The organism is Streptomyces lusitanus, from assembly GCF_042647945.1.
Taxonomy (GTDB): domain Bacteria; phylum Actinomycetota; class Actinomycetes; order Streptomycetales; family Streptomycetaceae; genus Streptomyces; species Streptomyces pseudogriseolus.
On the sequence record NZ_JBHRWL010000030.1, the window covers coordinates 1 to 56,480 of the forward strand.

At 72.3% G+C, this 56,480-nt stretch carries 51 protein-coding genes, 1 pseudogene and 1 riboswitch (1 of these 53 running past the window's edge); of the genes and pseudogenes, 35 read left to right on the forward strand and 17 right to left on the reverse strand.

The window, feature by feature from the left end; all coding sequences use genetic code 11:
• Both ACFOSY_RS30675 and ACFOSY_RS30680 read left to right on the forward strand, forming a co-directional pair.
• Nucleotides 1–322: pseudogene (locus tag ACFOSY_RS30675) on the forward strand (dehypoxanthine futalosine cyclase); the annotation flags it as partial.
• Between the two features lie 7 nt (nt 323–329).
• Nucleotides 330–929, forward strand: coding sequence for an imidazolonepropionase-like domain-containing protein (locus ACFOSY_RS30680; RefSeq protein ID WP_394313208.1), 600 nt, complete (start codon nt 330–332; stop codon nt 927–929).
• An 18-nt stretch (nt 930–947) separates the two neighbouring features.
• Here the strand turns inward: ACFOSY_RS30680 and ACFOSY_RS30685 are convergent, their stop codons facing one another.
• Nucleotides 948–1,943 (reverse strand): chitinase, encoded by a 996-nt coding sequence (locus tag ACFOSY_RS30685; RefSeq protein WP_394313420.1) that lies wholly within the window; start codon nt 1,941–1,943, stop codon nt 948–950.
• A 230-nt stretch (nt 1,944–2,173) separates the two neighbouring features.
• On the opposite strand from ACFOSY_RS30685, the gene ACFOSY_RS30690 reads away from it, so the two are divergent.
• Nucleotides 2,174–2,869, forward strand: coding sequence for a demethylmenaquinone methyltransferase (locus tag ACFOSY_RS30690; protein ID WP_394313209.1), 696 nt, complete (start codon nt 2,174–2,176; stop codon nt 2,867–2,869).
• Here ACFOSY_RS30690 and ACFOSY_RS30695 read toward each other — a convergent pair.
• Together ACFOSY_RS30695 and ACFOSY_RS30700 are read right to left on the reverse strand one after the other, a co-directional pair.
• Complete coding sequence (locus ACFOSY_RS30695) at nt 2,856–3,209, reverse strand: PASTA domain-containing protein (RefSeq protein ID WP_394313211.1); 354 nt, start codon at nt 3,207–3,209, stop codon at nt 2,856–2,858. The two genes, ACFOSY_RS30690 and ACFOSY_RS30695, sit on opposite strands and share 14 nt — an antisense overlap.
• A gap of 111 nt (nt 3,210–3,320) precedes the next feature.
• Nucleotides 3,321–3,827, reverse strand: a complete 507-nt coding sequence (locus tag ACFOSY_RS30700) for a GNAT family N-acetyltransferase (RefSeq protein ID WP_031021939.1) — start codon at nt 3,825–3,827, stop codon at nt 3,321–3,323.
• Nucleotides 3,828–3,925: 98 nt separating this feature from the next.
• Here ACFOSY_RS30700 and ACFOSY_RS30705 point away from each other — a divergent pair, with 98 nt between their 5' ends.
• Together ACFOSY_RS30705 and ACFOSY_RS30710 are read left to right on the forward strand one after the other, a co-directional pair.
• The gene (locus tag ACFOSY_RS30705; protein ID WP_394313214.1) at nt 3,926–5,209 is read left to right on the forward strand and encodes a geranylgeranyl reductase family protein; all 1,284 of its coding nucleotides are present in this window, start codon (nt 3,926–3,928) and stop codon (nt 5,207–5,209) included.
• 164 nt (nt 5,210–5,373) lie between these two features.
• Nucleotides 5,374–7,062, forward strand: coding sequence for a hypothetical protein (locus ACFOSY_RS30710; protein WP_394313216.1), 1,689 nt, complete (start codon nt 5,374–5,376; stop codon nt 7,060–7,062).
• 282 nt (nt 7,063–7,344) lie between these two features.
• On the opposite strand, the gene ACFOSY_RS30715 is transcribed toward ACFOSY_RS30710, so the two are convergent.
• Nucleotides 7,345–8,178, reverse strand: a complete 834-nt coding sequence (locus ACFOSY_RS30715; protein ID WP_394313218.1) for a C40 family peptidase — start codon at nt 8,176–8,178, stop codon at nt 7,345–7,347.
• 712 nt (nt 8,179–8,890) lie between these two features.
• On the opposite strand from ACFOSY_RS30715, the gene ACFOSY_RS30720 reads away from it, so the two are divergent.
• The 16 genes from ACFOSY_RS30720 to ACFOSY_RS30795 all read left to right on the forward strand — a co-directional run bounded on the left by ACFOSY_RS30720 (nt 8,891) and on the right by ACFOSY_RS30795 (nt 28,084).
• Nucleotides 8,891–9,250: an NADH-quinone oxidoreductase subunit A gene (locus ACFOSY_RS30720; protein ID WP_003974383.1), complete on the forward strand. Its 360-nt coding sequence runs from the start codon at nt 8,891–8,893 to the stop codon at nt 9,248–9,250.
• 13 nt (nt 9,251–9,263) lie between these two features.
• On the forward strand, nt 9,264–9,818 hold the full coding sequence (locus ACFOSY_RS30725; RefSeq protein ID WP_006133126.1) for a NuoB/complex I 20 kDa subunit family protein: 555 nt from the start codon (nt 9,264–9,266) through the stop codon (nt 9,816–9,818).
• A complete protein-coding gene (locus tag ACFOSY_RS30730) occupies nt 9,815–10,564 on the forward strand; it encodes an NADH-quinone oxidoreductase subunit C (RefSeq protein ID WP_394313222.1) in 750 nt (249 codons plus the stop codon). The genes ACFOSY_RS30725 and ACFOSY_RS30730 overlap by 4 nt, the downstream gene beginning before the upstream one ends.
• The gene (locus tag ACFOSY_RS30735) at nt 10,561–11,892 is read left to right on the forward strand and encodes an NADH-quinone oxidoreductase subunit D (RefSeq protein WP_394313224.1); all 1,332 of its coding nucleotides are present in this window, start codon (nt 10,561–10,563) and stop codon (nt 11,890–11,892) included. Before ACFOSY_RS30730 ends, ACFOSY_RS30735 begins: the two co-directional genes overlap by 4 nt.
• Nucleotides 11,889–12,800, forward strand: a complete 912-nt coding sequence (gene nuoE, locus ACFOSY_RS30740; RefSeq protein ID WP_394313226.1) for an NADH-quinone oxidoreductase subunit NuoE — start codon at nt 11,889–11,891, stop codon at nt 12,798–12,800. Before ACFOSY_RS30735 ends, nuoE begins: the two co-directional genes overlap by 4 nt.
• Nucleotides 12,800–14,146: an NADH-quinone oxidoreductase subunit NuoF gene (gene nuoF, locus ACFOSY_RS30745; protein ID WP_394313227.1), complete on the forward strand. Its 1,347-nt coding sequence runs from the start codon at nt 12,800–12,802 to the stop codon at nt 14,144–14,146. The genes nuoE and nuoF overlap by 1 nt, the downstream gene beginning before the upstream one ends.
• Nucleotides 14,143–16,647 (forward strand): NADH-quinone oxidoreductase subunit G, encoded by a 2,505-nt coding sequence (locus ACFOSY_RS30750; protein ID WP_394313229.1) that lies wholly within the window; start codon nt 14,143–14,145, stop codon nt 16,645–16,647. Before nuoF ends, ACFOSY_RS30750 begins: the two co-directional genes overlap by 4 nt.
• Complete coding sequence (gene nuoH, locus ACFOSY_RS30755) at nt 16,644–18,017, forward strand: NADH-quinone oxidoreductase subunit NuoH (protein ID WP_394313231.1); 1,374 nt, start codon at nt 16,644–16,646, stop codon at nt 18,015–18,017. Before ACFOSY_RS30750 ends, nuoH begins: the two co-directional genes overlap by 4 nt.
• Nucleotides 18,010–18,651: an NADH-quinone oxidoreductase subunit NuoI gene (gene nuoI / locus ACFOSY_RS30760; RefSeq protein ID WP_394313233.1), complete on the forward strand. Its 642-nt coding sequence runs from the start codon at nt 18,010–18,012 to the stop codon at nt 18,649–18,651. Before nuoH ends, nuoI begins: the two co-directional genes overlap by 8 nt.
• The gene (locus ACFOSY_RS30765; protein WP_394313235.1) at nt 18,648–19,487 is read left to right on the forward strand and encodes an NADH-quinone oxidoreductase subunit J; all 840 of its coding nucleotides are present in this window, start codon (nt 18,648–18,650) and stop codon (nt 19,485–19,487) included. Before nuoI ends, ACFOSY_RS30765 begins: the two co-directional genes overlap by 4 nt.
• Nucleotides 19,484–19,783 (forward strand): NADH-quinone oxidoreductase subunit NuoK, encoded by a 300-nt coding sequence (nuoK, locus tag ACFOSY_RS30770; RefSeq protein ID WP_006133113.1) that lies wholly within the window; start codon nt 19,484–19,486, stop codon nt 19,781–19,783. Before ACFOSY_RS30765 ends, nuoK (ACFOSY_RS30770) begins: the two co-directional genes overlap by 4 nt.
• Before the next feature lie 14 nt (nt 19,784–19,797).
• Nucleotides 19,798–21,762, forward strand: a complete 1,965-nt coding sequence (gene nuoL, locus ACFOSY_RS30775) for an NADH-quinone oxidoreductase subunit L (protein WP_394313238.1) — start codon at nt 19,798–19,800, stop codon at nt 21,760–21,762.
• Between the two features lie 5 nt (nt 21,763–21,767).
• On the forward strand, nt 21,768–23,339 hold the full coding sequence (locus ACFOSY_RS30780) for an NADH-quinone oxidoreductase subunit M (protein WP_394313241.1): 1,572 nt from the start codon (nt 21,768–21,770) through the stop codon (nt 23,337–23,339).
• Complete coding sequence (nuoN, locus tag ACFOSY_RS30785) at nt 23,336–24,988, forward strand: NADH-quinone oxidoreductase subunit NuoN (protein WP_394313244.1); 1,653 nt, start codon at nt 23,336–23,338, stop codon at nt 24,986–24,988. The genes ACFOSY_RS30780 and nuoN overlap by 4 nt, the downstream gene beginning before the upstream one ends.
• Before the next feature lie 150 nt (nt 24,989–25,138).
• Entirely contained in the window at nt 25,139–27,121 is a 1,983-nt protein-coding gene (gene recQ, locus ACFOSY_RS30790) for a DNA helicase RecQ (protein ID WP_394313246.1), read from the forward strand.
• A 72-nt stretch (nt 27,122–27,193) separates the two neighbouring features.
• The gene (locus ACFOSY_RS30795) at nt 27,194–28,084 is read left to right on the forward strand and encodes a DUF1963 domain-containing protein (RefSeq protein WP_394313248.1); all 891 of its coding nucleotides are present in this window, start codon (nt 27,194–27,196) and stop codon (nt 28,082–28,084) included.
• 39 nt (nt 28,085–28,123) lie between these two features.
• Here ACFOSY_RS30795 and ACFOSY_RS30800 read toward each other — a convergent pair whose 3' ends face one another.
• Entirely contained in the window at nt 28,124–29,062 is a 939-nt protein-coding gene (locus ACFOSY_RS30800; protein ID WP_394313251.1) for a M56 family metallopeptidase, read from the reverse strand.
• A 156-nt stretch (nt 29,063–29,218) separates the two neighbouring features.
• Nucleotides 29,219–30,433, reverse strand: coding sequence for a fumarylacetoacetase (gene fahA, locus ACFOSY_RS30805; protein ID WP_394313254.1), 1,215 nt, complete (start codon nt 30,431–30,433; stop codon nt 29,219–29,221).
• A gap of 288 nt (nt 30,434–30,721) precedes the next feature.
• Here fahA and ACFOSY_RS30810 point away from each other — a divergent pair, with 288 nt between their 5' ends.
• Nucleotides 30,722–31,594, forward strand: coding sequence for an HAD family hydrolase (locus ACFOSY_RS30810; RefSeq protein ID WP_394313257.1), 873 nt, complete (start codon nt 30,722–30,724; stop codon nt 31,592–31,594).
• On the opposite strand, the gene ACFOSY_RS30815 is transcribed toward ACFOSY_RS30810, so the two are convergent.
• A complete protein-coding gene (locus tag ACFOSY_RS30815) occupies nt 31,558–32,034 on the reverse strand; it encodes a transglycosylase SLT domain-containing protein (protein WP_086680242.1) in 477 nt (158 codons plus the stop codon). The two genes, ACFOSY_RS30810 and ACFOSY_RS30815, sit on opposite strands and share 37 nt — an antisense overlap.
• 4 nt (nt 32,035–32,038) lie before the next feature.
• Nucleotides 32,039–32,208: riboswitch (cyclic di-AMP (ydaO/yuaA leader) on the reverse strand.
• Nucleotides 32,209–32,734: 526 nt separating this feature from the next.
• On the opposite strand from ACFOSY_RS30815, the gene ACFOSY_RS30820 reads away from it, so the two are divergent.
• The 4 genes from ACFOSY_RS30820 (at nt 32,735) to ACFOSY_RS30835 (ending at nt 37,226) form a co-directional block, all read left to right on the forward strand.
• Nucleotides 32,735–33,745 (forward strand): polyprenyl synthetase family protein, encoded by a 1,011-nt coding sequence (locus ACFOSY_RS30820; protein WP_394313260.1) that lies wholly within the window; start codon nt 32,735–32,737, stop codon nt 33,743–33,745.
• A gap of 304 nt (nt 33,746–34,049) precedes the next feature.
• The gene (locus ACFOSY_RS30825; protein ID WP_394313263.1) at nt 34,050–35,294 is read left to right on the forward strand and encodes a LolA family protein; all 1,245 of its coding nucleotides are present in this window, start codon (nt 34,050–34,052) and stop codon (nt 35,292–35,294) included.
• A gap of 41 nt (nt 35,295–35,335) precedes the next feature.
• Entirely contained in the window at nt 35,336–36,316 is a 981-nt protein-coding gene (locus ACFOSY_RS30830; protein ID WP_394313265.1) for an ABC transporter ATP-binding protein, read from the forward strand.
• Nucleotides 36,303–37,226, forward strand: a complete 924-nt coding sequence (locus ACFOSY_RS30835) for an ABC transporter permease (protein ID WP_394313268.1) — start codon at nt 36,303–36,305, stop codon at nt 37,224–37,226. Before ACFOSY_RS30830 ends, ACFOSY_RS30835 begins: the two co-directional genes overlap by 14 nt.
• Nucleotides 37,227–37,305: 79 nt before the next feature.
• Here ACFOSY_RS30835 and ACFOSY_RS30840 read toward each other — a convergent pair whose 3' ends face one another.
• Nucleotides 37,306–38,472: an amidase gene (locus ACFOSY_RS30840; protein ID WP_394313270.1), complete on the reverse strand. Its 1,167-nt coding sequence runs from the start codon at nt 38,470–38,472 to the stop codon at nt 37,306–37,308.
• Complete coding sequence (locus tag ACFOSY_RS30845) at nt 38,469–38,975, reverse strand: DUF6668 family protein (RefSeq protein ID WP_394313272.1); 507 nt, start codon at nt 38,973–38,975, stop codon at nt 38,469–38,471. The genes ACFOSY_RS30840 and ACFOSY_RS30845 overlap by 4 nt, the downstream gene beginning before the upstream one ends.
• A gap of 158 nt (nt 38,976–39,133) precedes the next feature.
• Between ACFOSY_RS30845 and ACFOSY_RS30850 the strand changes: the two genes are divergently transcribed.
• Entirely contained in the window at nt 39,134–40,510 is a 1,377-nt protein-coding gene (locus tag ACFOSY_RS30850; protein WP_394313274.1) for a tetratricopeptide repeat protein, read from the forward strand.
• Between the two features lie 30 nt (nt 40,511–40,540).
• Here the strand turns inward: ACFOSY_RS30850 and ACFOSY_RS30855 are convergent, their stop codons facing one another.
• From ACFOSY_RS30855 to ACFOSY_RS30865, 3 genes are all read right to left on the reverse strand, one after another.
• Complete coding sequence (locus ACFOSY_RS30855) at nt 40,541–41,029, reverse strand: VOC family protein (RefSeq protein ID WP_394313277.1); 489 nt, start codon at nt 41,027–41,029, stop codon at nt 40,541–40,543.
• Nucleotides 41,030–41,075: 46 nt separating this feature from the next.
• Complete coding sequence (gene rarD / locus ACFOSY_RS30860) at nt 41,076–42,131, reverse strand: EamA family transporter RarD (RefSeq protein ID WP_394313279.1); 1,056 nt, start codon at nt 42,129–42,131, stop codon at nt 41,076–41,078.
• Nucleotides 42,132–42,316: 185 nt separating this feature from the next.
• Nucleotides 42,317–43,171, reverse strand: coding sequence for an SDR family oxidoreductase (locus tag ACFOSY_RS30865; RefSeq protein ID WP_394313281.1), 855 nt, complete (start codon nt 43,169–43,171; stop codon nt 42,317–42,319).
• A gap of 209 nt (nt 43,172–43,380) precedes the next feature.
• Here ACFOSY_RS30865 and ACFOSY_RS30870 point away from each other — a divergent pair, with 209 nt between their 5' ends.
• Complete coding sequence (locus ACFOSY_RS30870) at nt 43,381–44,604, forward strand: FG-GAP-like repeat-containing protein (protein WP_394313283.1); 1,224 nt, start codon at nt 43,381–43,383, stop codon at nt 44,602–44,604.
• 82 nt (nt 44,605–44,686) lie between these two features.
• On the opposite strand, the gene ACFOSY_RS30875 is transcribed toward ACFOSY_RS30870, so the two are convergent.
• From ACFOSY_RS30875 to ACFOSY_RS30895, 5 genes are all read right to left on the reverse strand, one after another.
• A complete protein-coding gene (locus ACFOSY_RS30875; protein ID WP_394313286.1) occupies nt 44,687–45,745 on the reverse strand; it encodes a 2-oxoacid:ferredoxin oxidoreductase subunit beta in 1,059 nt (352 codons plus the stop codon).
• Complete coding sequence (locus ACFOSY_RS30880) at nt 45,738–47,666, reverse strand: 2-oxoacid:acceptor oxidoreductase subunit alpha (protein ID WP_394313288.1); 1,929 nt, start codon at nt 47,664–47,666, stop codon at nt 45,738–45,740. The genes ACFOSY_RS30875 and ACFOSY_RS30880 overlap by 8 nt, the downstream gene beginning before the upstream one ends.
• A gap of 153 nt (nt 47,667–47,819) precedes the next feature.
• Nucleotides 47,820–48,479 carry a LuxR C-terminal-related transcriptional regulator gene (locus tag ACFOSY_RS30885; RefSeq protein WP_394313422.1) on the reverse strand — a complete coding sequence of 220 codons (660 nt, stop codon included), beginning with the start codon at nt 48,477–48,479 and terminating at the stop codon, nt 47,820–47,822.
• Nucleotides 48,480–48,683: 204 nt separating this feature from the next.
• Nucleotides 48,684–50,042, reverse strand: a complete 1,359-nt coding sequence (locus ACFOSY_RS30890; protein ID WP_394313291.1) for a sensor histidine kinase — start codon at nt 50,040–50,042, stop codon at nt 48,684–48,686.
• Nucleotides 50,043–50,152: 110 nt separating this feature from the next.
• Nucleotides 50,153–51,379, reverse strand: a complete 1,227-nt coding sequence (locus tag ACFOSY_RS30895; RefSeq protein ID WP_394313294.1) for a sensor histidine kinase — start codon at nt 51,377–51,379, stop codon at nt 50,153–50,155.
• 240 nt (nt 51,380–51,619) lie between these two features.
• Between ACFOSY_RS30895 and ACFOSY_RS30900 the strand changes: the two genes are divergently transcribed.
• The 7 genes in view from ACFOSY_RS30900 to nuoK (ACFOSY_RS30930) are tightly spaced (each overlapping or abutting the next) and all read left to right on the forward strand, a layout consistent with a single transcriptional unit that may run on beyond the window.
• Nucleotides 51,620–52,012: an NADH-quinone oxidoreductase subunit A gene (locus ACFOSY_RS30900; protein ID WP_030823404.1), complete on the forward strand. Its 393-nt coding sequence runs from the start codon at nt 51,620–51,622 to the stop codon at nt 52,010–52,012.
• Nucleotides 52,003–52,656 (forward strand): NADH-quinone oxidoreductase subunit B, encoded by a 654-nt coding sequence (locus ACFOSY_RS30905; protein ID WP_394313296.1) that lies wholly within the window; start codon nt 52,003–52,005, stop codon nt 52,654–52,656. The genes ACFOSY_RS30900 and ACFOSY_RS30905 overlap by 10 nt, the downstream gene beginning before the upstream one ends.
• The gene (locus tag ACFOSY_RS30910) at nt 52,653–53,897 is read left to right on the forward strand and encodes an NADH-quinone oxidoreductase subunit C (RefSeq protein ID WP_394313299.1); all 1,245 of its coding nucleotides are present in this window, start codon (nt 52,653–52,655) and stop codon (nt 53,895–53,897) included. The genes ACFOSY_RS30905 and ACFOSY_RS30910 overlap by 4 nt, the downstream gene beginning before the upstream one ends.
• Nucleotides 53,894–54,862, forward strand: a complete 969-nt coding sequence (locus ACFOSY_RS30915; protein ID WP_394313300.1) for a complex I subunit 1/NuoH family protein — start codon at nt 53,894–53,896, stop codon at nt 54,860–54,862. The genes ACFOSY_RS30910 and ACFOSY_RS30915 overlap by 4 nt, the downstream gene beginning before the upstream one ends.
• Nucleotides 54,862–55,509 carry a NuoI/complex I 23 kDa subunit family protein gene (locus ACFOSY_RS30920; RefSeq protein ID WP_394313303.1) on the forward strand — a complete coding sequence of 216 codons (648 nt, stop codon included), beginning with the start codon at nt 54,862–54,864 and terminating at the stop codon, nt 55,507–55,509. The genes ACFOSY_RS30915 and ACFOSY_RS30920 overlap by 1 nt, the downstream gene beginning before the upstream one ends.
• Entirely contained in the window at nt 55,506–56,177 is a 672-nt protein-coding gene (locus tag ACFOSY_RS30925) for an NADH-quinone oxidoreductase subunit J family protein (protein WP_394313305.1), read from the forward strand. Before ACFOSY_RS30920 ends, ACFOSY_RS30925 begins: the two co-directional genes overlap by 4 nt.
• Nucleotides 56,177–56,480 carry the 5' portion of an NADH-quinone oxidoreductase subunit NuoK gene (nuoK, locus tag ACFOSY_RS30930; protein WP_394313307.1) on the forward strand. It continues 110 nt past the right edge of the window, so the window shows 304 of its 414 coding nt (coding positions 1–304); the start codon lies at nt 56,177–56,179; the stop codon falls past the right edge of the window. The genes ACFOSY_RS30925 and nuoK (ACFOSY_RS30930) overlap by 1 nt, the downstream gene beginning before the upstream one ends.

Below are 56,480 nucleotides of genomic sequence, written 5' to 3' on the forward strand. Positions count from 1 at the left end.
GGGCTCGTGGCTGACCACCGGCAAGGAGGTCGGGCAGCTGTCCCTGCACTACGGCGCGGACGACCTGGGTTCGATCATGCTGGAGGAGAACGTCGTCTCCTCCGCCGGCGCGAAGCACCGCTCCAACCGGCTGGAGATCATCGACCTGATCCGCAAGGCGGGCCGGGTCCCGGCGCAGCGCTCGACGACGTACGAGCACCTCCTCGTCCACGACGACCCGGCGAACGACCCGGTCGACGACCGCGTCGTCTCGCACATCTCGTCCACCGCCATCGAGGGCGGCACGGCCCACCCGGAGCTGAAGCTCCTGCCCGCCAACTGACCGCCCGGTGCTGACCCTTCACGTCGCCGAGGCCTCGCCCGGGACCGCCGTCGTGGTCGACGGCGCGCGGATCGCCGCCGTCGGCCCGTACGAGGAGCTGGCCGCCGCGCACCCGGACGCCCGGCTGCGGCGGTGGCCCGGCATCCTGACGCCCGGACTGCTCAATCCGTACGGCCCGGAGCTGCTGGAGCAGGCCTACCACCCCGACCCGCGCGAGGCGGACCGGCTCGGCACCGAGCCGCTGTTCGGGCTGCGGGCGCGGGCGCTCCTCGCCTCCGCGCCCTCCGCACGGGGCGCCAGCGCGCGGCGCGGGGTGCAGCGCCTGCTGGCCCACGGGACGGTGGCCGTGGGCGGTGAGATCCGTAGCCGGGAGGCCCTGGACGCCGTCCGCAGGGCCGGGCTCGTGTTCGGCGGCCGTCCGCCCGCGCTGCCCGGGCCCCCGGCGCTCTCCCCGGTGCCGCTCGTGCTGCTGCCTGCCCTGACCGCCGGGAGTCCCGCGCGGTTCGCGGTGTTCGACGTGCCCGACCGTGACGCCCTGGTCCGGCAGGGCGCGTCCACCTGCGTGGCCACCGTGGTCGGCGGCCGTCTGGTGCACCGCCGCCGCTGACGGCACGGCCGGCAGGACTCACCCCGCCAACGCGTCCCCGAACGCGCCGGCCTCCTGCTCCACCCCGCTGCAGTCGGTCAGCGGGTCGTCCGCGGCGTCCCCGTCGCAGGGGCGGTCCCGGAACGCCGACCAGACCGACACCCACGCGACACCGTGGTCCTCGGCGAAGGCCCGCACCTGTGCCGCGTCCTCGAGCGTGAACGTCTCGTTCGCCACGTCGTTGACGCCGAGCATCGGGGTGAGCGCCATGCCCCGCCATGCCTCCGCCCCGGACAGCCCGAAGACGTCCCGCAGCTGGGCGTGCGCCGACCGGGCGGCTTCGAGCGCGTAGTCGCCCATGTCGCCGTCGTACGACTCGGCGTAGTTCATCGTCATGAGGTTGACGGTGGCGACCTCGACGTCGTGGTCGTTCGCCGACTCCAGCAGCGCGAGGCTCTCCTCGTCGAGCCCGTACGGCATGACCGGGAGGGTGAACGTCACCTCCAGACCGTCGCGTTCCTCCTGGAGCAGGGCGATCGCCTCCGCACGCCGGTCCACGGAGGCGGAGTCCGTGAGGTCGTCGCCCTCGATGTCGAAGTCGGCGCGGGTGGCGCCGGCCGCGTCCAGCGCCGCGCCGTACGCCCCGGCCAGGTCCTCGGCGGTGTCGCAGGCGGCCGCCAGCTCGTCGCCGTGGGCGCCGCCGAAGGAGACCCGCAGGTCGGCGCCGGTCCGGGCGAGCGCCGCGATCCGGGAGGTCACGTGCGCGTCGTCGACGTCCTGGACACCGTCCCAGGCCGGGGCGCAGTCGTCGCCGGAGGAGATGACGAACGCCAGGTTGTACGTCGTGGGGGAGCCCGCCGCGTCGGTGGTGGAGGCGGTGGAGGCGTTGACGTAGGGCGCGTACGCGACCGGCGCGCGTCCCGCCGCGTCCGCGTCCGCCGCGGTGTCCCCGGCGGAGCAGCCCGCGGTGGCCAGGGCGAGGGCCAGGGCGGGGAGGAGGGCGAACCTCGCGGCGGAGGGGCGCGGACCGCGCATCGGGTGCGTTCCGTTCTCGAGGCGGCGTCGGAGGGGGGTCGTCATGCCCAGGATTCTGTGGGTCTTCCGAGGACGCGGTCCCGGATTCCGGTGATTCCCGGCGGACGGCCGGGTTCGTGTGATTCCGGGCGGGACCCAAGGGTACGCGGGCGCCTCGGCGGAGCCGGTTCCCGGCGGGCCCGCGACGAGCCGACGCCCGCGCCTCGGAGGCGGGCTGCAAGAATGACCCCGTGACCCGCGCATCCCTGGACAAGCAGCCGCACGAAGTCGCCTCGATGTTCGACGACGTCGCGGAACGGTACGACCTGACCAACGACGTGCTGTCCCTCGGGCAGGACCGGCGCTGGCGCAAGGAGGTCGCGCGGGCGGTCGACGCGCGGCCCGCGCAGAAGATCCTGGACCTGGCGGCCGGGACCGGCACCTCCTCCATGCCCTTCGCCCGCACCGGCGCCTACGTCGTGCCCTGCGACTTCTCCCAGGGCATGCTGCGGGTCGGCAAGCGGAACAACGCCTGGCTGCCGTACACGGCCGGCGACGCGACCCGGCTGCCGTTCAAGGACGACGTGTTCGACGCCGTCACCATCTCCTTCGGCCTGCGCAACGTGCAGGACACCGACGCGGCGCTGCGCGAGATGCACCGGGTGACCCGGCCCGGCGGACGCATCGTCATCTGCGAGTTCTCGCACCCGACCTGGACGCCGTTCCGCACGGTCTACACCGAGTACCTGATGCGCGCGCTGCCGCCGGTCGCCCGCGCGGTGTCCTCCAGCCCGGACGCGTACGTCTATCTCGCCGAGTCCATCCGCGCCTGGCCCGACCAGTCCGCGCTGGCCGAGCGGCTGAAGGACGCCGGCTGGTCGCGGGTGGCCTGGCGCAACCTCACCGGCGGCGTGGTGGCGCTGCACCGGGGCTTCAAGAAGAGCTGAGCGCCACCAAGGGGGCCAGAGCGCCCGGTTCCTCCAGCTCGCGCCGCAGTCCGCCCGGCGGCGGCAGCGGACCGCGCGGCTCGCGCACCCCTCCGCCGCCCTCGCCCTCGCCGAAGTCCAGCCACACGTGCACCACGGAGTGGCGGGGCACGGGCGTGCCGGGCTGCGGGTACTGGCGGACCACGTAGTCCACGACGGCGTGCGGGAAGTCCGGCCGGCCGGGCGCGTCGAGGGTCAGGCCCCGCGCGCGGGCCGACTCGCGCGCGTCGACGGCCATCAGCCCGACCAGGCGCGGCACGCGCACGTCGCCGGTCCCGTATCCCTCGGGTGTCATACGCATGGACGTCACCCCCAGCGGTACCGGCAGGGTAGGCCGCGGGGGCGCCCGACGGAAGCACTCCGTGATGATCCGTGACAAATTGTCACGCAGAGTGGTCGGCGGCGGGTGGTGTCAGAGGTCGAGGCGGTAGCAGTGGCCCTCCTCGCCCGAGGTGGGAATCGTGAAGGTCTCCGCGAGCCGCATGCCCAGCCGCCGCGTCACCGCGATCGAGCGGGCGTTGCGGGCCTTCACCAGCGCCACCACGTCCGTCAGGCCCGCCGCGCGCACCCGGTCCAGCGTCTGGAGGGCCGCCGCCGTGACATAGCCCTTGCCCCAGTGCTCGCGGGCGAGCCGCCAGCCGATCTCGATCTCGCCCGTGGGGCCCCACGCGCGCTCCCAGGGCTGGGCCCCGGTGAAGCCGATGACCTGCCCGTCCTCGTCGAGCACGCTCCACAGGCAGAAGCCCAGCTGGGCGTCGTGCCGCCGCTGGCGGGCGGTGAGTTCCTCGTAGACCGACAGCTCCGCGGGCCGGCCGCCGTGGAACTCCATGACGTCGGGGTGGGCGAAGATGCGGTGCCAGGTGACGGCGTCCTCGTCGGTGGGGACCCGCAGCCGTACGGCGGGGAGTGCTCGGTTCACGGGGCAGCCCTTCAGCCGGGTGATCACGTCCGCTGAATAGACTGCCTGTGTCCAGTGCCGGTCGGCACGAAGATATCGAACTCTGGGGAGATCCCGCCGTGACCGAGCCCCTCTCCGACAACACCGCCGACGTGATCGTCGTGGGCGCGGGGCCAGCCGGCTCCACCACCGCCTACCACCTGGCCCGGTCCGGCCTCGACGTGCTCCTGCTGGAGAAGACCGAGTTCCCGCGCGAGAAGGTGTGCGGCGACGGCCTCACCCCGCGCGCGGTGAAACAGCTGGTGTCGATGGGCATCGACATCTCCGAGGAGGCCGGCTGGCTGCGCAACAAGGGCCTGCGCATCATCGGCGGCGGCGTCCGCCTCCAGCTGGACTGGCCGGATCTCGCCTCCTTCCCCGACTACGGACTCGTCCGCAAGCGCGACGACTTCGACGAGCAGCTCGCCCGGCAGGCGCAGAAGGCGGGCGCCCGCCTGTACGAGCGCTGCAACGTGGGCGCGCCGATCGTCGACGACCGCACCGGGCGCATCACGGGCGTGAAGGCCAAGCTCGGCGAGGACAAGCGGGAGGTCACCTTCCACGCCCCGCTGGTGGTGGCCGCCGACGGCAACTCCACCCGGCTGTCCCTGGCGATGGGCCTGCACCGGCGCGAGGACCGCCCGATGGGCGTCGCCGTGCGCACGTACTTCACCTCGCCCCGCCACGACGACGACTACCTGGAGTCCTGGCTGGAGCTGTGGGACCGGCGCGGCCCGCAGGACCGGCTGCTGCCCGGCTACGGCTGGATCTTCGGCATGGGCGACGGCACGTCCAACGTCGGCCTGGGCGTGCTCAACACCTCCGACTCCTTCAAGGAGCTGGACTGGCGCGAGGTCCTCAAGGCCTGGTGCGCGTCCATGCCGGAGGACTGGGGCTACACCCCGGACAACATGACCGGCCCGATCCGCGGCGCCGCGCTCCCCATGGCCTTCAACCGCCAGCCGCACTACACGCGCGGCCTGCTGCTGGTCGGCGACGCGGGCGGCCTGGTGAACCCGTTCAACGGCGAGGGCATCGCCTACGCGATGGAGTCCGGGCAGATCGCCGCCGACGTGATCGTCCAGGCGCACGCGCGGGCCACCCCGGCCCAGCGGGAGATCGCCCTCCAGCGCTACCCGCGCGTCCTGAAGGACACCTACGGCGGCTACTACACGCTCGGCCGCGCCTTCGTGAAGCTCATCGGCAACCCGAAGGTCATGCAGATCGCCGCGCAGCGCGGCCTGACGCACCCGATGCTGATGAGGTTCACGCTGAAGCTCCTCGCCAACCTGACCGACCCCACGGGCGGCGACGCGATGGACCGCATCATCAACGGCCTGAGCAAGGTGGCCCCGAAGGCGTGAACGGCCGGGCCGGCGACCGGAGTCGGCGGGCATGTCCGGCATTCCGGGCGCGGCTCCGATCGTGATCGCAGCGTGACGCACCTGTGAACAACTGATCGACTCCGGCCGGTGTCGAACGGGACGTGACCCAGTCGGGCACGTCCCGTTCGACGAAAGAGCCTTTCATGACACAGCAGGCGAGACGGCTGCGCGCGCGGCTCGCGGCGCTGGGAGCGGTCGGCGTCACCGCGCTGGCCGCGGCCGGGATCCAGGGCGTGGCCCACGCGGCCGGCGCACCGCTTCCGGTGGTGATCACGGGCGAGGACCGGGTGGACCTGTCCCTCCACTCGGACAACGGCGACCCCACCGAGCCGCAGATCGACCTCCGGCTCGACGTCCCGGGCGAGGAGTTCGAGGGCGACGGCGAGGTCCCGCCGGTGCACCTCGGGGACTACACGGTCCGCATCGACGCCTCCGGGCTGAAGGGCGTCGCGAAGGCCGACCTGCCGTGCGACGCCGACGGCCTGGTCGCGGTCTGCTCGGGCTACGACCTGTACGCGGGCACGACGTTCAACCGGCTCGGCGGCATCCGGCTCGACCTCGCCGACGACAGCGAGGCCGGGGACACCGGGAAGATCGTCGTCACCGGCGAGGGCGAGGGGCTGGAGTTCACCCCGCTCACGGTCGACGTGCGCGTCGGCGGGCCGGAGCTGCTGAACCGCGAACTGTCCATGCCCAAGGACCTGAAGGCGGGTGACGCCTTCGAACCGTCGCTGGGCGTGATGAACGTGGGCGGGCTGCCGGCCCAGGGCACGGTGCTGCGGCTGCTCGGCTCGCGCGGGCTGTCCTTCCCCGACTCGTACGGCAACTGCTCGTCGTCCGAGCTGAACACCGGGGATCTGCTGCGGCAGCGCACCGAGGTGCTCTGCACCTTCCCGGACACCCTCGACGCGGGAGCGGCGTACACGCTGTCCCGGCAGGTACGGGTGCAGACCGCGGACTTCGCGCTGAACGACATTTTCTCCTACTCGTTCCGGCCTCTGGAGCCGGGCGAGGAGAAGACGCTGCACCAGGGTGAGCGGCGCCGCCAGGGCAGCGGACCGGACCTGACCCTGGAGCGGGCCGGGGACGCCGACCCCGCGCAGTACGTCAAGTACGCCGAGCTGGATCTGCCGAAGACCAACACCTACGACCTGGAGCTCACCGGCGCCTCCGTGTCCGGTGCGGCCGGGGACACGGTCCCGGTGAAGATCGGCTTCCGCAACAACGGGCCGGGCTGGATCGGCGCGCTGCGGTCCGGCGGGGAGCCGTTCTCCTTCACGGTGGTCCCGCCCGAGGGGTCGACGTTCAGCTCGACGCCGGAGCAGTGCACGCCCGCCGGCGTCGACGGGAGCGACCCCGGTTACATCTGCTGGGCGCCGACCCCGATGCTCGAGGACGCCCGGCTCACCTTCCCGTTCGAGCTGCGCATCGACAAGGTCGTGGAGGGCGCCCGGGGCCGGGTGGCCCTGCCCGACTGGGACAACCCCTTCGACTCCGACGCGTCGAACGACGTGGCGTGGATCGTGCTGAACGCCCCGGACGCGCCGGGCGACGGCGGTGCGGGCGGGTCCGACGGCGGTCCGTCGGACGACCCGTCGGCGCCCGGGACCGGTGACGAGGGCGGCTCCGACGGACCGGACAGCGGGACGAACGGGACGAACGGCACTTCCGGCGGCGCCGGGGGCGACGACGCCGAGGGCGGTCTGGCGCTGACCGGCGCCCAGGGTGTGGGCCTGCTCGGCGGCGCGGCCGTGCTCGCGCTGGGGCTCGGCGCGGTCGTCGTGGCGTACCAGCGGCGTCGCGCCGGCCGTGACGGAGACGCCGCCGTCTGACGCGCGCGTCGCTGTGACGCCCCTGTGGGGGCCGGAGTCCGCCTCGGTGGACACTCCGGTCCCCTTCGTGGTTCCGGGGCCCCGTGAGGGCCTGTCACGGGGCGCGGCGGGCGTCACGACGGCTCCCCGCGCGCCGTCAACGACGCGATACGGGGTGCAATTCGGGCAATACGGTGATCTTGCCCTCTGGATCGGCCGGCACCGGGCCCGGGTTCGGCCGGGCGGCACGAAGGGCCGCCGCCTCGGTGAGGCAGCGGCCCTTCGGTGGCGTGGTGGTGCGCGTCAGAGCACGCGGACGGCGCCCGACGCCGGGTAGCCGGAGAGGTCCTGGATGACGACGCCCTTCGAGGGGTTGGCGGCGTCCAGGTACTGGCCGTTCCCGATGTAGACACCCACGTGGTACGCGGAGCCCTTGCCGCCCCAGTACAGGATGTCGCCGGCCTGGATCTGCGACAGCGGGATGTCGGTGCCCACCATCGACTGGTCCTGGGAGACGCGCGGCAGGTCCACACCGACCTGCTTGAACGCGGCCTGCACCAGGCTGGAGCAGTCCCAGGCGTTGGGCCCGGTGGCGCCCATGACGTAGGCGTCGCCCACCTGCGCCTGGAGGAAGGCGAGGACGGTCGCGACGCTGCCGCCGGCCGGCGCGGAGAAGCTCGCGGTCTCCGTGGAGGCGCTGAGCGCGGGGCGCTCGGCGTCGCGCGCGGCGCGCTCGGCGGCCGCCTCACGGGCCTCCTCGGCCGCCTTCTTCCTCGCCTCGGCCTTCTTCTTGGCCTCCGCCAGGTCCGCCTTGGCCTGCTTCGCGGCCTCGGCGGCCGCCGCGTCACGCTCGGCCCGCAGCTGGTAGTTCGCGGCCGCCTGCTGGGTGGCGTCCGCGGACTCGGCGACCTGGGCGGCCAGGTCGGCCGTCAGGGTGGGCAGTTCGAGGGTCTGCGTCACCGGCTCGGCCGCGTTGGCCGCGCTGGACGCCCCGGCCACTGCCAGGGTGCTGAGGACGCCACCGGCAACTCCGGCCCGCATCGCGAGCGAAGAGGTCGCGGTGCGGCGGGGCTTCCGGTGGCTGCGTATGTGAGCGGTGTGGGACATGGGAACAACCGGTACCAGGGGCTGCTTCATATCTTCAAGAAACGTGTGCTGCGCCACAGTTGTTCAATCGGGCGCCCAAATTCCCCGCACGTCCCTCTCCATTGACGCCACAACGGACATTGCGGGCGGCCGTGACCGGGCCGTGATCACGTACTTTCATCGTTACGCCCGAATTGCTCCCCGCCTACCACCGGTTGGGGTGGTTGGCCAAGCCCCGTTCCTGAGGGTCCTTCAGAAGTGTGACGGACGTCACGGAACGATGGGGGCCGCCGCGGCGTCCGCCGGTGACCCGGACTTCGTGAACGCGTGCACACGTCCACACCGCGCCTCGCGGCCCCCCTGACGTGTGAACGCGTCCTCTATCAAGACAACCTGTCCAACGCCAATTTGCATGCGTGGGAATCGTCTTGATATGGAGACTCCTCCTCCGGGACCCCTCTGAGCTGCACCGACAGATCAAGATGTCACCTTTGGTGATCACGTGGATGCTTGACGTGTGAAGATCACCGCTCATCCGACTTCATGATCGTTCGTCAGGTGGTGGAGATCACAAAGCTTGTGCAATATCCCGTGTCGCAGATCACAGACCCACAGGCATAAGATGCGGAGCGGTTGGGCTTGTGACCTGCTTCACATGTTCTCGATCTTCGCCGGGGCGGGCGTGGTTCGTGGGGCTGGTGAGGCGGACGGGCCCGCTGCACAACCGCCAGCAGTCAGTGCCGACTGAGAGGAGCGAGGAGCGGTGAACGCGTATGCGCCCATCCTCGTACTGGGAGCCCTCGGGGCAGGCTTTGCGATCTTCTCCGTGGTGATGGCCACGCTGATCGGTCCGAAGCGGTACAACCGGGCGAAGCTCGAGGCCTACGAGTGCGGCATCGAGCCGACCCCCACGCCGGCCGGCGGCGGGCGCTTCCCCATCAAGTACTACCTGACGGCGATGCTCTTCATCATCTTCGATATCGAGATCGTCTTCCTCTACCCCTGGGCCGTCACCTTCGACGCCCTGGGGATTTTCGGGCTCGTGGAGATGCTGCTCTTCGTGCTCACCGTCTTCGTCGCGTACGCGTACGTATGGCGGCGCGGCGGCCTGGAATGGGACTGAGGGGCCACTAGTCATGGGACTCGAAGAAAAGCTGCCGAGCGGCTTCCTGCTGACCACCGTCGAGCAGGCCGCGGGCTGGGTGCGCAAGTCGTCCGTCTTCCCGGCCACGTTCGGCCTCGCCTGCTGTGCCATCGAGATGATGACCACCGGCGCGGGCCGTTACGACCTGGCGCGCTTCGGCATGGAGGTCTTCCGCGGCTCGCCGCGGCAGGCGGACCTCATGATCGTCGCCGGGCGGGTCAGCCAGAAGATGGCGCCGGTGCTCCGGCAGGTCTACGACCAGATGCCGAACCCCAAGTGGGTGATCTCCATGGGGGTCTGCGCCTCCTCGGGCGGCATGTTCAACAACTACGCGATCGTCCAGGGCGTCGACCACGTCGTCCCGGTCGACATCTATCTCCCCGGCTGCCCGCCCCGCCCCGAGATGCTGATGGACGCCATCCTCAAGCTCCACCAGAAGATCCAGAGCTCCAAGCTCGGCGTGAACGCCGAGGAGGCGGCCCGCGAGGCGGAGGAGGCGGCGCTCAAGGCCCTGCCCACGATCGAGATGAAGGGGCTGCTGCGATGAGCGACGCCAACGGCACCGCGGGTGACGGCGTGAACCCCGAGAAGGAGCTCTCCGCCGAGAACCTGCCCGGCCAGCGCGGCCAGGGCGGCGAGGAGATCCGCGTCCAGCGCGGCATGTTCGGCGCCAACAACGGCGGCGACACCTCCGGTTACGGCGGACTCGTCCGCTCGGTCCGGCTCCCGGGACCGGCGGCCCGCCCCTACGGCGGCTGGTTCGACGAGGTCGCCGACGAACTCGAGGGCGCGCTGGAGGAGCAGGACCTGCTCCCGGAGAACGCCATCGGGAAGACGGTCGTCGACCGCGGCGAGATCACCTTCCACATCGAGCGCGAGCACCTCGTGCGGGTGGCGAAGACCCTGCGCGACGACCCCGCCCTGCGCTTCGAACTGTGCACCGGCGTCAGCGGGGTGCACTACCCCCACGACAAGGGCCGCGAGCTGCACGCCGTCTACCACCTGCGCTCGATCACCCACAACCGGGTGATCCGCCTGGAGGTCAGCGTCCCCGACAGCGACCCGCACATCCCGTCGCTGTTCCCGGTCTATCCGACGAACGACTGGCACGAGCGCGAGACGTACGACTTCTTCGGCATCGTCTTCGACGGTCACCCGGCCCTGACGCGGATCATGATGCCGGACGACTGGCAGGGCCACCCGCAGCGCAAGGACTATCCCCTCGGCGGCATCCCCGTCGAGTACAAGGGCGCCCAGATCCCGGCTCCGGACCAGCGGAGGTCGTACTCATGAGCACGTCGCACGCATCCACCGCCTCGGCACGCGAGACCACCGAGGGCACCGTCTACACGGTCACCGGCGGCGACTGGGACGAGGTCGTCGAGACCGCGGCCCGGACCGACGACGAGCGCATCGTCGTCAACATGGGTCCGCAGCACCCGTCCACCCACGGAGTGCTCCGCCTGATCCTGGAGATCGACGGCGAGACGGTCACCGAGGCCCGCTGCGGCATCGGCTACCTGCACACCGGTATCGAGAAGAACCTCGAGTACCGGAACTGGACGCAGGGCACCACGTTCGTGACGCGCATGGACTACCTGACGCCGTTCTTCAACGAGACGGCGTACTGCCTCGCGGTCGAGAAGCTGCTCGGCATCGAGGACCAGATCCCGGACCGGGCCACGATCATCCGGGTCCTGCTGATGGAGCTGAACCGGCTCTCCTCCCACCTGGTGTGCATCGCCACCGGCGGCATGGAGCTCGGCGCCACCACGATCATGATCTACGGATTCCGTGACCGTGAGCTGATCCTCGACATCTACGAGCTGATCACCGGCCTGCGGATGAACCACGCGTACATCCGCCCCGGCGGACTCGCCCAGGACCTGCCGCCCGGCGCGGTCGACCAGATCCGCGAGTTCGTCAAGAAGATGCGCAAGAACCTCCCGGAGTACGACAAGCTCGCCACCGGGAACCCCATCTTCAAGGCCCGCATGCAGGACGTCGGCTACCTCGACCTGGCCGGCTGCATGGCCCTCGGCGCCACCGGACCGATCCTGCGCTCCACCGGCCTCCCGCACGACCTGCGCAAGGCCCAGCCGTACTGCGGCTACGAGACGTACGACTTCGACGTCCCGACCGCCGACACCTGCGACTCCTACGGCCGCTTCCTGATCCGGCTGGAGGAGATGCGCCAGTCGCTGCGCATCGTCGAGCAGTGCCTGGACCGGCTGGAGCCCGGCCCGGTCATGGTCGAGGACAAGAAGATCGCCTGGCCCGCCCAGCTCGCCCTGGGACCCGACGGGCTGGGCAACTCCCTCGACCACATCAAGAAGATCATGGGCACCTCCATGGAGGCCCTGATCCACCACTTCAAGCTGGTCACCGAGGGCTTCCGCGTCCCGCCGGGCCAGGCCTACGCGGCCGTCGAGTCACCCAAGGGCGAACTCGGCGTGCACGTCGTCTCCGACGGCGGCACGCGTCCCTACCGGGTCCACTTCCGCGACCCGTCCTTCACCAACCTTCAGGCCATGGCGGCGATGTGCGAGGGCGGCCAGGTCGCCGACGTCATCGTCGCCGTCGCGTCCATCGACCCCGTGATGGGAGGCGTCGACCGGTGACCACCTCTTCTTCCGAGCGGGGCGTCAGCCTGGGCATGCCGGAACTGCCCGCGCCGGCCTACCCGGACGACGTCCGGGCCCGGCTGGAGACCGACGCGCGGGCGATCGTCGCGCGCTACCCGGACTCCCGGTCCGCCCTCCTGCCGATGCTGCACCTGGTGCAGTCGGAGGAGGGCCACGTCACGCGCACCGGCATGCAGTTCTGCGCCGAGACGCTCGGCCTGACCACGGCCGAGGTGACCGCGGTCGCCACCTTCTACACCATGTACCGGCGCAAGCCGAGCGGTGACTACCAGGTCGGGGTGTGCACCAACACCCTGTGCGCGGTCATGGGCGGCGACGCCATCTTCGAGGAGCTCCAGGAGCACCTGGGCGTCGGCAACGGCGAGACCACCGCCGACGGCAAGGTCACCCTGGAGCACATCGAGTGCAACGCGGCCTGCGACTTCGCGCCCGTGGTGATGGTCAACTGGGAGTTCTTCGACAACCAGACCCCCGAGAGCGCCCGGCGTATGGTCGACGACCTGCGCGCGGGCCGTCCGGTCGCGCCCACCCGCGGCGCCCCGCTGTGCACGTTCAAGGAGACCGCGCGGATCCTGGCCGGCTTCCCCGACGAGCGGGAGGGCGCCGTCGAGGCCACCGGCAGCGCGGGCCCCGCCTCCCTGATCGGCCTGAAGCTGGCCAAGGGCGAGGCCGCCCCCGCGCGCGTGGTGCACCCGCGGGGCGAGGCGCCGCAGGACGCCCCGCCGCACGACCCGTCGCCCACCGAGCACCTCAGCTCGCACGACGCGCCGCAGGACACGTCGGCCTCCGACCCGGCCCACCCGTCGCCCACCACCACCCGTGACGGAGAGGCTGCGCCTCGCCCCTCCGGATCGGCCGGGCCCACTGCCGAGGAGGGGGAGTGATGACCTTGGCACCCGAACTGAAGGACACCAGCCCCGAGAAGCTGCTCGCGCCGGTGCTGTCGGCCTTCTGGGACGAGGACAAGTCCTGGACGCTCGACGTCTACAAGCGCCACGACGGCTACGAGGGCCTGCGCAAGGCGCTCGCCATGTCGCCGGACGACGTCATCGCGTACGTCAAGGACTCCGGACTGCGCGGTCGCGGCGGCGCCGGCTTCCCGACGGGCATGAAGTGGCAGTTCATCCCGCAGGGCGACGGCAAGCCGCACTACCTCGTCGTCAACGCCGACGAGTCGGAGCCCGGGACCTGCAAGGACATCCCGCTGCTCTTCGCCAACCCGCACAGCCTCATCGAGGGCATCGTCATCGCCTGCTACGCCATCAGGTCGTCGCACGCCTTCATCTACCTGCGCGGCGAGGTCGTCCCCGTGCTGCGCAGGCTGCACGCGGCCGTCCGCGAGGCGTACGAGGCGGGCCTGCTCGGCACGAACATCCTCGGCAGCGGACTCGACCTCGAACTCACCGTGCACGCGGGCGCCGGCGCGTACATCTGCGGCGAGGAGACCGCGCTGCTCGACTCCCTCGAGGGCCGCCGGGGCCAGCCCAGGCTGCGTCCTCCCTTCCCCGCCGTCGCGGGCCTCTACGCCTGTCCCACCGTGGTGAACAACGTCGAGTCCATCGCGTCGGTTCCCGCCATCATGAACCGCGGCAAGGACTGGTTCCGCTCGATGGGCAGCGAGAAGTCCCCGGGCTTCACGCTCTACTCCCTCAGCGGCCATGTCGCGAACCCTGGCCAGTACGAGGCGCCCCTCGGCATCACCCTGCGCCAGCTGCTCGACATGAGCGGCGGGATGCGGCCGGGCCACCGCCTGAAGTTCTGGACGCCGGGCGGTTCCTCGACGCCGATGTTCACCGACGAGCACCTCGACGTCCCCCTCGACTACGAAGGGGTCGGCGCCGCGGGCTCCATGCTCGGCACCAAGGCGCTCCAGTGCTTCGACGAGACCACCTGCGTCGTCCGCGCCGTCACCCGCTGGACCGAGTTCTACGCCCACGAGTCCTGCGGCAAGTGCACCCCCTGCCGCGAGGGCACCTACTGGCTGGTCCAGCTGCTGCGCGACATCGAGGCCGGCAAGGGCCGGATGTCCGACCTCGACAAGCTGAACGACATCGCGGACAACATCAACGGCAAGTCCTTCTGTGCCCTCGGCGACGGCGCCGCCTCGCCGATCTTCTCGTCGCTCAAGTACTTCCGCGAGGAGTACGAGCAGCACATCACGGACCGTCGCTGCCCCTTCGACCCGGCCGCGTCGACGGCCTGGGCCGACCGTACGGAGGTGCACGCATGACTGTGACCACCAACGCTCCCTCCGGAGGGGGAGAGGCGGCGGTCCCGCCCGAGGACCTCGTGACGCTGACCATCGACGGCGCCGAGATCAGCGTGCCCAAGGGCACCCTGGTCATCCGGGCCGCCGAGCAGCTCGGCATCGAGATCCCCCGGTTCTGCGACCACCCGCTGCTCGCGCCGGCCGGCGCCTGCCGCCAGTGCATCGTGGAGGTCGAGGGCCAGCGCAAGCCCATGGCGTCCTGCACCATCACCTGCACCGACGGAATGGTGGTGAAGACGCAGCTCTCCTCGCCGGTCGCGGAGAAGGCCCAGAAGGGCGTGATGGAGCTGCTGCTCGTCAACCACCCGCTGGACTGCCCGGTCTGCGACAAGGGCGGCGAGTGCCCGCTGCAGAACCAGGCGATGTCGCACGGCAGCGCCGAGTCCCGCTTCGAGGGCAAGAAGCGCACCTACGAGAAGCCCGTCGCGATCTCCACGCAGGTGCTGCTGGACCGTGAGCGGTGCGTGCTGTGCGCCCGCTGCACCCGCTTCTCCAACCAGATCGCGGGCGACCCGATGATCGAGCTGATCGAGCGGGGCGCGCTCCAGCAGGTCGGCACCGGCGAGGGCGACCCGTTCGAGTCGTACTTCTCCGGGAACACCATCCAGATCTGCCCGGTCGGCGCGCTCACCTCGGCCGCCTACCGGTTCCGCTCCCGCCCGTTCGACCTGATCTCCTCGCCGTCGGTGTGCGAGCACTGCGCGGGCGGCTGCGCCACCCGCACCGACCACCGGCGCGGCAAGGTCATGCGGCGGCTCGCCGCCGACGACCCCGAGGTCAACGAGGAGTGGATCTGCGACAAGGGCCGCTTCGCGTTCCGGTACGCGCAGCAGCGGGACCGGCTCGACACCCCGCTGGTGCGCAACGCGGAGGGCGAGCTGGAGCCGGCGTCCTGGCCGGAGGCGCTCCAGATCGCGGCGCAGGGCCTGCTGGCCTCGCGGGGCAGCACCGGCGTCCTGACCGGCGGCCGGCTGACCGTCGAGGACGCCTACGCGTACAGCAAGTTCGCGCGGGTCGCGCTCGCCACCAACGACATCGACTTCCGCGCGCGGGTGCACAGCGCCGAGGAGTCCGACTTCCTCGCCGCGCGGGTCGCGGGACGCGGCCGTGACCTGGACGGCACGGGCGTCACCTACACCTCCCTGGAGAAGGCCCCGGCGGTCCTGCTGGTCGGGTTCGAGTCCGAGGAGGAGGCGCCCGGCGTCTTCCTGCGGCTGCGCAAGGCCTGGCGCGCGCACGGCCAGCGCACCTTCGCGCTGGCCACGCACGCCACGCGCGGTCTGGCCAAGGCCGGCGGCACGCTGCTGCCGGCGGCGCCCGGCACCGAGACGGAGTGGCTGGACGCGCTGGCCGGCGGGGTCGGCCTGGAGGCCGACGGGGCCGCGGCCGCCGAGGCGCTGCGCGCCGAGGGCGCGGTGGTCGTCGTCGGCGAGCGCCTGGCCGCCGTACGGGGCGGGCTCACCGCGGCCGTGCGGTTCGCCACCGCGACCGGCGCCCGGCTGGTGTGGATCCCGCGCCGGGCCGGGGAGCGGGGCGCGATCGAGGCGGGCGCGCTGCCGTCGCTGCTGCCGGGCGGCCGCCCGGCCACCGACCCGCGCGCGCGTGAGGAGGTCGCCGCCCTCTGGGGTGTCGCCGACCTCCCGCACCGCTACGGCCGGGACACCGCGCAGATCGTCGAGGCGGCCGCCCGCGGCGACCTCCAGGCGCTGCTGGTGGCGGGCGTGGAGGTCGCGGACCTGCCCGACCCGGCACGCGCGCGTGCCGCGCTCGCCGAGGCCGGGTTCGTCGTGTCGCTGGAGCTGCGGCCCGGCGAGGTCACCGAACTCGCCGACGTGGTCCTGCCGGTCGCCGCGGTCGCCGAGAAGGCCGGCACCTTCCTCAACTGGGAGGGCAGGGTGCGTCTTTTCGAGGCGGCGCTCAAGCCGGACCAGATGACACGGCGGCTCGCGCCGTCCGACGCGCGCGTGCTCCAGATGCTCGCCGACGCCATGGACGTGCACCTGGGCCTGCCGGACCTGCGCACGATCCGCTCGGAGATCGACCGGCTCGGCCCCTGGGACGGGCCGCGCGCCGCCGACCCGGTGGAGACCGCGGGCGCCCTGCCCCGGCCGGCCGCCGGCGAGGCGGTCCTGGCCGGTCACCGGCTCCTGCTCGACCAGGGCCTGCTCCAGCAGGGCGACGAGGCGCTGGCCGGCACCCGGCACGCCGCCCTCGCCCGGCTCTCGGCCGCCACGGCCGCCGAGGTCGGCGTCAAGGACGGCGACACGCTCGCGGTGACCGGCCCCGCCGGGACGCTCGAACTGCCGCTGTCCGTCACCGAGATGCCCGACCGGGTGGTCTGGCTCCCGCTGAACTCCACGGACGGCTCGGTGGCCTCCGGCACCGGGGCGCTCCCCGGCTCCCTCGTCCGCATCGGCCCGGCGACCCTCGCCGGCGAGGCTCCCCAGGAGGTGGAGGCATGAGCCCGTACCTCGCCGCTGAAGACCTCTCGATGTTCGGCCGCGACCCGTGGTGGCTGATCGTCCTCAAGGCGGTGTTCTGCTTCGCCTTCCTGATGGTGACCGTGCTCATCTCCATCGTCATGGAGCGCAAGGTCGTCGCCTGGATGCAGCTGCGCATCGGCCCCAACCGGCACGGCCCCTGGGGCATGCTCCAGTCGCTCGCCGACGGCGTGAAGCTGATGCTGAAGGAGGACGTCGTCGTCAAGCGCGCGGACAAGGTCGTCTACGTCCTCGCGCCGGTCGTCGCGGCCATCCCGGCGTTCATGGCGTTCGCCGTGATCCCCTTCGGCCCGGCCGGCAACGAGATCTCGATCTTCGGCCAGCGCACCACGATGCAGCTCACCGACCTGCCGATCGCGATGCTCTACATCCTCGCGGTCGCCTCGGTCGGCATCTACGGCATCGTGCTCGCGGGCTGGAGCTCCGGCTCCACCTACCCGCTGCTCGGCGGCCTGCGCTCCTGCGCGCAGATGATCTCCTACGAGATCGCCATGGGCGCCGCGTTCGCCTCGGTGTTCCTCTACTCGGGCTCGATGTCGACGTCGACGATCGTGGAGGCGCAGGCCGACCGCTGGTACGTGCTGCTCCTGCCGGTGTCGTTCCTCATCTACATCGTGACGATGGTGGGCGAGACCAACCGCGCCCCGTTCGACATGCCGGAGTCCGAGGGCGACCTGGTCGGCGGCTTCAACACCGAGTACTCGTCGATCAAGTTCGCGATGTTCATGCTCGCCGAGTACATCAACATGGTGACCGTCTCGGCGGTCGCGGTGACCCTCTTCCTGGGCGGCTGGCGGGCCCCGTGGCCGGTCAGCACCTTCTGGGAGGGCGCCAACCACGGCTGGTGGCCGATGCTCTGGTTCACCGGCAAGCTGCTCACCCTGCTGTTCGGCTTCGTCTGGCTGCGCGGCACGCTCCCGCGCGTCCGCTACGACCAGCTGATGAAGCTCGGCTGGAAGGTCCTCATCCCGGTCTCCCTGGTGTGGCTGATGGCGGTCGCCACGGTGCGGGCGCTGCGCAACGAGAACTACGACTTCGCCGACATCGCTCTCTACATCGCCGGCGGCGTCCTCGTCCTGCTGCTGCTCTCCTTCGTCGCCGACATGTTCCGCGGCCGGGGCGAGGAGAGCGCACAGCCCGCGGACCGGCCTCCGTTCGACCCGATGGCGGGCGGGTTCCCCGTGCCGCCGCTGCCCGGGCAGGAGCTGCCCCCGGTGCCGCGGCGCCGCCCGCGCCACGAGCGGGAGCTCGTTGTCAGTGGCGGACCCGATACTCACAGTGACGATTCCCAGGGCGGATCAACGGATGGAAAGGAGGCGTCCGATGGCTGAGGAACCGAAGGACACCAAGCCCGGTTTCCTGAACCCGGTGGCCGGCTTCGGCGTGACCTTCAAGGCCATGTTCAAGAAGCGGCTCACCGAGCAGTACCCGGAGCAGCAGAAGACCACGGCTCCGCGCTTCCACGGACGGCACCAGCTCAACCGCCATCCGGACGGCCTGGAGAAGTGCGTCGGCTGCGAGCTGTGCGCCTGGGCCTGTCCCGCCGACGCGATCTACGTCGAGGGCGCGGACAACACGGACGAGGAGCGCTACTCGCCCGGCGAGCGGTACGGCCGCGTCTACCAGATCAACTACGCCCGCTGCATCCTGTGCGGCCTGTGCATCGAGGCGTGCCCCACGCGCGCGCTGACGATGACCAACGAGTTCGAACTGGCCGACTCCAGCCGGGCGAACCTCATCTACACCAAGGAGCAGCTGCTCGCCGGCCTGGACGAAGGCATGGTCGAGGCGCCGCACGCCATGTACCCGGGCACGGACGAACAGGACTACTACCGCGGCCTGGTGACCGAGGCGGCGCCCGGCACGGAGCGTCAGGCCGCCCACTCCAAGGGCGAGGTGGTCCAGGAGGCCGAGTCCACGTTCGGCCCGGAGGAGCCGGCCTCGGAGAAGGTGATCGGGCGATGACCGAGCAGCTCGCCGCCTACTCGACCTCCACCGGCGAGGCCGTCCAGTTCTGGGTCCTCGGCACCGTCGCCGTGATCGGCGCCCTGTGCACCGTCTTCATGCGGCGGGCCGTGCACAGCGCGCTCTGCCTCGCCGGGACGATGATCGTCCTGGCGGTGTTCTACCTGGCCAACGGCGCCTACTTCCTGGGCGTCGTGCAGATCGTCGTCTACACCGGCGCGATCATGATGCTGTTCCTCTTCGTGGTGATGCTGGTCGGCGTCACGGCCGCGGACTCCCTGAAGGAGACCATCAAGGGGCAGCGCTGGCTGGCCCTGCTGTGCGGCCTCGGCTTCGGCATCCTGCTGGTCGGCGGCATCGGCAACGCCTCGCTGAACGACTTCAGCGGCGTCGGCGAGGCGAACGCCGGGGGGAACGTCCAGGGCCTCGCCTCCCTGATGTTCACCCGGTACGTCTTCGCCTTCGAGATCACCGGCGCGCTGCTCATCACGGCCGCCGTCGGCGCCATGGTGCTCACCCACCGGGAGCGCACCGAGCGCGCCCGGACCCAGCGGGAGCTGGCCGAGCAGCGCGTCCGCGACGGCAAGTACCTGCCGCCGCTGCCGGCCCCGGGCGTGTACGCCCGGCACAACGCGGTGGACATCGCGGGCCTGCTGCCCGACGGCACCCCGTCGGACCTCACCGTCAGCAAGACGCTGCGGGACCGCGGCCAGGTCCGTGACGTGTCGCAGGAGGCGATCAACGACCTGCGGGCGATGGAGCAGCGCGCGGAGGAGCGCCTGGAGCGCCGGGCGATCGATCCGCCGTTCAAGCGGGCCGAGGAGGCGTCGAAGTGAATCCCGTCAACTACCTGTACCTGGCGGCGCTGCTGTTCACCATCGGCGCCACCGGTGTGCTGATCCGGCGCAACGCGATCGTGGTGTTCATGTGCGTCGAGCTGATGCTCAACGCCTGCAACCTCGCGTTCGTCGCCTTCTCCCGTCTGCACGGCAACCTCGACGGCCAGATCATCGCGTTCTTCACGATGGTCGTCGCCGCCGCGGAGGTCGTGGTGGGGCTGGCGATCATCGTGTCCCTGTTCCGTTCCCGCCACTCGGCCTCGGTCGACGACGCCAGCCTGATGAAGCTGTGAGGGGCTGCTGAATCGTGGAGAACCTGATTGCGCTGCTGGTGGCGGCGCCTCTGCTCGGAGCGGCGGTCCTGCTGTGCGGCGGTCGCCGGCTGGACGCCGTCGGCCACTGGATCGGCACGGTGCTGGCCGCCGTCTCGTTCGCGCTCGGCCTGGTGCTCTTCACCGACCTGCTCGGCAGGGGCGCCGAGGACCGCACCGTCACGCAGCACCTGTTCAGCTGGATCCCGGTGGAGGGCTTCCAGGCGGACGTCGCCTTCCGGCTCGACCAGCTGTCGATGACGTTCGTGCTGCTGATCACGGGCGTCGGCTCGCTGATCCACCTCTACTCCGTCGGGTACATGGAGCACGACGAGCGGCGCCGCCGCTTCTTCGGCTACCTGAACCTGTTCCTCGCGGCGATGCTGATCCTGGTCCTCGCCGACAACTACCTGCTGCTGTACGTCGGCTGGGAGGGCGTCGGTCTCGCGTCCTACCTGCTGATCGGCTTCTGGCAGCACAAGCCCAGCGCGGCCACGGCCGCGAAGAAGGCCTTCCTGGTCAACCGCGTCGGTGACATGGGCCTGTCCATCGCGATCATGCTGATGTTCCTGTGGTTCGGCACCTTCGCCTTCGGGCCGGTGCTCGGCGGCCACGGGGAGGCCGGTCTCGCCGGTGAGGCGGGCGAGGGCAAGCTGACCGCGATCGCCCTGATGCTGCTGCTCGCCGCGTGCGGCAAGTCCGCCCAGGTGCCGCTCCAGTCCTGGCTCGGGGACGCGATGGAGGGCCCGACCCCGGTCTCGGCCCTCATCCACGCCGCGACGATGGTGACCGCGGGCGTCTACCTGATCGTCCGCTCCGCGGCCGTCTTCAACGGCGCCCCGGACGCGCAGCTGGTGGTCACCATCGTCGGCGCGGTCACGCTGCTGTTCGGTGCGATCGTCGGTTGCGCCAAGGACGACATCAAGAAGGCGCTGGCCGGCTCGACCATGTCGCAGATCGGCTACATGGTGCTGGCCGCCGGCCTCGGCCCGATCGGCTACGTCTTCGCGATCATGCACCTGGTGACGCACGGCTTCTTCAAGGCCGGCCTCTTCCTCGGCGCCGGCTCGGTCATGCACGGCATGAACGACGAGGTCGACATGCGCCGCTACGGCGGCCTCAGGAAGTACATGCCGGTCACCTTCGTCACCTTCGGCCTCGGCTACCTCGCGATCATCGGCTTCCCGGGCCTGTCCGGCTTCTTCTCCAAGGACAAGATCATCGAGGCGGCGTTCGCCAAGGGCGGCACCGAGGGCTGGATCCTCGGCGCCTGCGCCCTGCTGGGCGCGGCCATCACGGCGTACTACATGACGCGCGTGATGCTGATGACGTTCTTCGGCGAGGAGCGCTGGCGCAACGCGCCGACGCCGTCCCCGGCCTCCCCGGACGTGGAGCCGGCCGCGCGGACCGGCGGCGCCTACGAGCCGCCGCACCCGCACGAGTCGCCGAAGGTCATGACGGTCCCGATGATCCTGCTGGCCGTCGGATCGGTGTTCGGCGGCGCGTTCTTCAGCGTCGGCGACCGCTTCCTGCACTGGCTGGAGCCCGTCACCGGGCACGACCACGGTCACGCGCCGATCGGCGCGGCGACGGTGACCGCGTCCACGGTCGCGGTGATGGTCGTCGGCGTGGCCATCGCCTGGGCGCAGTACGGACGGCGCCCGGTGCCGGCCGTCGCCCCGCGCGGTTCGCTGCTCACCCGGGCCGCCCGCCGCGACCTGCTCCAGGACGACTTCAACCACGTGGTCCTGGTCCGCGGCGGCGAACACCTCACCCGCTCGCTGGTGTACGTCGACCACACCCTGGTCGACGGGGTCGTCAACGGCACGGCCGCCTCCGTGGGCGGCCTGTCCGGGCGGATGCGCAGGCTCCAGAACGGCTTCGCGCGGTCCTACGCGGTCTCGATGTTCGGCGGCGCGGCGGTCCTCGTCGCCGCGACCCTGCTGATGAGGGCGGTCTGATACCGATGTCCTTTCCTCTCCTGACAGCGACGGCGGCGCTCCCGGCCATCGGGGCGATCGCCACGGCCGCCGTACCGGCCGCGAGGCGCACGGCGGCCAAGTGGCTGGCCCTGCTGTTCTCGCTGGCCACCCTCGCCCTGGCGATCACCGTCCTGGTCCGCTTCGACCCGGACGGGGAGCGCTACCAGCTCACCGAGTCCCACTCCTGGATCGCCGACTTCGGCGTCCGCTACGAACTGGGCGTGGACGGCATCGCGGTGGCGCTGATCGCGCTGACCGCCCTGCTGATCCCGTTCATCGTGCTGGCCGGCTGGCACGACGCCGACCCGCTGGAGACCGGCAGCAGGCGGTGGCGGCCGACGCAGGGCTTCTTCGCCCTGATCCTGGCCGTCGAGGCGATGGTGATCATCTCCTTCGAGGCCACCGACGTCTTCCTCTTCTACATCTTCTTCGAGGCCATGCTCATCCCGATGTACTTCCTCATCGGAGGCTTCGGGGACCGTGCGCACGAGCACGGCGAGGAGAAGGCGGCCACCCAGCGGTCGTACGCGGCGGTGAAGTTCCTCCTCTACAACCTGGCCGGCGGTCTGATCATGCTGGCCGCGGTGATCGGGCTGTACGTGGTCGCGGGGAACTTCTCCCTCACCGAGATCGCCCAGGCCCGCGCGAACGGCGAGCTGGAGATGGCGACCAGCACCGAACGCTGGCTGTTCCTCGGCTTCTTCTTCGCCTTCGCGGTGAAGGCGCCGCTGTGGCCGCTGCACACCTGGCTGCCCAACGCCGTGCAGGAGTCCACCGCCCCGGTCGCCGTGCTGATCACGGCGGTGGTCGACAAGGTGGGCACCTTCGCGATGCTCCGCTTCTGCCTCCAGCTGTTCCCGGAGGCCAGCAAGTGGGCCACGCCGGTGATCCTGGTGCTGGCGGTGATCAGCATCATCTACGGCGCGCTGCTCGCCGTCGGCCAGCGCGACATCAAGCGGCTGATCGCCTACGCCTCGATCTCGCACTTCGGCTTCATCGTGATGGGCATCTTCGCGATGACCAGCCAGGGCCAGTCCGGGGCGACGCTCTACATGGTCAACCACGGCATCTCGACCGCCGTGCTGATGCTGATCGCCGGCTTCCTGATCTCCCGGCGCGGCTCCCGGCTCATCGCCGACTTCGGCGGTGTGCAGAAGGTGGCCCCGGTGCTCGCCGGCACCTTCCTGATCGGCGGTCTCGCCACCCTCTCGCTGCCGGGCCTGGCGCCCTTCGTCAGTGAGTTCCTGGTCCTGGTCGGCACGTTCACGCGCTATCCGGTGATCGGGATCATCGCCACCTTCGGCATCGTGCTCGCCGCGCTCTACACCCTCGTCCTGTACCAGCGGACGATGACCGGCCCGGTGAAGCCCGAGGTCGCCGCGATGCCCGACCTCAAGGTGCGGGAGATCGCGGTGGTGGCGCCGCTGGTCGTGCTGCTGGTGTTCCTGGGCGTCTACCCGAAGCCCGTGACGGACGTCGTGAACCCGGCGGTGAAGCAGACCTTGTCCGACGTACAGAAGAAGGACCCCCAGCCCGAGGTGGAGGCGGCCAAGTGAGCGCAACAGCAGCCGTCCACAGCCTGTGGACAACCGCGGCCGATCCGATCGCCAAGATCGACGCACCCAAGATCGAGTACGGTCAGCTCGCACCCACGCTGATCGTCCTCGGCGCGGCGCTCGTCGGGGTGCTGGTCGAGGCCTTCGTACCGCGCAAGTCCCGTTACTACGCGCAGATGTTCGTCTCCGCGGTCGCCCTGGTCGCCGCGTTCGCCGCGGTCGTGGCGCTCGCCGCCGACGGATACGCGACCACCAAGGCGGGCATCGCCGCGATGGGCGCGATCGCCGTCGACGGACCCGCGCTCTTCCTCCAGGGCACGATCCTGCTCACGGCGCTGGTGGGCCTGTTCACCTTCGCCGAGCGCCGGCTCGACCCGGAGGCGCACGGCAACCGCGTCGACTCCTTCGCCGCGCAGGCCGCCGCCGTCCCCGGCAGCGACAGCGAGAAGCGGGCCGTGCAGGCCGGGTTCACCACCACCGAGGTGTTCCCGCTGCTGCTCTTCGCCGTCTCGGGCATGCTGGTCTTCCCCGCGGCCAACGACCTGCTGACGCTGTTCGTGGCCCTGGAGGTCCTCTCCCTCCCGCTGTACCTGCTGTGCGCGCTGGCCCGGCGCAAGCGGCTGATGTCGCAGGAGGCGGCGGTCAAGTACTTCCTGCTCGGCGCCTTCGCCTCCGCGTTCACGCTGTTCGGCATCGCCCTGCTCTACGGCTACGCGGGCTCCATGTCGTACGCGACGATCGCGCAGGTCGTCGACGGCACCGTCCCGGAGATCACCCCCGCGCTCGCCGACACCATGGGCAACGACGCGCTGCTGCTGATCGGCGCGGGGCTGCTGGTGATGGGCCTGCTGTTCAAGGTCGGCGCGGTGCCGTTCCACATGTGGACGCCCGACGTCTACCAGGGCGCGCCCACCCCGGTCACCGGCTTCATGGCGGCGGCCACCAAGGTCGCGGCGTTCGGCGCCCTGCTGCGCCTGCTGTACGTGGTGCTGCCGGGGCTGCGCTGGGACTGGCGGCCGGTCATGTGGGGCGTCGCGATCGTCACCATGCTGGCCGGCGCGATCGTGGCGATCACCCAGACCGACATCAAGCGCCTGCTGGCGTACTCGTCGATCGCGCACGCGGGCTTCATCCTCGCGGGTGTCATCGCGGCCACGCCGTCGGGCATCTCGTCGGTGCTGTTCTACCTGGCGGCCTACTCCTTCGTGACGATCGGCGCCTTCGCCGTGGTCACGCTGGTGCGGGACGCGGGCGGCGAGGCGACCCACCTGTCCCGGTGGGCGGGCCTGGGCCGGCGCTCCCCGCTGGTGGCGGCGGTGTTCGCGGTGTTCCTGCTCGCCTTCGCGGGCATCCCGCTGACCTCGGGCTTCGCGGGTAAGTTCGCCGTGTTCAAGGCGGCGGCGGAGGGCGGGGCGACTCCGCTGGTCGTCGTCGGCGTGATCTCCTCGGCGGTCGCGGCGTTCTTCTACATCCGCGTCATCGTGCTGATGTTCTTCAGCGAGCCGCGCCCGGAGGGCCCGACCGTCGCGGTGCCGTCGCCGCTGACGATGACGGCGATCGCGGTCGGTGTGGCGGTCACGGTGGTGCTCGGCGTCGCGCCGCAGTACTTCCTGGACCTGGCGGGGGACGCGGGGGTGTTCGTGCGCTGACGCACCCCGCCGTACCCACGACACGGCCCGGTACCCCGACGCGGGGTGCCGGGCCGCTGCCGTTCCGGGCCTGTGGACAACTCCGGGGCTGTCGGTCCGGACGCCTATGGTGGACGCAGTGGCCGAGGTACGGCCGCGGGGGACGGGACGATGCACGGGACGGACGGTGTCGCCGGGATGGCAGTGACGGACAGTGAGGCGCTGGCTGCGCTGCACCGGGTCTTCGGCTACGAGAGCTTCCGCGGCGAGCAGGAAGCGGTCGTCGACCATGTGATCGCCGGCGGTGACGCGGTCGTGCTCATGCCGACCGGCGGCGGCAAGTCGCTCTGCTACCAGATCCCGGCCCTGGTCCGGCCCGGCACGGGCGTGGTCGTCTCCCCGCTGATCGCGCTCATGCAGGACCAGGTCGACGCGCTGCGGGCGCTCGGCGTGCGGGCCGGCTTCATGAACTCGACGCAGGACTTCGACGAGCGGCGGACGGTGGAGGCGGAGTTCCTCGCCGGCGAGCTGGACCTGCTCTACCTGGCGCCGGAGCGGCTGCGCCTGGACAGCAGCCTCGACCTCCTCTCCCGCGGCAAGATCTCCGTGTTCGCCATCGACGAGGCGCACTGTGTCTCCCAGTGGGGCCACGACTTCCGGCCGGACTACCTCACCCTGTCCGTGCTGGGGGAGCGGTGGCCGGACGTGCCCCGCATCGCCCTCACCGCGACCGCCACGGACGCCACGCACCGGGAGATCACCGAGCGGCTGGGCATGCCGGACGCCCGGCACTTCGTGGCCAGCTTCGACCGGCCCAACATCCAGTACCGGATCGTGCCCAAGGCCGACCCGCGCAAGCAGCTCCTCGCCTTCCTGCGCGAGGAGCACGCCGGGGACGCGGGCATCGTGTACTGCCTCTCGCGCAACTCGGTGGACAGGACCGCCGAGTTCCTCTCGCGCAACGGCATCGAGGCGGTGCCGTACCACGCGGGGCTCGACGCGGGGACGCGCGCCGCGCACCAGGCGCGGTTCCTGCGCGAGGAGGGCCTGGTCGTGGTGGCGACCATCGCCTTCGGCATGGGCATCGACAAGCCGGACGTCCGCTTCGTCGCCCACCTCGACCTGCCCAAGTCGGTGGAGGGCTACTACCAGGAGACGGGCCGCGCGGGCCGCGACGGGCTGCCGTCCACGGCATGGATGGCCTACGGGCTGAACGACGTCGTCCAGCAGCGCAAGCTGATCCAGACCGGCGAGGGCGACGAGGCGTTCCGGCGGCGGGCGGGCCAACACCTGGACGCCATGCTCGCCCTGTGCGAGACCGTGCACTGCCGCCGCGCCGGGCTCCTCGCCTACTTCGGCCAGGAGCCGTCCGGGGAGAACTGCGGCAACTGCGACACCTGCCTCGCCCCGCCGGAGACCTGGGACGGCACGGTCGCGGCGCAGAAGGTGCTGTCCACGGTGGTGCGGTTGCAGCGGGAGCGCGGGCAGAAGTTCGGCGCGGTGCAGATCGTGGACATCCTGCTGGGCCGCCGCACCGCCAAGGTGATCCAGTTCGACCACGACCAGCTCTCCGTGTTCGGCATCGGCGAGGAGCTGAGCGAGGCTCAGTGGCGCGGCGTGATCCGCCAGTTGCTGGCCCAGGGACTGCTCGCGGTCGAGGGCGACTACGGCACGCTGGTGCTGACCGAGGCCAGCGGGTCGGTGCTGCGGCGGGAGCGGGAGGTGCCGCTGCGCAAGGAGCCCGAGAAGCCGGCCGTGTCCCGCGCGGGCGGCGGGTCGGGGCGCGGCGACCGCAAGGCGAAGGCGGCCGCGGCCGAGCTGCCCGAGGAGCTCCGCCCGGCGTTCGAGGCGCTCCGCGCCTGGCGCGCCGAGCAGGCCAAGGAACAGGGCGTCCCGGCGTACGTGATCTTCCACGACGCCACCCTGCGGGAGATCGTCACGGTGTGGCCCACGTCGGTGGAGCAGCTCGGCGGGATCGGCGGTGTGGGCGAGAAGAAGCGGGCGACGTACGGGGAGGGGGTCGTGGCGGCGCTGGCGGCGCTCACCAGGCCCGGGGACGGCGGCGCCGCGGACGCCGGACCGGCGGGCGGCCCCGCCGCGGGCGGCGAGGACGACTGGCCCCAGGAGGAGCCGGAGCCCGACGGATGGGAGTGAGGGTCGTCGTCCCCGTGCCCGAGGCACACCGTGCGACGGCGGGTGTCAGTGCCCCGTGCCACAGTGCGGGGCATGCGCACACCTGACGAATTCCGCGCGGCCGCCCGTGAGTTGGGCGTGTCCGACGCTTCCCTCACGCTGATCCTCGAGCATCTGCGGCCCGCCTGGACGCTGACGATCGGGCAGGGCTCGGCGGGATGGCTGGGCGGGTATCCGGAGCTGCCGGCCGGCATGGAGTGGAGCGGCGAACAGGTCCTCGTCGCCGACGTCGACCTGGCCGCCCTGCCGGAGCACGCCCTGGACCCCGGGCTGCCCGGGGAGGGGCGGCTGCTGCTCTTCGCGGAGGAGTACTTCGACCCGTTCACCGACGACGACCTGACCGACGGGCCGCCCGAGCCTCCCTACGCGCTGTACATCCCGCCGGGCACGGAGACGGTCGCCTGGCGTCCTCCGCCCGGGAGCGAGGTCTTCGCCCTCGAGCGCAGGCCGCTCGGGGCCGCCGCCGTCTGGGACCTGCCCGAGGAGATGGACCTGAGCATCTACGGCACCGACCCGGCACAGATGCCCGCCTGGGAACGGGAGCGGTACGACGAGGCCGTGGCTCTCCAGGAGGCGGTCCGGGAGTTCAGGTCGCTCGCGGGGAAGCTGACTCCTCTGACCGTCCAGGACTCGTACTGGGTGAAGCTGTGCGGAGTGGCGCACCCGCAGCAGGAGGCCGTGGAGGCCGACGTCGTCGACCGGATCGAGAGCCGGAGCGCGAGCCGGGAGGGCGGCCCGCATCCGGACGAGTACGACTCCGGCCTCCCCACCAGGCAGCAGCGGGAAGCGGCCTGGAAGACCCTGGCCGAGGCCGGGGAGAGCGGCGTCTTCGGCCGGGGCGACGGGGTGCTGTACTGGATGGTGCCGGGCGCCGACCTGGCCGTCCGCAGGTTCGACCGCACCGAAGTGGTCTACCAGTGCTGACCGCGGCGCCCGTTCCCGTGCCCGCCCCGCCCGGCCCGGTCACGGCAGCGCCGTCAGCCCCGGCGCGAAGGTGATGAGGAGCGGGACCAGGGGGACCAGCGAGGCCGCTGCCGTGGTCAGGGCGCGGTGTCGGCGGCCGAGGCGTGGCGGCGGCTCCAGCAGGCGGTCGACGCGCTCGCCGAGCAGCCGGTGGCTGGAGGAGCAGGACAGCACGCCCCGGTGCTGGTTGAGCTCGATCAGCGCCAGCGCGGTGGTCAGATGGCCGCAGCGGCGGGAGGCCGTGTCGTCGGCGGACAGCTCCACCAGACGGTGGGTCTGCTCGCAGAAGTGGGCGAACAGCGGGACGCGCGGAAAGCCGGCCGCCAGCGCCGCGGACAGATGCAGCAGCCAGTCGTGGCGGGCCCGGGCGTGACCGCGCTCGTGGGTGAGGACCGCGTCCAGCTGATGGTCGGTGAGACGCTGGAGCGCGCCGGTCGTGACGATGAGCTGGGGCGGGCTGCCCGGCATCCACCAGGCGTCGGGGTACTCCTCCTCCAGCACCAGCAGCGGCCCCCGCCCCGAGGGGAGCCCCGCCGGGAGGTCGGGCGCGCGGTCCCGCAGATGCGCGCGGGCGCCCGCGCGCCGGCGGCGGGCCTCGACCAGCTCCCGGGCGAGCATCGCCGTGGTCCAGGCCGCGCCGCAGGCCAGCAGCACGGTGAGGACGGCCGTCCAGGGCGAGGCGGCCGACAGGTCGTAGGCGGCGGTCACCGCGGGCGGCGCCGGCGCGAACAGCTGGGCGCGGACGGTCCCGAAGACGGCGGCGGCGCCCAGCGCCAGGGCGGTCAGACAGCACAGCAGGACGGTGGCGACCAGGCACTGCCACACCCAGAGGGCGACGACCGGTTCCCGTTCCGGCCAGGTCGCCCGGGTCAGCACGCGGGGGACGGGCACGGCGGCGGTCAGGGCGACCACGCTGAGCAGGAGCAGGCAGTACGTCATGCCACGGGCTCCGGATCCTGTCGGGAGAAGCGGCTCGGGGACGTGCGGTGGTGCGGGCCGCGCGGCATGGAGAACGACGCACCGCCCGACGCCAAGTATGACGGCGAAGGGCGGTGCGAGTCAGCGTGGTTGTGCGCCTCGGTAGGGCCGGTGGGGTCAGGGCGCGGGGACCACCCGTCCCGTCACCTCGCCGAGGCCCACCCGCACCCCGTCCGGTCCCGGCGCCCAGGCGGACAGCGTGACCACGTCGCCGTCCTCCAGGAACGTCCGCTTGCCGTCGGGGAGTTCGAGCGGGTCGCGGCCGTTCCAGGTCAGCTCCAGCAGGGAGCCGCGCTCCCGCTCGGTGGGACCGCTGACCGTGCCGGAGCCGTAGAGGTCGCCGGTGCGCAGGGAGGCGCCGTTCACCGTCATGTGGGCGAGCTGCTGGGCGGCCGTCCAGTACATGGTGGAGAAGGGGCACTCGGAGACGGTGTGGCCGTTGATGGTCACGGTGATGCGCAGGTCGTAGCCGCCGGGCTCCTCGCCGGAGTCGTCCAGGTACGGCAGCAGGTCGTGGGTGCGCCCGGGCGGGGCGACGCGCGCCTCCTCCAGGGCGTCCAGCGGGGTGATCCACGCCGACACCGAGGTGGCGAAGGACTTGCCGAGGAACGGGCCGAGGGGCACGTACTCCCAGGCCTGGATGTCGCGGGCGGACCAGTCGTTGAGCAGGCACAGGCCGAAGACGTGGTCGCGGTAGGCGTTCAGCGGCACGGGCCGCCCCTGCTCGGAGGGGACGCCGACGACGAAGCCGACCTCGGCCTCGATGTCCAGCCGCACGGACGGGCCGAAGACCGGGGCGGCGTCGGCGGGCGCCTTGCGCTGCCCGGAGGGGCGCACCACGTCGGTGCCGGACACCACGACGGTGCCGGAGCGGCCGTGGTAACCGATCGGCAGGTGCTTCCAGTTGGGGGTCAGGGAGTCGGCGGCGTCGGGGCGGAAGATCTGCCCGACGTTCCGCGCGTGGTTCTCCGAGGCGTAGAAGTCGACGTAGTCCGCGACCTGGAACGGCAGATGCAGGGTCACCTCGGACAGCGGGTGGAAGAAGGGCTCGACCGTCTCCCGGTGCGCCGGGACCGTCACCCACGCGGTGAGCGCGCGGCGCACGTCCGACCAGGCCGTGCGGCCCGCCGCCAGCAGCGGGTCGAGGCTGGGGCGGGCGAGCAGGGAGGCGTACGGGGAGCCCAGGGCGTGTGCCGCCGCGCCGGCGTCGAGGACGTGGTCGCCCAGCCGGACGCCCACGGTGCGCTCCGCCGAACCGGGGAGCGAGAAGACGCCGTACGGCAGGTTGTGCGGGCCGAAGGGGTCGCCCTCGGGGACATCGAAGGGGGGCATCGGGTGCTGCCTCGCTTTCGTGTGCGCGGGTGCGCCACGTGTCCGTGGCCGTGCCACACGTTACGGGGTCGCGTCCCGGTGGGCTCCTGCAATAGGGGACGGCTCACAGGGGCGCAGCACGAAACAAGGAGCCGGGCCCGGGTCCGGTGGAGCGCGGCGTGCTCGGTCACAAGGGAAAACAGTTCTCAACCGGTCGTGATCCGGCGGCACAAGAAGGCAAATCGCACGCAATGCGAGGGCATACGAGCGCGGTGAATCGGACGGTCCTCTTGTCCGTATTCTCTGATCATGGCCGCACCCACCGATTGTTCTCTCATCGCCACCGACCTGGACGGGACGCTGCTGCGCGGTGACGACACTCTCTCCGACCGCTCCCTCGCCGCCCTCGCCCGGGCCGAGCGGGCCGGTGCCCGGCACCTCGTGGTGACCGGCCGCCCGGCCCCCAGAGTGCGGTCGCTGCTCGACGACCTCGGCTGCACGGGGCTCGCGGTGTGCGGACAGGGCGCGCAGGTCTACGACGCCGCCGCGCACCGGATGCTGTGGTCGGTCCGGCTGGACCGGGAGCTGGCGGAGACCGCGCTCGGCAAGATCGAGGCCGAGGTGGGGGAGGTGTACGCCGCGGTCGACCAGGACGGGGTCGACGGGCTGACGCTGATCGAGCCGGGCTACCGGATGCCGCACCCGACGCTTCCGGCGGTGCGGGTGGAGCGGCGCGACGACCTGTGGGCGCGGCCGATCAGCAAGGTGCTGCTGCGCCACCCGGAGCTGTCGGACGACGCGCTGACGGCGGCGGCCCGGTCCGTGGTCGGCTCGCTGGCCACGGTCACGATGTCGGGGCCGGGCACGGTGGAGCTCCAGCCGTGCGGGGTCACCAAGGCGACCGGTCTCGCGCTGGCCGCCGGGCATCTGGGGCTGCGCCCCGAGGACACGATCGCGTTCGGGGACATGCCGAACGACGTCCCGATGCTCCGGTGGGCGGGCCACGGCGTCGCCATGGCCAACGCGCACCCGGAGCTGAAGGCGGTGGCCGACGAGGTCACCTCGTCGAACGAGGACGACGGCGTGGCCGTCGTCCTCGAGCGACTGTTCGGGCAGACGGCCGGTCTCGGCCGTCAGAGGTCGGCTCAGTACGCGCCGAAGACGTTGTCGATCGAGCCGTAGCGGTCGGCGGCGTAGTTGCAGGCCGCGGCGATGTTGGCGACCGGGTCGAACGGGTCGAAGGCGGTGCCGGGCACGTGGTACGCCTGGAAGGTCGGGTCGATGACCTGGAGCAGGCCCTTCGACGGGGTGCCCATGGCGGCGTTGGAGTCCCACAGGTTGATGGCGGCCGGGTTGCCGGACGACTCCCGCATGATGTTGCGGTGGATGGAGTCGTAGGAGCCGGGGATGCCGTTCTGCGCCATGATGTCCATCGCCTCGCGGATCCAGCCGTCGAGGTTGTCCGGGTACGCGGTCGTGGAGGCGGCGGTCGTGGCCTGGGTCGTGGGGGCCGCGGAGGCGCTGGTGGCGCCGAACAGCGGCAGCGCGACCACGGCGACGCCGGTGCCGGCGACGGCGAGGGAGCGGACGAGGCGGCGGCGCGACGAAGCGATGACGGGCATGTCTGAGGTTCCTCTCCTACGCCTGCGAGGTGAGCTGTCGGGTTCGGGCGGGAGAGTGCCCGGCCGTGCCCCTTCGGGCATGGCTTCACCCCCAGCCGTCCCGGCGCGGTGTCCGGTACGGCGACTTACCTGGGTCCCCCGCTCCTGCCGTGCGTGAGTTGTCGTCGGGTGTGATGCGGGTGGCGGCAGGACTGGGCGTCCACCCGGCAGGCCCGGAACGTATGCGAGAGCAGATGTCGGGAACAAGTGCGACGATCACACAAGGCCCCGTTTGATCTTGGGATGGGTGGTTTTGGGTGCTTGACCCTTTGCGATCGCCAAGGGTCAACTCCGTTGCGTGGAACGGAAGGACGGGCGTGTGCGAGGGTGGCCCGGCGACCGGTGTGCGCGTGACCCACTTCACGGACCGGTGGCCGTGAGTGCATTTGCGACCAAGAGGAATTGGCGCACCAAGACCGGCAAATCGGACTCAGGGGTGGGGCAGGATGGTTCAGAGGTCACTGTGTCCGGGAAGCCGAGGTATGTCCGTTGTTATCAGCCGATCAAAAACACTCCGCTTCTGATCCCGTATCGCCCTGCTTGTGACCCCGGGCCCTGGCGGTGATCGAAACCTGACCGGATACGCTGAGTCGAGTGGTGGCAGCGACCTATCGACAAACCGTGTAACCGCCAGCAGACACCAGCAGACAGGAGACCCCTCGTGACCGTCGTCGGGCCGTTCGGGCTGAGCGTGCGGGACCAGGCTCTGGAAGCCGATGTCCAGGCCGGATTGACGGCTGTCGAGGAAGGGCTGCTCGAAGCCACCAAGAGCGAGGTGCCGTTCATCACGGAGGCCGCCCAGCACCTGGTGCGGGCCGGCGGCAAGCGGTTCCGCCCGCTGCTCGTGATGCTCTCCGCCCGGTTCGGGGACCCCTACGCGCCCGGCATCGTGCCGTCGGCCGTCGTGGTGGAGCTCACCCACCTGGCCACGCTCTACCACGACGACGTGATGGACGAGGCCGAGGTGCGGCGCGGGGTCGCGAGCGCGAACACCCGCTGGGGCAACTCGGTCGCCGTGCTCACCGGCGACTTCCTCTTCGCCCGCGCCTCGCACATCCTGGCCGACCTCGGCCCGGAGGCGGTGCGGGTGCAGGCCGAGGCGTTCGAGCGGCTGGTCACCGGCCAGATCCTGGAGACCGCGGGCCCGCAGGACGGCCGCGACCCGGTCGACCACTACCTGGACGTGCTCGGCGGCAAGACCGGCTCCCTGGTCGCCGTCTCCTGCCGGTTCGGCGCGATGATGTCCGGCGCCGACGAGACCGTGGTGGACGTCCTCACGCAGTACGGCGAGCGGCTCGGCGTCGCCTTCCAGCTCGCCGACGACGTCCTCGACATCGCCTCCGACTCCCACGAGTCCGGCAAGACCCCCGGCACCGACCTGCGCGAGGGCATCGCCACCCTGCCCGTGCTGCGGCTGCGCGAGCGGGCGGCCCGGCTCGGCCTCGCCGAGGACCTCGCCCTGTGCGAGCTGCTCGACTCCGACCTCACCGACGACGCCCGGCACGCCGAGGCCCTGCGCCTGCTGCGCGCCCACCCCGCGCTCGGCCAGGCCCGCCGGGACACCGTGCGCTACGCCGAGGAGGCGCGTGCCGCGCTCGCCCCGCTGCCGGACGGCCCCGCCAAGGCGGCGCTCGTCGAGCTGTGCGACGCCGTGGTGCACCGGGCCGGCTGACACCCGCCCCTGCCCCGCCCGGTCGCCCCAGCCGGCTGTGCAGCCGGGCCGTCCCGCCCGGCTGCCCCCGTACGCCTCCGGTACCCGGGTGACCCCTACGGGGCGGGTGAGCCTGCGTCGTCCGTGTCATACCGCAGCAGTACGCGGAGTTGAGCCCGCGGTCTGACGATTCCGTCCCGCGGATTTGGTCAGATGGACCACGACGGACAACACCACTTCTCACCGTTTCGGGTGAGAATGGCGGCCCGGGCCGAACTGCTGCGAGGACACGGACGGAAGCCGCCGCCGACCACGGAGGGCACACATGGCACCGAACGAGACCGACGACACGACGACCGCGGGGGAGGTCGAGGAGCGGAGCGCCGGCCGCCGCAGGGCCGCGCGGTACGTCGTCCCCGTCACCGTGATGGGCGTGGCGGCCGCGACGATCGGACTCGTCCCGGCGCTCGCCGACTCCGGCGACCCCGACCTGCCGGAGATCACCGCCGCGCAGCTCATCGAGAAGATCGCGCAGTCGGACGTGGAGCGGCTGTCCGGCACCGTGAAGATCACCACCGACCTCGGGCTGCCGAACCTCGGCGGGCTGGAGAGCGGTCTGCTGTCCGGCGCGGCGGGCGGAGGCGAGGACGGCGAGGGCTCCTCCGCCGACCCGTCCGGCCGGCTCACCGAGCTGGCGTCCGGCACGCACACCCTGCGCGTCGCCGCCGACGGCCCGGACCGCCAGAAGCTGTCGCTGCTGGAGAACGCGGCCGAGTACAGCCTGATCCACAACGGCAAGGACGTCTGGGGCTACGACAGCGCGTCCAACGAGGTCTACCACGCCACCGTCGACGAGGCGGACGCGGCGGACACGGCCCGGCGCGGCGAGCAGCGGCCCCCGGCCACCCCGAAGGACTTCGCGGAGGAGGCGCTGAAGGCCGTCGACGACACCACGTCCGTGAAGGTCGACGGCACCGCCCAGGTGGCAGGCCGCGACGCCTACCGGCTGGTGGTCGAGCCCAAGCAGTCCGGCTCCACCGTCGGCGCCGTCAGCATCGCCGTGGACTCCAAGACGGGCATGCCGCTGAAGTTCACGCTCACCCCGTCGAGCGGCGGCTCGGCCGTCGTGGACGTCGGCTTCACCCAGGTGAGCTTCGACCGCCCGGACGCCTCCACGTTCGCGTTCACCCCGCCCAAGGGCGCCAAGGTGACCGAGGACACCGAACAGGACCGCCGCCACGGCGACTTCGGCGGGAAGCCGGAGCGCGGTCCGAAGTCCGAGGAGGACCTGGCCAAGGGCTTCGAAGGGCTGACGACGCTCGGCGAGGGCTGGAACACCGTCGCCGTCTTCGACAGCGGCTCCGGCTCCGGCCTGCCCACCGGTGAGGAGGCCGGCGGCGACCTCGGCGGCTTCGTCGGCTCGCTCGGCGACCCGGTCAAGGGCGACTTCGGCACGGGCACGGTGTTCAGCACCCGCCTGGTCAACGCCCTGATCACCGACGACGGCAAGGTCTACGTGGGTACGGTCACCAAGGACGCGCTGGTGAAGGCGGCCGAGGCGGGGAAGTAGCACCCCGCACCCACCGACGCGGCGAGGGGAACGGGGAGCCGATGCACGACACGTCCGCCACCGAGCAGCCGGGCGACGGGCGGTCCCCGGGTGACGCCGTGGTCGTCACCCGCGGGCTGACCAAGCGGTACCGCGGCGGACAGCTCGCCGTCGACGGTCTGCACCTGACCGTACCGGCGGGCAGCGTCTTCGGCTTCCTCGGCCCCAACGGCTCCGGCAAGACCACCACCATCCGCATGCTGATGGGCCTGATCGAGCCGACCTCCGGGACGGCGCACGTGCTGGGGCGTCCCATGCCCCGCTCCGCGCGCGCCGTCCTGCCGCACGTCGGCGCCCTCATCGAGGGGCCCGCCCTCTACGGCTTCCTCTCCGGCCGCGACAACCTTCTCCGCTACGACGCCGCCGACCCCACCGCCGACCCGCGCACCCGCACGGCCCGCGTCGCCGCCGCCCTGGACCGGGTGGGCCTCACGGCCGCGTCCGGCAAGAAGGCGCGCGCGTACTCCCTCGGCATGAAACAGCGCCTCGGTCTCGCCGCCGCCCTGCTGCGGCCCCGCCGGCTGCTGGTGCTGGACGAGCCGACCAACGGCCTCGACCCGCAGGGCATGCGGGAGATCCGCGCGCTCGTCCGCGAACTCGCCACCGACGGCACGACCGTCTTCCTCTCCTCCCACCTGCTCGACGAGATCGAGCAGGTCTGCACGCACGTCGCCGTGATGGCGCGCGGTCGGCTGATCACGCAGGGACCGGTCGCCGAACTGGCCGCGGGCGCCCGGGGCCGCCTGGTCGTCACCACGCCCGACCCGACGGACGCGGCCCGGGTGCTGAAGGAGCAGGGGCTCGCCGACGTCGTGGCCGACGGCGACCGGGTGGGCGCCGAGCCGCCGGCGCGGGACCTCGCCGAGGTGAACGCGGCCCTGGTCACGGCGGGGGTGCGGGTGCGCGGGTTCGGGGTCGAACGGGCGTCGCTGGAGGACGCGTTCGTGGCGCTGACGGGGGAGGGGTTCGATGTCGCGGGCTGAGGTTCCGGCGGAGGTTCCCGCGGAGGTTCCTGCGGAAGCGGGGACGACGGAGACGGCGACGGCCGTACGGGCGGCGCGTCCGCTGTGGACGCTCGGGCTGTTCCGCGACGAGCTGCGCACCACCTTCCGGCGCTGGCGCACCCTCGCCCTGCTGGGCGTGCTGGCCGCCGTGCCGGTGCTCGTCGGGATCGCCGTGCGGATCGAGACCGGCGACGGCTCGTCCTCCTCAGGCGGCGGGGGACCCGCGTTCGTCTCGCAGATCACCAACAACGGCCTGTTCCTCGTCTTCACCGCGCTCGCCGCGACCCTGCCGTTCTTCCTGCCCATGGCGGTCGGGGTGATCGCGGGCGACGCCGTGGCGGGTGAGGCGGGCGCCGGCACCCTGCGCTATCTGCTGGTCGCCCCCGCCGGCCGCACCCGCCTGCTGCTCACCAAGTACGCGACGGTCGTGGCGTTCTGCCTGGCCGCCACCCTGGTGGTCGCCGTCTCCGCGCTGGCCGTGGGCGCGCTGCTGTTCCCGCTGGGCGATCTGACCACCATCTCCGGCACCCGCATCACCTTCGGCGAGGGACTCCTCCGGGCCCTGCTGATCGCCCTGGTCGTCGCCGCGTCCCTGCTCGGGGTCGCCGCCCTCGGCCTGTTCGTGTCCACGCTGACCAACAGCGGCATCGCGGCGATGGCCACCACGGTCGGACTGCTCATCACCGTCCAGATCCTCGACCAGATCCCCCAGCTGCACGCCCTGCACCCCTACCTGTTCTCGCACCACTGGCTGTCCTTCGCCGACCTGATGCGCGAGCCGGTCTACTGGGACGACCTGACGAAGAACCTCGGTCTTCAGGCCCTCTACGCGGCCGTCTTCGGCTCGGCGGCCTGGGCACGGTTCACGACGAAGGACGTCACGGCGTAGGCGCGCCCCGAAAAGGCGGGAACTGCGCGACCACCCCCCCCCTCACCCGCAGCTGGAGGCGCTGTCGTGCGCGGAGCCCTCACGAAGCCGCCCACGCAGGCGGCCGGAGGGCGGTGACTGCGCCACACCGTTCCCCCTCCGCCGCCACCGCGAGCAGCAGCTCCTCCCGGTCGCGTGCGGAGACGCACTGAAGCCCCGCCGGGCAACCAAGCGCGCCGACACCGGCCGGGAGGCTCGACGCGGGGTGGCCGCTGAGGTTGAACGCCCAGGTGAGCGCGGTGGAGTAGGTGTCGCCGGGGCCGTCGTGGCCGTGCGGCGCGGTCGGCGTCGTGGGGGTGAGCAGCAGGTCGGCGCGGCCGAACAGGTCGTGCAGACGGCGGTCGTTGGCGGCGCGGACGCGGTGGGCGCCGGCGGGGTCGGCTCCCGGGGTGCGCAGGGTGAGCCAGGCGGGGCCGGGGTCGAGAAGGGACAGCCGGACCGGTGGCCGCGCGAGGCGCACGATGCCCGCCTCGACCAGGCGCTCGACCGCCCCCAGCGCCAGGGCGACCTGCTCGGGGTCGGGGTCGGCGTACCCCAGGTCGGGTGACCAGACGGCGGTGAGAGGGAAGCGCGGGGCCGTCGCCTCGGGACGCCGCGACACGAGCCGCCACCAGAGGCCCGCGTCCGCCGCCGTACGGGCGAGAACGCCGGGCGTGGCCAGACCCGTACGGTCGCCCGACGGGAACCGGCCGCCGGTCACCTTCAGCCCCGTCACCCCGCACCACGCCGCCGGGATCCGCACCGAGCCCGCCCCGTCGGCGCCCGTCGCCAGCGGCACCAGCCCGGCCGCCACCGCCACCGCCGCCCCCGCCGAGGACCCGCCCGGCGTACGGTCCGCCCGCCACGGGTTGACGGTACGGCCGCGCGCCCCGAGCCCCCACGTCTGCCAGGGCGTCCCCGGACCCGGCACGGAGGTGGCGCCCACGGCGACCGCACCGGCCATGAGCAGCGGCTTTGCCGCCCGCAGTCCGCGCCGCCCCTTCACCGCGACCGGCACCCCGGCCAGCGGCAGGCGCTCCCCGGCGGCGACCCGCGCGTCCACCTCGCCCGCCCGCCGCAGCGCCTCCTCCTCCCACACCTCGAGGAACGCGCACAGCACCGGATCGGCGCGTTCGATCCGCGCGAGCGCCTCCGCGACCACGTCCACGGCCCGGCGCGCGCCCGCTCGCACGGCGTCCGCGATCTCCCGCGCGCCCTCCCCGCTCACCGAAGGGCGCCGGTGAGACGGGCCAGCGGCTCCGTCTCGCGCGGCGGCCGGCCGCCCAGGTCGCCGAGACGCCAGTCGGGCACCCACGGCACCCGGTACACGTCGATCAGCGGCTCGATCAGCCGCACCCGGTGCGCGAGGGGACGCGGGAGCCGGCCCGGCGCGTCCGCGACGAGGACGACCGCGTCCAGGTCGAGCCCGTGGGGCGCCTCCCCGCGCCGGAACAGCTCGACGGCCGGCAGCACCGCGTCCAGTCCGGCCGCGTGGGTGCGGGCGACGAGCAGCACCGAACGCGGCGCGTCCGGCCCGGGCCAGGACCGCCCGCAGTCGTGGCCGCCGTAGACCGCGGCGAGCGTGGAGACGCCCGCGCCGCCGTGCAGGCCGACCCAGGAGAAGCGGCGGGCCGCCGCCCGTGCGGGCGCCGGCCCCGGAGGGTCCGCCTCCGGCGTCGTCACCGGCCCCCGCAGCCAGATCTCCGGTCCCTGTCCCGTGCCTGCTCGCATGTCCCTCTCCTGCTCGGCCGCCCGGTCGTCCATGCCCCGCGCCCGGTACGGAACCGGGCCTCCGGCCCTTGGGACGAGCCTGTGACAACGCGGTGACGTGCACAGCGCGCGCGAGCGGACACACTCGACGGTAGGTGTACGACCCGAATAGGGGAACGATGTCTCGACTCAGCCGCGAGAAGAAGCGGGAACAGCAGCAGGCCGCGGACCCGGCGAACCGTGCGGCGGTACGGGTCGACGTCCGTGTCCCGGCCGACGGGTCGGACGAGCCGGGAGCCTACGTCGACGGCGTGCGGGTGATCGCGGGCCCCGGCGAGGAGATCCAGCAGGCGGTGCTGAACCGCCTGCACCGCATCGCCGTCGCCTCCGGCCACGCCGTGCACGCCACCGTGCGCGACGAGCGCATCGGGTACGTCGTCCCGCTCCGGGTCGCCCCCGACGGCTCCAGCGCGTTCGCCGCACAGCCGGTGCAGCTGCGCGGGCGCGGGAGGGAGGAGACGTCGGCACGGACCGAGGCTGGTGGCATACCGGCGGCTGCGGAGACGCCTGTACGTCCGACGGCTGAGCGGCATCATGCGCCGTCCGCCGCACTCGAGCCCGATCGACATCGCACCGCACCCGAGCCGTCCGCCCCCGCCCGCGGGTCCGACCGGGACCGTCCGACCCACCTGCTCCGGCCGGTCCCCGAGTCCGACGCCCCGCGGACCCTCCGCCTCGGCGGGACGCCCGGGACGCCCGCGACGTCCGGGACCCCCGCGCCCTCCAACCCCGTCCCCCCGTCCGGCACCCCGGCGGCCGACTCCCCGCCCACCGCCCGGCTGCGGACCCTCCCGCCCCCGCCGCCGGAGCCGGCCCGCGGCAGCACCCCGCCCGGCACCGTCGCGCCGCCGACGGGCGTGTTCGGGCCGCCCCCGGACATGGGCGCCCGGCCGCACCCCGGCGCGGAGCGCACCGCCGCGCCCGACCCCGACCTCGCGGCCGCGCTCGACGCCGACCCGGACCCCAAGCCCACCCCGCCCCGCGGCTTCGACGCCGTCGCTGAGGCCGTGCTCGGCGACGAGCCGGCCGCCCCCGCCGGCAGCCCTCTCGCGGACCCGATGGAGCGGATCAACGACGCCGTGCGGGCGGGCAGGATCGACACGGCCGCCCGCCTCGCCGACGAGACCCTGGAGCACGCGGCCCGGACGCTCGGCGCCGAGCACCCCGAGGTGCTGCGCCTGCGCGAGCTGACCGCGTACATCGCCTACCTGGCCGGTGAGCCGGTGCGCGCCTTCCGGCTCTCCCTCGACCTCGCCGTCGCCTGCCGGCGTGCGGGCGACGGGGAGGCCGCCTACGGCAACGTCCGCAGCGCGGCCACCGCGTGGCGGGGCGTGCGCGACCCCCTGCTCGGGCTGGAGCTGGGCCGTGAGCTGACGGCGCTGTGGACCGAGCTGGCGGCCGAGGGCGGCCCCGCCGCCGACGAGGCGGAGGAACTGGACTCCGCCCGCGCCCGCATGGACCGCCTCACCGCCCGCGCCCGCGACCAGCGAGGATGACCTGACTCCGATGGGAGCCGCCCAGGCCGCCTAGTGGAGGCAGAACTCGTTCCCCTCCGGGTCCGCCATCACGACCCAGCTCCCGGAGGGCTCCTCCACCCGCCGCAGCACGCGGGCGCCGAGCGCCTCGAGCCGGGCCAGCTCCTCGTCACGGCGGTCCACACCGGGGTGCAGGTCGAGGTGGAGCCGGTTCTTGACCGTCTTCTCCTCGGGCACCCGCTGGAACAGCAGCCGCCGCCCGCGCCCGGTCCCGCTCTCCTCCTCGTAGGGGTCGTCGGGGTGCCGTACGGCTGCCAGGTCGCGCCAGGCGCGGCGGCCGTGCGACTCGACGGTGAGCGCCTCGGGAACGGCCCCCGCGGCGAGCAGCTTCTCGATGAGCGGGCTGTTGTCCTCGACCGCGTAGTGCAGGGCGGCGGCCCAGAAGTCCGCCTGGGCGTGCGGGTCGGCCGCGTCGACGACGACCTTCCAGTGCACCGGCGTGGCCGGCGCAGGTGTCTGCGTCGTGGATGTCTGCGTCATGCGCCCGTTATAGGGGACGGCACCGACAACGCCGTCCCGCCGCGCGCTACGGCTTGGCCTCCAGCGCCTCCGCCGGCTCCGTTTCCGCAGTCCCCGTCTCCGTCTCCGTTTTCGGCTCGCTCAGCGGCGCGGCGGCCGGCACGGCCCCTCCGGCGCCCGGCGTGACGGTGGTGTCGCCCGCGCCGGCGCGACGGCCGGACAGCGCGCGGGCGGCACGGCGGGCGGTGCGCAGCGCGTCCCAGGTGAGCAGGGTGAGCGCCAGCCACACCAGCGCGAACCCGGCCCAGCGCTCCGGCGGCATGGCCTCCTTGAAGTAGAGGATGCCGAGCAGGAACTGGAAGACCGGCGCCAGGTACTGGAGCAGCCCCAGCGTGGACAGCGGCACACGGATCGCCGCGGCGCCGAAGCAGACCAGGGGGAGCGCGGTGACGATGCCGGTCGCCGCGAGCAGCAGCGCGTGCCCCGCGCCCTCGGCGCCGAAGGTCGACTCGCCCTGGGCGCCCAGCCACACCAGGTAGCCGAGTGCGGGCAGGAACTGGATCGCGGTCTCGGCGGCAAGCGACTCGACGCCGCCGAGGTTGACCTTCTTCTTGACCAGCCCGTAGGTCGCGAAGGAGAAGGCGAGGCACAGGGAGATCCACGGCGGCCGGCCGTAGCCGACGGTGAGGACGACGACCGCGAGGGCGCCGATCCCGACGGCGGCCCACTGGGCGGGCCGCAGGCGTTCCTTCAGCAGCAGGACGCCCATGGCTATGGTGACCAGCGGGTTGATGAAGTAGCCGAGGGACGCCTCGACGACGTGCCCGGAGTTCACCGACCAGATGTAGACGCCCCAGTTGACGGTGATGACGGCCGCGGCCACCGTGATCAGGGCCAGCCTGCGAGGCTGACGCACCAGCTCGCCGATCCACGCCCAGCGGCGGACGACGGCCAGCGCGGCGGCGACGAAGACCAGCGACCACACCATCCGGTGGGCCAGGATCTCCACCGCGCCCGCCGGCTTGAGCAGGGGCCAGAACAGGGGGACGAGCCCCCACATCCCGTACGCCGCGAAGCCGTTCAGCAGTCCTGTGCGCCGCTCTGCGGCCGGCTTCCCGGTCACGGGCCCCTCCTTCATGTCCCACGCGTTCTGTAGTCGTCCGGGGGGCCGCCGACGCGCGTGCGGTACCCGCCCGGACGACGGTAACGCCGCACACCCCCACGTGTCATGTCCGTACCGGCATACGGTCATGACGGTGGGGGTGTCCGGCGTCTCGCGCGGAGACCCGAGCCCTCGCGGCCCGGAGGTCAGCCCTTCAGCGCGATGGCGATCGCCTCGGCGAGCGGGGTGGTCGGGCGGCCGGCCAGCCGGGACAGGGCACCGCTGTCGACCACCAGCTGACCCTCGGCGATCGACGCGTCCACGCCCGCGAACATGGCCGCCATCGGCTCGGGCAGCCCCGCGCCGACCAGGATGTTCGTCAGCTGCTCGGGCGTGACCGGGTGGTAGGCGATCTCCCGGCCGCTCTGCCGGCTCAGCTCGGCCGCGTACTCGGCGAAGCTCCACGCCTCGTCGCCGCCCAGCTCGTACGTCGCGTTCTCGTGCCCCTCGCCGGTCAGCACCGTGACGGCGGCGGCCGCGTAGTCGGCCCGGGAGGCGGAGGAGACCCGGCCCTCGCCCGCGGCGGCGACCACCGCGTTGTGCTCCAGCACCGGCCCCAGGTTCTCGGTGTAGTTCTCGTGGTACCAGCCGTTGCGCAGCAGCACGTACGGCACGCCCGAGTCGAGCAGCGCCCGCTCCGTGCCTCGGTGGTCGTCGGCGAGCGAGGCGGTCAGCGTGGCGGGGGCGCTGGTGTAGGCGAGCAGGGCGACACCGGCCGCCTTGGCCGCGTCGATGACGAGGGAGTGCTGCCGCACCCTGCCCTTGTCGAACTCGTTGCCCGAGATCAGCAGGACCTTGTCGCCGGCCGCGAACAGGCCGTCGAAGGTCTCGGGTGCGTTGTAGTCGGCGACCGCGACCCGTACCCCCCGCCCGGCGAGGTCCGCCACCTTCTCCGGGCTGCGTACGACGGCCGTGACCTGCTCGGCCGGGACCTTCTCCAGCAACTGCTCCACCACATGACGGCCGAGCTTCCCGCTGGCTCCGGTGACGACGATGCTCATGATGCGACCACTCCTCAGAGGTGCGTGTGTGCACTAACCATACGACGGGCGCTAACTTTTGGAAAGTGCATCTCGGTGCGTACAAGGAGCCCGCGTTGCTCTACGATCACGCTCGCGCGTACGGCCGCTGAACGGCGCGGGCGATCCGCCGGGAGCCGTCGCATGGGGGTGCGAGAAGCGGGCGCGCATCACTGGAGGGGACTCATCCAATGCGGAAACGTTTCAACCGGGGCATCGCCGCGCTCGTCGGCCTCACCCTGGCCGGCACCGCCCTGACCGTCACGACCGCCGCCCCGGCGGCAGCGAGCTCCTACGACTGCCCGTCCGGCTACTTCTGCGGCTGGGCGAGCGAGAGCGCCACGGGCTCGATGTGGAAGACGAACAAGAACCTCGCGGACCTGGGCAGCTGGGACAACAAGATCCACTCGTACGTCAACCGTACGCAGTCGATCGCCTGTATGTACGAGGACAAGAACTACGTCCCGTGGGGCGGGTACTCGGCCCAGGAACCGAACACGCCCGGCGAGTGGGCCAGTTACCCGGTCGCGACCACCAGCTCGATCAAGTTCGTCCGTACCGAGCGGGAATGCAGTCAGCCCGCCTACCCGAGCTGGTACTCCGAGCCGTCCCCGACGGCCGCCGGCTTCGGCGACATGAACGGCGACCGCAGGGCCGACGTCCTCACCCGTGACCTGGCCGGACGGCTCTGGTTCACCCCGGGCGACGACACCGGCCGGCTCATCGGCTCGGGCGGCTGGAACGCCATGAACACCCTGACCCGGCACGGCGACTTCACCGGCGACCGCCGCGAGGACCTCGTCGCCCGGGAGAAGGCCACCGGCAAGCTGTGGCTCTACCCCGGCACCGGCACCGGCTCCCTCGGCTCGCGCAGGCTGCTCGGCGCGAGCGGCTGGAACTCGATGAACCACATCACCGCCTACGGCGACCTGACCGGCGACGGACGCTCCGACCTGATCGCCGTGCAGAAGTCCACGGGCGCCCTGTGGCTGTACCCGGGCGCCTCGGGCTCCCGGCTGGGCGCGCGCAAGCTGATCGGCTCCGGCGGCTGGAACGGCATGAACGCCCTGGCCGGCATGGGCGACGTCACCGGTGACGGCCGCCCCGACCTCTACGCCCGCGAGAAGGCCACCGGCAAGCTGTGGCTGTACCCGGGCACCTCCACCGCCCGGCTCGGCGCGCGCAAGCTCGTCGGCAGCGGCGGCTGGAACTCGATGGAGCACCTGATCGCGGTCGGCGACTTCTCCGGCGACGGCCGTCCCGACCTCGCCGCCGTGACCAACGAGAATCTCGTGATCGACGGCTATCAGGGTCACCCTGGCTGGCTGGTCACCTACCGCGGACGGGCCGGCGGCACCCTGTACGGGGCGCAGCGGACCCACGGCGAGTGGTGGGGCCTCGGCGACTTCGCCTGAGGCCGCCCTCCGCGCCAAGGAAGGGCCCCGGCATCCACCGCGTGGACGCCGGGGCCCTTCCCCGTTCTTCAGACGCGGGTGCTCAGCCGACGACGGTCCAGGTGTCCCCGCCGGCGAGGAGCGCGGCGAGGTCGCCCTTGCCGTGCTGGTCGACGGCGGTGTCGAGCTGGTCGGCCATGAGGGTGTCGTAGACCGGCCGGTCGACGGAGCGGAAGACGCCGATGGGGGTGTGGTGGAGGGTGTCGGGGTCGGCGAGGCGGGACAGGGCGAACGCGGTCGTCGGGGACGCGGTGTGGGCGTCGTGGACGAGGATGTCCGCCTCGTTGTCCGGTGTGACGGCGACGACCTTCAGATCCCCGGTGGCGGGATCGCGGACGACGCCCTTGGAACCGTCGGCGCCGAAGCGGATGGGCTGTCCGTGTTCCAGGCGGATGACGGCTTCCTGGGCCTGCTGCCGGTCCTTGAGGACCTCGAAGGCGCCGTCGTTGAAGATGTTGCAGTTCTGGTAGATCTCCACCAGGGCGGTGCCGGGGTGGTCGGCGGCCTGGCGCAGCACCTCGGTGAGGTGCTTGCGGTCGGAGTCGACGGTGCGGGCGACGAAGGACGCCTCTGCGCCGATCGCCAGCGACACCGGGTTGAAGGGCGCGTCGAGGGAGCCCATCGGCGTCGACTTGGTGATCTTGCCGACCTCGGAGGTGGGGGAGTACTGGCCCTTGGTGAGTCCGTAGATGCGGTTGTTGAACAGCAGGATCTTGAGGTTGACGTTGCGGCGCAGGGCGTGGATGAGGTGGTTGCCGCCGATGGACAGGGCGTCGCCGTCGCCGGTGACGACCCAGACGCTCAGGTCGCGGCGGCTGGTGGCCAGGCCGGTGGCGATGGCGGGGGCGCGGCCGTGGATGGAGTGCATCCCGTAGGTGTTCATGTAGTACGGGAAGCGGGAGGAGCAGCCGATGCCGGAGACGAACACGATGTTCTCCCGGGCCAGCCCCAGTTCCGGCATGAAGCCCTGCACGGCGGCCAGCACGGCGTAGTCACCGCAGCCCGGGCACCAGCGCACCTCCTGGTCGGACTTGAAGTCCTTCATCGTCTGCTTGCCCTCGGCCTTGGGCACGAGCTGGAGCAGCGTGTCGGCGTCAGTCATCGATGGCCTCCTTCAGCGCCGCGGCGAGCTGCTCCGCCTTGAACGGCATGCCGTTGACCTGGTTGTAGGAGCGGGCGTCGACCAGGTACTTCGCCCTGATGAGTGTGGCGAGCTGCCCGAGGTTCATCTCGGGGATCACCACCGTGTCGTATCCGCGCAGGATCTCGCCGAGGTTGCGGGGGAAGGGGTTGAGGTGGCGCAGATGGGCCTGCGCGATCCGGCCGCCCTCCTTGCGGATGCGGCGCACGGCCGCCGTGACCGGCCCGTACGTCGATCCCCAGCCCAGCACCAGGGTCCTCGCGCCGTCCGGGTCGTCGACGTCGAGGTCGGGGACGTCGATGCCGTCGACCTTCGCCTGGCGGGTGCGGACCATGAAGTCGTGGTTGGCCGGGTCGTAGGAGATGTTCCCGGTGCCGTCCTGCTTCTCGATCCCGCCGATCCGGTGCTCCAGCCCCGGCGTGCCGGGGATCGCCCAGGGGCGGGCCAGGGTGTGCGGGTCGCGCTTGTAGGGCCAGAACACCTCGGCGCCGTCGGCGGTGGTGTGGTTCGGGCCCTGCGCGAACTGCACCGTCAGATCGGGCAGCTCCTCCAGCTCCGGGATCCGCCACGGCTCGGAGCCGTTGGCCAGATAGCCGTCGGAAAGCAGGAAGACCGGGGTGCGGTAGGCCAGTGCGATCCGCGCCGCCTCCAGGGCGGCGTCGAAGCAGTCCGCCGGCGTGCGCGGCGCCACCACCGGCACCGGCGCCTCACCGTTGCGGCCGTACATCGCCTGAAGCAGATCCGCCTGCTCCGTCTTGGTCGGCAGCCCGGTCGACGGGCCGCCGCGCTGGATGTCCACCACCAGCAGCGGCAGCTCCAACGACACCGCCAGCCCGATCGTCTCCGACTTCAGCGCCACACCCGGCCCGGATGTCGTCGTCACCGCCAGCGACCCGCCGAAGGCGGCACCGAGCGCCGCGCCGATCCCGGCGATCTCGTCCTCCGCCTGGAACGTGCGCACCCCGAAGTTCTTGTGCCGGGACAGCTCGTGCAGGATGTCCGACGCCGGCGTGATCGGGTAGGAGCCCAGAAACAGCGGCAGGTCCGCCTGCCGGGACGCGGCGATCAGCCCGTAGGCCAGGGCCAGATTCCCGGAGATGTTGCGGTAGGTACCGGCGGGGAAGGTCTTGGTGGCCGGCGCCACTTCGTAGGAGACCGCGAAGTCCTCCGTGGTCTCCCCGAAGTTCCAGCCCGCCTGGAACGCCGCGACGTTCGCCGCCGCGATGTCCGGCTTCTTCGCGAACTTCGCCCGCAGGAACCGCTCCGTGCCCTCGGTCGGCCGGTGATACATCCACGACAGCAGACCCAGCGCGAACATGTTCTTGCTGCGCTCGGCCTCCCTGCGGGGCAGACCGGACTCCTTCAACGCCTCCAAGGTGAGCGTCGTCAGCGGCACCGGGTGCAGCTGATAGCCGTCCAGCGAACCGTCCTCCAGCGGAGACGTGTCGTAGCCGACCTTCGCCATCGCCCGCTTGGTGAACTCGTCGGTGTTGACGATGATCTCCGCACCGCGCGGCAGATCGCCGATGTTCGCCTTCAACGCTGCCGGGTTCATCGCCACCAGCACGTTCGGCGCGTCACCCGGGGTGAGGATGTCGTGGTCGGCGAAGTGCAGCTGGAACGACGACACCCCCGGCAGCGTGCCGGCCGGGGCGCGGATCTCGGCGGGGAAGTTCGGCAGCGTGGAGAGGTCGTTGCCGAACGACGCGGTCTCCGAGGTGAAACGGTCACCGGTGAGCTGCATCCCGTCACCCGAGTCCCCCGCGAACCTGATGATCACTCGGTCGAGCCGGCGGACATCCTTCGCCTCCGCCGCTGTGCGCTGCTCCCCTACGACTGTTCCGTCGGCCTGCTCCGCTGGGCTGCTGACCTGGCTGGTCACTGAACTGGACCTCCTCGAGGCGGCTGTCCGGGACGGCCTTCCCGCAGGCCTTCCCCGCATAAACCCTACGACCGTGAGGGGTGCCCACCATGAAACATTCGAGGGAAGGAACCAGATGGTGGACACGGCGCCAAGACGCGCGCCGCCGTCCCCTCAGGAGTTCAAGTACGTCAGCACCGCAAGGACCCGCCGGTGGTCGCCGTCGCTCGGGGACAGCCCCAGCTTCAGGAAGATGTTGCTGACGTGCTTCTCCACCGCGCCGTCGCTCACCACCAGCTGCCGGGCGATCGCCGAGTTCGTCCGCCCCTCCGCCATCAGCCCCAGCACCTCGCGCTCGCGCGGGGTGAGCCCCGCCAGCACGTCCTGCTTACGGCTGCGGCCCAGCAGCTGCGCCACCACCTCCGGGTCCAGCGCCGTGCCGCCCTGCGCCACCCGGACCACCGCGTCCACGAACTCGCGCACCTCGGCCACCCGGTCCTTCAGCAGATAGCCGACGCCCCGGCTGGAGCCGGCCAGCAGCTCGGTCGCGTACCGCTCCTCCACGTACTGCGACAGCACCAGCACCCCGACACCCGGATGGCTCTTGCGCAGCTGCACCGCGGCCCGCACGCCCTCGTCGGTGTGCGTCGGCGGCATTCGCACGTCGGCCACCACCACGTCCGGCAGCTGGTCCTGCCGGGCCAGGTCGTCGACCGTCCTGATCAGCGCGTCCCCGTCGCCGACCCCGGCCACCACCTCGTGCCCCCGGTCGGTCAGCAGCCGCGTCAGGCCCTCCCGCAGCAGCACCGAATCCTCGGCGATGACCACCCGCACCCTGTCCTCCACGTCCTTGTCCCCCCGGAACCCGGCTCCGGGCCCGCCCTTGTGGCGGGCCCGGTCGTCGGGTCCAGCATTTCAGCATCCGGTGGAGGACGGGCCGGGGCGACGCGATCGGGGGTGTCGTCGTCGCCGGCCGCCGGCCGCCGGCCGCCGGCCCTCGCCTCCGTCCGCCGGACCGCTCACCTCACCCCGCGGTCATCACCGCTCCGCCCGCCACGGCAGCTCCGCGGTCACCCGCGTCGGGCCGCCGGCCGGCGAGTCCATCACGAGGATTCCGTCCACCGCGTCCAGCCGCTCCGCCAGACCCGCCAGCCCGGAACCGCGCGACTGGTCCGCGCCGCCCACGCCGTTGTCCACCACCTGGAGCATCAGCCGGTCCTCGGACCGCCACACCTCCACGGCCGCCCAGCTCGCCCGGCTGTGCTTGCCGACGTTCTGCAGCAGCTCCGAGACCGTGAAGTACGCGATGCCCTCGATCGCCGGCGCCGGCCGCTCCGACAGGTCCACCTCCACCTGCACCGGCACCGTGCAGCGCGCGGCGACCGACGACAGGGCCGCGTCCAGGCCGCGGTCGGTGAGGACCGCCGGGTGGATGCCGCGGGCCAGGTCCCGCAGCTCCTGGAGGGCCGTCTTCACCTCGCCGTGCGCCTCGTCCACCATCCGCGCCGCGGCCTGCGGGTCCTCCCGCAGCTTCTCCTTCGCCAGACCCAGGTCCATCGCCAGGCTCACCAGCCGGGCCTGCGCCCCGTCGTGCAGGTCCCGCTCGATGCGGCGCAGGTCCGCCGCCGCCGTGTCCACCACGACCCCCCGGTCCGACTCCAGCTCCACCACCCGCGTCGCCAGCCGCGACGGGCCCAGCAGCCCGTGCACCATCAGCCGGTCCACCGTCGTCAGCGCCCGCACGATCCACGGCGTGGCCAGCGTGAACAGCAGGCCCACGCCCGCCGTCACCGCGATCTCGAACGGGTTGTCCAGGTAGATCGCGTGGTGCTCGTCGCCGTACAGCTGTATGCCGTCCTGGCCCGCGTACAGCGGGAGCACCCAGAACCACAGCGGGTACGTCACCAGCGACCAGCCCAGCGACCAGAAGGTGACCGTCACCGTGAACGAGAGGACCGCCCAGGGCAGCTGAAGCACCGCGTACAGCAGCGCCCGCCAGGACGTGCCGCTCTTCAGCACCGCCCCGACCCACCCCATGAACCCCTGCCGCTTCAGCCGCAGCGGCTCCGGCTCGCCCACGTCCAGGCCCAGCAGCCCGCGCGCCCGCGCCCGCTCCACCGAACCGAACCCCCGGCACCCGGCGAGCGCCGCCGCCAGCACCGGCACCCCGAGGAACGTCACCAGCAGGCCCGCTCCGAGCGAGACCATCGTGACCGCGTAGGTGAACAGCAGGATGCTGACCGGCAGGCTCAGCAGCACGTAGGCCAGCTCCCGCCAGGCACGCCCCTCGACCGGCGCCCGCAGCGCCGCCGGCATCCGGTGCCGCCGTCCCCCCACGCCCTGCGCGTGTCCGGGCCCGGTGGGGAGCCCGTAGCCCTGTCCGTACTCCGTGGCCATCGGCTTCGTCCTTCTCCTCGTCCGGCGGCTGTGCTGTCGTACATCCAGAGTGCTGCGCCGCAGGTCGGCGGGGAATGAAGGCCGTCGCAGTCTTCGGCGGGGGGTTTTCCCTACCTACGGCCGCGGGCGGACGCCCCCCTGCCCGGCGCCTTCCCTGCCGGGGTGCCGGAGCGGTCGCGCCACGGCAGCTCGGCCGTCACCGTCGTCGGACCGCCCTGCGGGGAGTCCACGACGAACAGCCCGTCCACCGCGCCCAGCCGCTCGGCCAGACCCCGCATGCCCGTACCGCCGTCGAGGCTCGCCCCGCCCACGCCGTCGTCCCGCACCTGGAGGAACAGCCGGTTCTCCAGCCGCCACACCTCCACCGACGCCGACCGCGCCCGGCTGTGCTTGCTGACGTTCTGGAGCAGCTCGGAGACCGTGAAGTAGGCGATGCCCTCGATCGCCGGCGCCGGCCGCTCGTCCAGGTCGACGGTGACCGTCACCGGCACCGTGCAGCGCGCGGCGACCGACGACAGGGCCGCGTCCAGGCCGCGGTCGGTGAGGACCGCCGGGTGGATGCCGCGCGCCAGGTCCCGCAGCTCCTGAAGCGCCAGCTTCACCTCGCCGTGCGCCTCCTCGACCATCGACGCCGCCGCGTCCGGGTCCTCCAGCAGCTTCTCCTTGGCCAGGCCCAGTCCCATCGCCAGATTCACCAGCCGGGCCTGCGCCCCGTCGTGCAGGTCCCGCTCGATGCGGCGCAGGTCCGCCGCCGCCGTGTCCACCACGACCCCGCGGTCCGACTCCAGCTCGGCTATGCGCCGCTCCAGCTCGTCCGACGGCGAGAGCAGACCCCGCACCATCGCCCGGTCCACGTCGGCCATCGCCCGCACCACGAAGGCGAGCACCGGCCACAGCACGAACAGCCCGGTCAGCGTGACGGTGAAGGTGAGGATGCCCCACGGCAGACGTATCAGCATGAAGAGGAACGTCCGCCAGCCCACCGGGTCCTTGACCGCCTGCCACAGCCCCGGCCAGAAGCCGCCGGCCCTCCGCCACGGCAGCGGACTCGGCTCGTCCACCCGCACCCCGAGCATCGCCCTCGCACGCGCCCGCTCCAGCCGGCCCAGCTGCCGCGCCCCCAGCAGACCGAGCGCGAGCAGCGGCAGACCGACCACCGTGACCGTCAGCCCCGCGCCGATGGACAGGGCGGCCACCGTGTAGACGAAGCCGACGATCGACACCGGGAGGTTCGTCAGGAGATGCGTCATCTCCTTCCACGTGTGCGCGTCGTAGGCGAAGCGGGCCGGCGGCGGGCGGTCGCCCGGTCCGGCCGGCTGCGGGATCGGTTCGGTCATGGGCCTAGCCTGCCCGGCCCTCGGGGGCCCGCGCCATGAGGAGGACCGCCAAGCTGAACTGAGGAAAACCCCACCCCCGCGTGCCAAGCCCCGACGGGCTGCTTACCGTGCCTTTATCAGGGCCTAGACTCCCGTGCGTACAGATCGTCGGACCGTGGCGTTCGACGTTCACCGGCACGGAGCAAGGGCAGGGCACAGGCGGGAACGCCTGGTCGCCGATCTGAGGAGTGAGGGGCGGACGTGCGGGAAACGACCGTCGTCGCGGCGGACTACTTCCAGTCCTACTCGGTCGTCGGACTGCTCGCCGTCGTCGGCCTGCTGTTCGTCGCCGTCGCCTTCGGCGCGGGCCGCCTGCTGCGGCCGGTGGTGCCGACGCCGGAGAAGCTGCTGACGTACGAGTGCGGCGTCGACCCCGTCGGCGAGGGCTGGGCCCACACCCAGGTCCGCTACTACGTGTACGCCTTCCTCTACGTGATCTTCGCCGTCGACTCGATCTTCCTCTTCCCCTGGGCGACCGTCTTCGCCGCCGACGGCTACGGCGCGACCACCCTCGTGGAGATGTTCGTCTTCCTCGGCTTCCTCGCCGTGGGCCTGCTGTACGCCTACAAGAAGGGCGTCCTGACATGGACGTGAACCCTGCCGCCCCCGAGCCGGTGCTGCTGCCGGAACCTGCACGTCCCTCCGGCGAAGGCACGGCGAGGCTCGGCGCGCTCGCCCGGCTCGCCCCCGAGCCGATGAAGGTGGTCCTCAACTGGGGCCGCCGCTACTCGCTGTGGGTGTTCAACTTCGGCCTCGCCTGCTGCGCGATCGAGTTCATCGCCGCGTCGATGGCCCGGCACGACTTCATCCGCCTCGGCGTCATCCCGTTCGCCCCGGGACCCCGCCAGGCCGACCTGATGGTCGTCTCCGGCACGGTCACCGACAAGATGGCGCCCGCGGTCAAGCGCCTGTACGAGCAGATGCCCGAGCCGAAGTACGTCATCTCCTTCGGCGCGTGCAGCAACTGCGGCGGCCCCTACTGGGACTCCTACTCCGTCACCAAGGGCGTCGACCAGATCATCCCCGTCGACGTCTACGTCCCCGGCTGCCCGCCCCGGCCCGAGGCGCTGCTCCAGGGCATCCTCAAGCTCCAGGAGAAGATCGCCCGCGAGTCGCTGGGGGAGCGGTACGGGTCCGCGTCCGGCGCGGGACGGCCCTCGGCGGCGGCGCTGCGGAGCGGGCTGGTCCCGCCGCCCGCGCCGAAGGACGCGACCAGGGGTGAAGGGGAGGCCGGATGACCGCCGTCGGCTGGCTCCCCGGGGACGTCGAGGACCTGTTCGGCGCACAGGCCACGGCGGAGGAGGCGTACGAGGTCCTCACCGTCGACGTGCCGTCCGACGCCTGGATCCCCGCCCTCGAAGCCGCCCGCGACCGCCTCGGCTGCACCTTCTTCGACTGGCTGAGCGCCGTCGACGAACCCGGCACCGGCTTCCGCGTGACCGCCCACGTCGCCGCCCTCGCCCCGGTACGGCGGCTGCTGCTGCGCACCACCGTGCCGCACGAGGCCCCCGCCCTGCCGTCGGCCGTGGACGTCTACGCGGGCGCGGCCTGGCACGAGCGCGAGACCCACGAGATGTTCGGCGTCGACTTCACCGGACACCCCGGCCTCGACCACCTGCTGCTGCCGGAGGGTTTCGAGGGCCATCCGCTGCGCAAGGACTTCGTCCTCGCGGCCCGGGTCGCCAAGGCGTGGCCCGGCGCCAAGGAGCCGGGGGAGTCGGAGCACGGCGGACCCAAGCGGCGCCAGATGCTGCCGCCGGGCGTGCCCGACCCGAACGAGTGGGGCCCGCTCAAGGGCCAGCTCCCGCCCGCCCCGGCCCGCCCCGCCCGCCGCGCGGCGACCGCGGGGGCCGCGGGGGCCCGCACCCCGGGCGAACGCCCGCCCCGCCGCACCCGCTCCGTCTCCGAGGGCTCGGTGAGCCAGACGGCGGGCGAGGCGGGTACGGGCGTGGACGCGGGCGCCGGTGCGGGCGGTGACGCGAGTGCGGCCACGCCGCCGGTTACGCCGCGCCGGGCGCGGTCGGTGTCGGAAGGCTCGGCGAGCCAGAGGGGCGCGGACGCCCCGGCGCGCCGGTCGCGCAGTGCGGGTGAGGGCTCGGCGTCACAGCGTGAGGGTGCCCCGGGTACGGGCGGTCCCCGCCGGGCGCGGTCCGCGTCAGAAGGCTCCGCGAGCCAACGCGCGCCGCAGGAGCAGGCGCAGGCGCCGGGCGTGGACGACACCGCGGCGGGCGCCACCGAGGAGCCCCGCGACCGTAAGCCGCCCGTCGCCCCGCGCAGCCCGGACGCCCCGTGGCACCACGCACAGCCGGCGTTCGAGGAGCCCGAGCCGAAGCCGCAGCCCGAGCCGGAAGCCGCACCCCGGCCGGAGCCGGAGCCGGAGCCGGAGCCGAAGCCGGAACCGGCCCCGGAACCCAACCCTGACAACCCCGACGACCCCGACACGAAGACCCCCGACGACCCCGCAGGAGGCACGCGGTGACCGACGTTCTCGACGTCGCCCTGCGACTCCTCGTCGTGTTCGTCGTCTTCCTGACCTTCCCCCTGCTCGTGGGCCAGACCGAGCACAAGGTGATGGCGCACATGCAGGGCCGCCTCGGCCCCATGTACGCCGGCGGCTTCCACGGCTGGGCCCAGCTCATCGCCGACGGTGTGAAGTTCGCGCAGAAGGAGGACGTGGTCCCGGCCGGCGCGGACCGCCGTATCTTCCAGCTCGCGCCCGCCGTCGCGCTCCTGCCGTACCTGCTCGTGCTGCTCGCCGTTCCGATCGGGCCGGGTGAGGGCGCGGTCGGCCGGGTGCTGGACGCGGGCGTGTTCTTCGTCCTGGCCGTGATGGGCGTGGGTGTCCTCGGCTCGCTCATGGCCGGCTGGGCCTCCGCCAACAAGTTCTCCCTCCTCGGCGGCCTGCGCACCGCAGCGCAGCTCCTCGCGTACGAACTGCCGATGCTGCTCACCGCCGCCTCCGTGGCGATGGCCGCCGGGACCGTGTCGCTCGTCGGCATCCTCGACGCGTTCGAGTGGTGGTGGCTGCCGTGGCAGATCACCGGCGCGCTCGTCTTCTTCGTCGCGGGCCTCGCCGAACTCCAGCGCCCGCCCTTCGACATGCCGGTCGCCGACTCGGAGATCATCTTCGGCGCGTACACCGAGTACACCGGCCTGCGCTTCGCCCTGTTCCTCCTCGCCGAGTACGCGGGGATCGTCGTGCTGTGCGGCCTGACCACCGTCCTGTTCCTGGGCGGGTGGCACGGCCCCTGGGGCGCCGACGGGCTCGGCTGGGTGTGGACCCTGCTGAAGACCGCCGTGCTCGCCTTCGTCGTCATCTGGCTGCGCGTCAGCTACCCACGCCTGCGCGAGGACCAGTTGCAGAAGTTCGCCTGGACCCTCCTCGTCCCTCTCGCCCTCGCCCAGATCGCCCTCACCGGCGTCGTCAAGGTGGTGTTCCTGTAATGGCCCCCATCCCCGGCTCCGGCCTGGCCAAGGGCCTGGCCGTCACGTTGCGGACGATGACGCGGAAGTCCGTCACCGCGCAGTACCCGGACACCCAGCCCGAACTGCCGCCCCGCAGCCGCGGGGTGATCGGCCTGTTCGAGGAGAACTGCACGGTCTGCATGCTGTGCGCCCGCGAGTGCCCCGACTGGTGCATCTACATCGACTCGCACAAGGAGACCGTGCCGCCCGCCGCACCCGGCGGCCGTGAGCGCAGCCGCAACGTCCTCGACCGGTTCGCCATCGACTTCTCCCTCTGCATGTACTGCGGTATCTGCATCGAGGTCTGCCCCTTCGACGCCCTGTTCTGGTCTCCGGAGTTCGAGTACGCGGAGACCGACATCCGTGACCTCACCCACGAGCGGGACAAGCTCCGCGAGTGGATGTGGACCGTGCCGGCCCCGCCCGCCCTCGACGCCGGCGCGGAGGAACCGAAGGAAGTGGCCGCCGCCCGCAAGACCGCCGACAAACTCGCGGCCGCCCAGGCCGACGAGCAGGGTCACGCCGACGGACCGGGACAGCCCCACGGGCCGGGTCACGCCGACGGACCGGGACAGCCCCACGGGCCGGGTCAAGCCGGCGCACCGGGTCAGGAGGGCCGCGCATGAGCACCGCAGCGACCGCCGGCGCACTCGCGGCCGGCACCGCGCACCGGGCGGCCGAGTCCCCCGGCTTCCTGTCCCCGACCGGCGTCGAGATCACCTTCCTCCTCGTCGGCCTGGTCACCCTCGGGGCCGCCGTCGTCACCGTCACCACCCGGCAGCTGGTGCACGCAGCCCTCTGGCTGGTGGTGGCCCTCGGCGGACTCGCCGTCGAATACCTGCTGCTCACCGCCGAGTTCATCGCCTGGGTGCAGGTCCTCATCTACGTCGGCTCCGTCGTCGTCCTCCTGCTGTTCGGGCTGATGCTCACCCGCGCCCCCATCGGCCGCTCACCGGACGCCGACTCCGGCAACCGCCCGGTCGCGCTCGCCGTGGCCGTCGCGGCGGCGGCCGCCCTGGTCTGGGTGGTCACCGACGCCTTCCGCACCACCTGGATCGACCTGGACGGCGGCGCCCCCTCCGGCACCACCGAGGTGACCGGCGCCAGCCTCTTCCAGCACTGGGTCCTCCCCTTCGAGGCCCTGTCCGTCCTCCTCCTCGCCGCCCTCGTCGGTGCCATCGTCCTGTCGCGCAAGGCCAACGCCGGCTCCGAGCCCGGCGCGAAGACCGTGACTCCGTCCACCGCGGCCACCCGCGCGACAGGCACCCGGCGCGACCAGGAAGGGGACCGCTGATGCACCTCGCCTATCCCGCCGTACTCGCCGCCCTCCTCTTCTGCACCGGCCTCTACGGCGTCCTCGCCCGCCGCAACGCGATCCTGGTGCTGATGTCGGTCGAGCTGATGCTCAACGCCGTCAACCTCAACCTCGTCGCCTTCGACGCCTGGCTCAGCCGGACCGCGGAGGACACCCTCCACTCCGGCCAGGCCCTGGCCCTGTTCACCATCGCCGTCGCCGCCGCCGAGATCGGCATCGGCCTCGCGATCGTCCTCGCCGTGTACCGCAACCGCGGCACCTCGGACATCGACCGGCTCCGCG

Coding starts and splice junctions, on each gene's coding strand:
- ACFOSY_RS30685 (WP_394313420.1), bottom strand. CDS start 1,943: ATGCGCGGTCCGCGCCCCTCCGCCGCGAGGTTCGCCCTCCTCCCCGCC.
- ACFOSY_RS30695 (WP_394313211.1), bottom strand. CDS start 3,209: ATGCGTATGACACCCGAGGGATACGGGACCGGCGACGTGCGCGTGCCG.
- ACFOSY_RS30710 (WP_394313216.1), top strand. CDS start 5,374: ATGACACAGCAGGCGAGACGGCTGCGCGCGCGGCTCGCGGCGCTGGGA.
- ACFOSY_RS30715 (WP_394313218.1), bottom strand. CDS start 8,178: ATGAAGCAGCCCCTGGTACCGGTTGTTCCCATGTCCCACACCGCTCAC.
- ACFOSY_RS30725 (WP_006133126.1), top strand. CDS start 9,264: ATGGGACTCGAAGAAAAGCTGCCGAGCGGCTTCCTGCTGACCACCGTC.
- ACFOSY_RS30730 (WP_394313222.1), top strand. CDS start 9,815: ATGAGCGACGCCAACGGCACCGCGGGTGACGGCGTGAACCCCGAGAAG.
- ACFOSY_RS30735 (WP_394313224.1), top strand. CDS start 10,561: ATGAGCACGTCGCACGCATCCACCGCCTCGGCACGCGAGACCACCGAG.
- nuoF (WP_394313227.1), top strand. CDS start 12,800: ATGACCTTGGCACCCGAACTGAAGGACACCAGCCCCGAGAAGCTGCTC.
- ACFOSY_RS30750 (WP_394313229.1), top strand. CDS start 14,143: ATGACTGTGACCACCAACGCTCCCTCCGGAGGGGGAGAGGCGGCGGTC.
- nuoH (WP_394313231.1), top strand. CDS start 16,644: ATGAGCCCGTACCTCGCCGCTGAAGACCTCTCGATGTTCGGCCGCGAC.
- nuoI (WP_394313233.1), top strand. CDS start 18,010: ATGGCTGAGGAACCGAAGGACACCAAGCCCGGTTTCCTGAACCCGGTG.
- ACFOSY_RS30765 (WP_394313235.1), top strand. CDS start 18,648: ATGACCGAGCAGCTCGCCGCCTACTCGACCTCCACCGGCGAGGCCGTC.
- ACFOSY_RS30780 (WP_394313241.1), top strand. CDS start 21,768: ATGTCCTTTCCTCTCCTGACAGCGACGGCGGCGCTCCCGGCCATCGGG.
- recQ (WP_394313246.1), top strand. CDS start 25,139: ATGCACGGGACGGACGGTGTCGCCGGGATGGCAGTGACGGACAGTGAG.
- ACFOSY_RS30795 (WP_394313248.1), top strand. CDS start 27,194: ATGCGCACACCTGACGAATTCCGCGCGGCCGCCCGTGAGTTGGGCGTG.
- ACFOSY_RS30800 (WP_394313251.1), bottom strand. CDS start 29,062: ATGACGTACTGCCTGCTCCTGCTCAGCGTGGTCGCCCTGACCGCCGCC.
- fahA (WP_394313254.1), bottom strand. CDS start 30,433: ATGCCCCCCTTCGATGTCCCCGAGGGCGACCCCTTCGGCCCGCACAAC.
- ACFOSY_RS30810 (WP_394313257.1), top strand. CDS start 30,722: ATGGCCGCACCCACCGATTGTTCTCTCATCGCCACCGACCTGGACGGG.
- ACFOSY_RS30815 (WP_086680242.1), bottom strand. CDS start 32,034: ATGCCCGTCATCGCTTCGTCGCGCCGCCGCCTCGTCCGCTCCCTCGCC.
- ACFOSY_RS30825 (WP_394313263.1), top strand. CDS start 34,050: ATGGCACCGAACGAGACCGACGACACGACGACCGCGGGGGAGGTCGAG.
- ACFOSY_RS30830 (WP_394313265.1), top strand. CDS start 35,336: ATGCACGACACGTCCGCCACCGAGCAGCCGGGCGACGGGCGGTCCCCG.
- ACFOSY_RS30835 (WP_394313268.1), top strand. CDS start 36,303: ATGTCGCGGGCTGAGGTTCCGGCGGAGGTTCCCGCGGAGGTTCCTGCG.
- ACFOSY_RS30845 (WP_394313272.1), bottom strand. CDS start 38,975: ATGCGAGCAGGCACGGGACAGGGACCGGAGATCTGGCTGCGGGGGCCG.
- ACFOSY_RS30850 (WP_394313274.1), top strand. CDS start 39,134: ATGTCTCGACTCAGCCGCGAGAAGAAGCGGGAACAGCAGCAGGCCGCG.
- ACFOSY_RS30855 (WP_394313277.1), bottom strand. CDS start 41,029: ATGACGCAGACATCCACGACGCAGACACCTGCGCCGGCCACGCCGGTG.
- ACFOSY_RS30865 (WP_394313281.1), bottom strand. CDS start 43,171: ATGAGCATCGTCGTCACCGGAGCCAGCGGGAAGCTCGGCCGTCATGTG.
- ACFOSY_RS30870 (WP_394313283.1), top strand. CDS start 43,381: ATGCGGAAACGTTTCAACCGGGGCATCGCCGCGCTCGTCGGCCTCACC.
- ACFOSY_RS30875 (WP_394313286.1), bottom strand. CDS start 45,745: ATGACTGACGCCGACACGCTGCTCCAGCTCGTGCCCAAGGCCGAGGGC.
- ACFOSY_RS30890 (WP_394313291.1), bottom strand. CDS start 50,042: ATGGCCACGGAGTACGGACAGGGCTACGGGCTCCCCACCGGGCCCGGA.
- ACFOSY_RS30895 (WP_394313294.1), bottom strand. CDS start 51,379: ATGACCGAACCGATCCCGCAGCCGGCCGGACCGGGCGACCGCCCGCCG.
- ACFOSY_RS30905 (WP_394313296.1), top strand. CDS start 52,003: ATGGACGTGAACCCTGCCGCCCCCGAGCCGGTGCTGCTGCCGGAACCT.
- ACFOSY_RS30910 (WP_394313299.1), top strand. CDS start 52,653: ATGACCGCCGTCGGCTGGCTCCCCGGGGACGTCGAGGACCTGTTCGGC.
- ACFOSY_RS30920 (WP_394313303.1), top strand. CDS start 54,862: ATGGCCCCCATCCCCGGCTCCGGCCTGGCCAAGGGCCTGGCCGTCACG.
- ACFOSY_RS30925 (WP_394313305.1), top strand. CDS start 55,506: ATGAGCACCGCAGCGACCGCCGGCGCACTCGCGGCCGGCACCGCGCAC.